The following is a 57671-nucleotide window of genomic DNA, read 5'->3' as shown; positions in this document are numbered from 1 at the left end:
ACCCCGCCACCGGCGACGCCACGAAGGTCCTGACCCTGCCCGGCGGTCAGCAGCTCGTCGGGACCTCGCGGGACCGCATGGTCCTGGCCGGAACGGCGGACGCGGGCGGCCGGGGGATGGTGCTGACCACCGTCAGCGGCTCCGGGGAGACCGCCTCCCACCCCTCGCCGATCGAGGGGGAGGTGGCGAACTCGGACATCGTCGGTGACCACCTGATCACCGTGTCCTGGGAGGGCGAGGCCGCCGTCTTCTCGCTGACCACGGGGAAGACCCTGTGGACCGCCCCGGTCGGCGTCGAGATGCCCCGCGACGAACTGCTGACGGGCATCGCGTCTCCCGCGGTGTCGGCGAAGCAGGGGGTCGTGTACTTCTTCAGCCCGGCCGGGGACCTGTCCGGCCTCGATCTGCGCAGCGGTGAGCAGGTCTGGCGCGGCCACGTCGACATCGGCGAGCCGAGGGCGGACGTCGCAGCCACACCGCAGGTCCTGCTCTACGGGAACGTGCTGGTGGCCCGGAACGGCAGCGAGATCGTCTCCCTGCTGCCGCGGACCGGCGACTGACCCAAGGCCCCGGGCCCGGGCGGACCACCTCCGCCCGGGCCCGGGGCCCCGCCGGCTACAGCCCCGCCGCGTCCCCCAGCAGCCGGGCCTTCGCCAGCAGCTTCGTGCCGTACGCGCTCCGCCCGTGCTCCGCGCGCCACAGCGCCTCCTCCGCCAGCCGCGCGACCGCCCACGCCGCCAGCCGGTCCGCGTCCTCGCCCAGCTCGCCGGCGAGGAGCCCGAGGCGGGCCGCGAGCGTGCGGCGCGGGTCCGCGGCCGCGAACGGGTCGTCGATCTGCTCCAGCAGGCGGAACGGGTCGTAGCCCGGGTCGCCGGTCATCGGCTTGGCGTCGATGGCCAGCCACGGGCGGCGGGCGGCGGCGAGGACGTTGCCGGGGTTGAAGTCGCCGTGCACGACGACGTGCCGGGCGGCGGTGGCCGGGAGCTCGCGGAGCAGCCGGGCGCCGTGCGCGACCAGCCCGGGGTCGTAGCCGGGGCGCAGCCGCGCCATCCGCTCCTCGACCTGGTCCGCCCACTCCGCGCACACGTCGGCGACCCGCTCCAGACCGCAGTCCGGCGGTACGGGGACGCTCCACAGGTCGCGCAGCACGGCGGCGCCGAGCCGCAGCCGGTGCGCGGCGCCGAGCCCGTCGGCCGCGCCCAGCTCGGTGCCCGGTTCGCAGCGCTCCAGCAGCAGCGCGTGCCGGCCGGGGTCGTGGTCGAGGACGCGCACCGCGCCGTGGCCGTCCCAGATACGCAGGCCCTCGGCCTCCCCCGCCGCCTCGCGGTGCGGCCAGGTGACCTTGCACACCGCGTGCGTGCCGTCCGGCAGCAGGGCCGGCGCCACCCAGGAGCAGCTGCCGCCCCGGTACGGCGCGCCGAAGCGCAGCGACCAGCGGGTACGGACCTTCTCCAGCAGCGCGGGCAGCTCCGCCAGCCAGGCGCGGCCGGAGGCGTGCACGCGCATCTCGGTGAGGACGGGCAGGCCGGGCGGGAAGAGGGCGGGGTCGTCGGTCACCGTCCGCACGGTACCCGCGCGGGGCCGCCCGCCGCCTCCGGTATTCGCGCGGCCCGTACGGCCCCGCCGGGCCGGATGTCACAGATCCGGGTGCTGCCCTGTCTCCAGGGGTTGTCACCACGGAAAGGAATGATCATGCGAGTCTTCGTCACCGGGGCCACCGGCGCGCTGGGCCGGCACCTGGTCCCCGGACTGATCACGTCGGGCCACGAGGTCACCGCCACCACCCGGTCGCCCGCCAAGGCCGAGCAGCTGCGCAAGGCGGGCGCGGAGCCGGTGGTGCTCGACGGGCTGGACCGCGAGGCGGTGATCGCCGCGGTGACCGCCGCGGCGCCGGACGTCGTCGTCCACCAGATGACCGCCCTGGGCGACATGGGGAGCCTCCGCAACCTCGACAAGGTGTTCGCCCCCACGAACGAGCTCCGCACCCGCGGCACCGACAACCTGCTGGACGCCGCCGAGCAGGCCGGCACCCGCCGCGTCGTCGCACAGGGCCACAACTTCATCTACGACCACTCCGGCGGCCCGCTGAAGTCCGAGGACGACACGACCGTCACCCGGTCGCCCGTCGCGTCCGCGGCGCGTACGCTGGCGGCGGTCCGGCACGTGGACGAGAACGTGCCGCGCAGGGCACCGGAGGGCGTCGTGCTGCGCTACGGCACGTTCTACGGGAAGGGCGCCTCGGACCCCATGGTCGACGCCGTGCGGAAGCGGCAGCTGCCGATGATCGGCGGCGGGGCCGGGATCTGGTCGTTCATCGAGATCGGCGACGCCGCGGCCGCGACGCTCGCGGCGGTGGAGAAGGGCGCGCCCGGCGCCTACAACGTCGTCGACGACGAGCCGGCGCCGGTCGCGGAGTGGCTGCCGTACCTCGCCGAGGTCGCGGGCGCGAAGCCGCCGATGCGCATGCCCGCCTGGCTCGGGCGGCTGCTGGCCGGCGAGTTCGTCGTGGGGCAGATGACGACGGCGCGCGGGGCCTCGAACGAGAAGGCGCGCGCCGAGCTCGGCTGGGCGCCGCGGTACGCGAGCTGGCGGGAGGGGTTCCGTGCCTGCGTCGGCTGACGGGGACGAGACGGCCGCGGCGACGGCCGGCTACCGGCCGCTGCTGTTCTCCATCGCCTACGGCATGACCGGGTCCGTGGGCGACTCCGAGGACATCGTGCAGGACGCGTTCCTCGGCCTGACCCGGGCGCTCCGGGTGGGTACGGAGATCGCCGACCCCAAGGCGTACCTGACGACGGCCGTGACCCGGCTCGGCATCAACTACCTGACGTCGGCCCGGGTACGGCGGGAGCGGTACGTGGGCGACTGGCTGCCCGAGCCGGTGGTGGTGCCGGCGGACCGGCCGGGGCCGGCCGAGTACGCCGAGCTGTCCGACTCGCTGTCGATGGCGTTCCTCGTGCTGCTGGAGTCCCTCTCGCCGGTGGAGCGGGCGGTGTTCATGCTGCGCGAGGTCTTCGGCTACGGCTATCCGGAGATCGCGAAGATCACCGGCAAGTCCGAGGTCAACTGCCGGAAGATCTTCGCCCGCGCCCGGGCCCACCTCGCCGAGGGGGGCCGGAAGGACGACGAGCCGCGGCCGCTGCGGCAGGCGGAGGGCGCGGAGCTGGCCCGCCGGTTCTTCGAGGCCGCCGCGGGCGGCGACATGGACGATCTGTTCGAGATGCTCTCGCCCGACGTCGTGCTGCACACGGACGGCGGCGGCAAGACCCAGGTGGTCGAGCACCCGCCGGCCGGGCGGGAACCCGTCCAGCGGCTCGTCGTCGGGCTGCTCCGCCGGGTCCGGAAGATCGGCGCGTCCCTCCGGCTGGCCTGGGTCAACGGCCGGCCGGGCGCGGTGATGTACGACGTGGAGGGGCGGGTGGCCAGCGTGTTCGAACTCGACGTGGCCGACGGGGTGGTGCAGTCGATCCGGGCCGTGGTCAACCCCGACAAGCTCGGCCACCTGGGGCCGGTGTCGGACATCGCGCGGCGGCCGCCGCGGGGGTGAGGACCGGACCGCGGCGGCCGGGGCGCGCGCCGTTGCGGCGGCCGCGGTTACGGCAGCGGCGCGTTCGGGCCGTCCGGGCGGGCGCGGCGGCCCTCCAGCACGGCCAGCGACAGCTCCGCCGCCCGGTCCTCCGGCAGCCGCCGGCAGCCATCCTGGGTGACGGTGAAGACGAGCGGGTAGATGCGGCGCGTGGCGTCCGGGCCGCCGGTGGCGCTGTCGTCCTCGGCGGCGTCGTAGAGCGCCTGCACGGCCATCGTCACGGCTTCCTCCTCGCCCATCCCCTCGCGGTACAGCTTCTTCAGCGCCCCGCGCGCGTACACCGACCCCGAGCCGGTGCCCGCGAAGCCCTTCTCCTCGGCGCGGCCGCCGGTGATGTCGTACGAGTAGATCCGCGCGGCCCCGCTGCGCGGGTCGTACCCGGCGAAGAGCGGCACGACGGCGAGGCCCTGCATCGCGGGGCCGAGGTTGTCGCGGATGAGGGTGCCGAGCCGGTTGGCCTTCCCCTCCAGGGACAGCGGGACGGTCTCGATCTTCTCGTAGTGCTCCAGCTCCAGGCGCAGCAGGCGGACCATCTCCTCGGCCATGCCGGTGGAGCCGGCGATGCCCACGGCGGAGAACTCGTCGGCCGCGAAGAGCTTCTCGAAGTCCCGGTGCGCGATCATGCCGTTGCCCAGGGTGACGCGGCGGTCGGCGGCGAGGAGGACGCCGTCGGCGTAGGCGGCGGCGACGATGGTGGTGCCGTGCGGGAGGTCGACGGCCGCGGCGCCGGTGTCCGGCAGCCGGCGGTGGGCGGGGAGCTGTTCGGGGGCGTACGAGGCGAGGAAGTCGGTGAACGACGACGAGCCGGGGGTGAGGAATTCGGGCGGCAGCTGCTCCACGGCGGTTCCCTTCGTCGACTCTTCGATCCGTCCGGCCGTTCGCCTGCCGGCCACGCGGCGCCCCGGCCGGGCACCCGTCCGACCCTACCCGCAGGCCCGCGGGGCCTACCCTGCCGCCGTCCCCTGCGCCCGCGGCCTGAGCTTCGTGCAGTGTTCATCTCACGTCTGCCACGCGGCCAGATCCGGCGTCCGCGGCTGCGGAACAGTCGCAGCCTGCCGCACGAACCGGGAGCACGATGAAGACTCCGCGATCCAGACCGTCCCGCCGGGCCCGGGCGGAACAGGCGCGCACGCTGGCGGAGTGCGCCCGCCTGTGCACCGGATACCTGGCCGGGCTGACGGCCGTTGAGGACTCGGCGGACCCGCCGGACTCCGGGGCCTCCGGGGGCTCGCCGGGCGCCGGGGCGCCGCCGCCCGGCGCGGGCCCGGGCCCCGCCCGTACGGCGCTGGTGGCGGCGCTCGGCGAGCTGCTCGGCACCGCCCCGCCGCCGCGCCGCGAGGCGGTGGGCACGGAGCTGTTCGACACGCTGCTGCGGGCCGGCGAGCGCGCGGTGGAGACGGGCGGCGAGCGCGAGCTGCTGCTCGCCGTGGAGCTGGCGGACACGGGGCTGGCGCTGCGCGCGGGGTCCCGCGCCGCGTGGCGGCTGCGCGCGCACGCCCTGGACGCGCTGGGGCGCGCGGCGGCGGCCACGGAGGCGTACGAACGGCAGCTGGCGCTGGGCAGCACGCACCCGGAGACGCCGGTGCTGCTGGCGGCGGCGCGCGAGAGGCGGGAGTGCCTGGCGGCGGCGGTGGAGCTGTTCCCGGCGGACACGGCGCCGGCCGCGCCGGCCGCCGACCCGGAGGCGCGGCCCACCGCCGGGCGGGAGTTCGCCGAGGCGGTCGGCGCGGAGGCGATGCCCGGTGCCGTGCGCGACGCCTTCACCGCCTACGTGGGCGAGCAGCTGAGCCGCTACGGGGCCGCCGACCCGCGGCTGCGCGAACTCGCCGCGCTGTACGGGACGTACTGCCGCGTCCTCGACCAGGGCCGCATGGCCGACCCGCTGCTCGCCGGCGCCCGGCCCGTCGGCGTCGCCGACTTCCGGGCGTACGCGGCCGGGAAGGCGGCCTGCGTCGTCGTCGGGCCGGGCCGGTTCGCGGCGGCCGGCGACTACGAACTCGTCGTCCGCTGCGACGACTTCCGCGGCGGCGAGCGCGCCGACGTGCACGCCGTCGCCGAGCTGGGCTCCGAGTCGTGGCACCGGCCCGCCGGCGTCCGGCTGGTGTTCGCCGACCCCGGCGAGACGTGGCGGGAGGCGACCCGCCGCGCGGTGCCCGGCGCGCAGGACGGGCTCGGCGACGGGTCGCTGCGCCGCCCGCTCCAGGACCCGGCGCTGCTCGGCGACGGCGGCTGGGGGCCGGAGACCAGCGCGGCGTTCACGGTGCTGCGGCTGCTGGACCACCTCGACGTCAGCCCGCGGCTCGACGTCCACGGCGCCGGCCGGCTGCGGCCGGAGGAGCGCCGCTGGATCGCGTCCCGGGCGAAGGACCGTACGAAGACGAGGACCGCCCTGCGATGACCCCTGCCACGCCCCGCTCCCCCGCCGCCGCTCCCGAAGCCCCGGCGGCCCCCGCGGCCCCCGCGGACAACGCGGACAACGCCGCCCCCGCGACCGCCGTGCCCTCGCCCCGGTCCCGCGGCGCCTCGCCCCCGGCAGCGGCACCGGCGCCGGCCGCCCCCGCCCGCCGGGCCCCCCGCGTCGCCTTCGTCTGCCGGGTCGACGGGACCGGCCCGGCCGGAGCCGCCGGACTCCCCGCCCTGCTCCGCAGCCTCGCCCTCGCCAACCCCGGCGTCTGCGAGGACTTCCTGCTGTGCCACGACGGCCTCCCGGACGACGTCCTCGCCGCCGCCCGCCGGCTCCACCCCCGGATCGTCGAGGTCCCCACCGACGACGACGGCGCCCTCCAGGACGCGTACGACGACCTCATAGAACTGCGCCCCCGCTGGCTCGCCGCCGCCGACCTCGCCGTCCTGCGCGACCCCTCCGACGAGGCCCGCGCCCGCTACGACCTGACCGACGAGAAGTTCTGGCGCGCGTACTGCGCCCTCCCCGCCCACCGCCAGCACCCCGAGCTGCTGCTGCACTACGCCCCGCCGCTCCTCCGGCTGCGCCCCACCCCCGACCTGGCCCGCCGCACCGCTCTCGCGCTGCGCGCGAACGGGGCGTACGAGGAGGCCGTCGAGGCCCTGGCCGCCGCCCGTCCGCAGGCCGACCAGCCGCGCTTCCACGACGCGATGGGCGCGGCGCTCATGGCCGTCTCCCGCTACGACGAGGCCGAGACCCACCTCCTGCTGGCCGCCGCCAGCCCCGAGCTGGCGGCGAAGGCGTTCAGCCAGCTCGCCCGGCTGGCCTGGCTGCGCGGCGACGAGCGGCGGTCGCGGGCGTACGCGCGCGAGGGCCTGGACGCCGAACCGACCAACCGCACCTGCAAGGCCCTGCTCCACGGCGGCTACGGGCTGCCGGAGTTCGCGGCGCCCACCGGCGCGGAGGCCGTCGTCTCCACCCAGTTCGCGCACGCCGCCGCGTACGCCACCGGCCAGGAGAACGCCGGCGACAAGGTGCTCCCCGAGGCCGTGCGGCTCTGCTTCGGCCCCGACGCCTCCGCACGCCGCTGGCACCCGGTCCCGGTGCACCGGCTCTTCGACGAGGAGGCGCTGGCGGAGGTCAACGCGCGCCGCGGCCTCGTCGTCGGCGGCGGCGGCCTGTTCCTGCCCGACACCTGGCCGAACGGGAACAGCGCCTGGCAGTGGAACGTCCCGGACGAGGTGCTGGCCCGTATCGAGGTGCCGCTCGCGGTCTTCGCCGTCGGCTACAACGTCTTCCCCGGCCAGACCTACCGCCGCGACCGCTTCCGGGAGAGCCTCGCGGCGCTGGTGGAGCGGTCCGCGTTCTTCGGGCTGCGCAACCGCGGCTCGGTGGCGCGGGTGCGCGAGCTGCTGCCGGAGCGGCTGCGCGACCGGGTCGCGTACCAGCCGTGCCCCACCACCCTGACCCGGCTGCTCCAGCCGGGCTGGGACGACGACGCCGTGGAGCGCACGGACACCGTGCTGGTCAACTGCGCGTACGACCGGGCGGCGATGCGCTTCGGCGACGGCTATCCGCGGTTCCTGGCCGCGATGGCGCGGGCGGTGCGGGCACTGCGCGAGCGGGCGGACGTGCGGGTGGCCGCGCACATGACGGCGGACGAGCAGTTCGCGCACGACCTGCGGCGGGAGCACGGGATCGCGCTGCCGGTGGAGGCGCTGTACGAGCGGACGAACGACGGGATACGCACCGCGTACCGCCGCGCGCGGCTGGTGATCGGGATGCGCGGGCACGCGGGCATGATCCCGTTCGGCTGCGGGACGCCGGTGCTGAGCCTGGTCTCGCACCCGAAGCTGGCGTACTTCCTGGCGGACATCGACCGCCCGGAGTGGGGCGTGCGGGTGGACGACGAGCGGCTGGCGGAGGTGCTGGCCGAGCGGGCGGGGGCGGTGCTGGACGACCACGCGGCGGCGGTGGCGGACGTGCGGGACCGGCAGCAGGTGCTGTGGAAGGTGACCCGGGACAACCTGGCGGAGCTGCGGACGGTGTTCGGGCCGGCGGGGCGGGCGGGGGACGTCCCCGGTTAGATTCCCGGGATGAGGATACGTACCGGAGGCCCCGCCGACGTCCCCGCCGTTCTCGCCCTGCTCGACGGGGCGGTGGCCTGGCTGACCGGACAGGGGCGCACCGAGCAGTGGGGCACGGAGCCGTTCTCGGCGCTGCCGGAGCGGGTGGCGCAGGTGGAGGAGTACGCCCGCGCGTTCCTGGTGCGGGTCGCGGAGACGGCGGAGGGCCGCGTGGCGGGGGTGTGCGTGCTCGCGGACCGGCCGCAGGAGTTCGTGCCGCCGGCCGGGGAGCCGGAGCTGTACGTGCGGCTGCTGGTGACGGACCGGGCGCTGCGCGGCGGCGGGGTGGGCGCCGCGCTGGTCGCGGACGCGCGGGCGGAGGCGGTGCGGCGGGGGGTGGGGCTGCTGCGGGTGGACTGCTTCGGGGGCGGGGACGGGGCGCTGGCGGCGCAGTACGAGCGGCTGGGGTTCACGCCGTGGGGAACGTTCACGGTGGTGCGGCCCGGGCGGGCGGAGTGGCCGGGGCGGGTGCTGGGGATCCGGCTGTGAGAGGCGCGTTCCACTTGCTGGTCCCGGGGCGGAACAGACATTCGGTGGCGACTTGGGAAACTTGTTCGATGCCGTGTTGAACAAGGGACCCCGGGGTCAGTACCGTCGGTGTGCGTGGATGCAAACGAGCGAATCCGGGCGAGTTTTGCCCGAGTTGAACGCAGAGCGGATCATGTTGCCAAGTACTTCTATTCGCATCTGTTTGCCCGCAATCCGGGTGTCCGCGACCTCTTCCCCGCGGACATGTCCGAGCAGCGCGACCGCCTCTTCGCCGCCCTCACCCTCGTCGTCCAGCGCCTCGACGACCCGGACCTCCCCCGCTACCTGACGACGCTGGGGCGCGACCACCGCAAGTTCGACGCCCGCCCCGAGCACTACGCGGCGGTCGGCGAAAGCCTGATCGCCGCCCTCCGCTTCGGCCTGCCGAACACCTGGGACGAGGAGACCGAGCAGGCGTGGCTCGGCGCGTACAAGATCCTGTCGGACGCGATGATCAGCGGCAGCGAGGAGGCCGACAGACAGCAGGCGCCCCGCTGGTGGGACTGCCGCGTGGTCTCCCGGCACCAGGCCGCCCCCGGCGTCACCGTGCTGACCCTCCTCCCCGACCGACCGCTGCCGTACGCCGCGGGGCAGTTCGTGAGCGTCTCGGCCCCGCAGGTGCCGCGGGTGTGGCGCCCGTACTCGATCGGCTGCGCCCCGCGCGCCGACCGCACCGTCGACCTGCACGTCAGCCGGGTCGAAGGCGGCCTGCTCAGCCCGCTGTTAGTGGAGGGGATCCGCCCGGACGACACCCTCCGGCTGGGCGCCCCGGCCGGCACCGCCGTGCTCCCGGAGCGCGCCGGGCAGCCGGTGACCTTCATCGCCGCGGGCACCGGCTGGGCCCCGGTGCGCGCCCTGCTGGAGGACATGGTCCGGCGCTGGAAGCCGACGACGGCCCGGCTGTTCCTGGTGGCCCGCAGCACCGCCCACCTCTACGACCCGGAGGCCGTCGAGGCGCTGCGGAAGCACCACCCGTGGGTGGACGTCACGGTGGTCACGCCGGAGCGCGGCGAGCGCCAGGGCGCGACGGCGCGGCGCCTGGAGGCGGCGCTGGCGACGTGCACGGACTGGGCGAGGCACCGGGTGTACCTGTCGGGCCCGGCGCACTTCATCACCGATCTGCGGGAGGTGCTGCGGCGGTACGGAACGCCGCCGGAGCAGATCGCGTACGACCACGTGCCCGCGCCGGAGCGGCAGGGGCGGGAGCCGGGGCACTCGTCGTGGTTCCTGCAACCGTCGCAGCCGCAATGGATCAACCCGGCCAACCGCTGAGGCCGGCCCGAAGGGTAGGCACACGCCGGGGGCACATGCCCGTTCGCCACTGCCAATCGTCGGGCCGAGGGGCACGCGGCCGCCGCGCCCCCGGGCGCGCGGGCACCCCGGCGCCACCCGAACGGGCCGCCCCGGGTGTCCGCGCCCCCCGGCCCCGCCGAGGATGACCCCACCGGGAACTTCTCCACGGGAGGCACCAGTGACGGGCAGCGACGGCGACGGCGAGGACGACAGCGCCACGGGCGACGAGGTCTACCAGCCCTACGCCTCCGGCCCGCCCGACGACGGACCCCAGGACGACGAGGGACTGCTGCCGCCCGAGGACACCCTCGACGGCACCGTCGACCCCCTCGACGAGGGCTACTCCCCGCCCGAGAGGCCCCGCGGCGTCGACCGCACCGGCGTCACCGCCGCGGAGCAGCGCCGCGGCGAGTCCCTGGACGAGCGCCTCGCCGAGGAGATCCCCGACCCGCCCGTGCTCGCCGACGGCGACGGCCTCGGCGACACCACCGACACCGACGGCGAGCTGATCGACGGCGAGGTCGGCGACCGCCGCGCCGGCCGCCTCGTCGCCCCGGACGAGGGCGCGCACGAGGACGGCGAGAAGGACCTGGTCGCCTCGGACGCGGGCGTCAACGGCGCCGCGGCCTCGGCGGAGGAGGCGGCGGTCCACATCGTCGACGAGGACGAAGTCCCCTGAGACAGAGCCCCCTGACGCGGCGCCGCGCGCCCCGGCCTCACTCCGGGTGCGCCACCACCACCTCCACGCCGTCCGCCTGCAACGCGTCCAGGTCCGCCGGCGGAATCCCGGAGTCCACGATCACCAGGTCGAACGCCGTCACCGGCGCCAGCTGATACAGCCCCCGGCGCCGGAACTTCGTGTGGTCGACCAGCAGGATCTTCCGCGCGCACGCCTCCATCAGCGCCCGCTTGACCGTCACCGTCTCCTGGGACTGGTGGTAGCAGTGCCCCCGGGTGATCGCCGTCGTGGAGGCGAAGAGGGTGTCGGCGTACAGGCTCGTGACCGCGTCGACCGTGCGCAGGCCGAGGTAGGCGTCGTACGCGGGGTAGTACGTGCCCCCCAGCGAGATCAGCTCGATCCCCGGGCTGCCGGCGAGCACCTGGGTCACCGGGACGAAGTTCGTGATGACCGTCAGCGGCGCCCGCTGGGCGAGCAGGCGGGTCAGCGCCAGGGCCGTCGTGCTGTCGTCGACGATGACCGACTGACCGGACTTCACCAGCGGCAGCGCCGCCCGCGCCAGGGCGTTCTTCTCGGCGGACATCGCCTGGGTGCGGTGGCGTACGTCGCCGTGGAACGCGGTCGAGGGCTGGGCGGTGGCGCCGCCGCGGACCTTGCGGAGCCAGCCTCTGCTCTGCAGGTGGTCGAGGTCCCGGCGGATGGTCATGGGGGTCACGCCGAGCTCGTCGGCCAACTGCTCGATGCGGACGAAGCCTTCGTCCACGACGCGGCCTTTGATGCGGTCCCGACGCTCCCGCGGCTTTCGTCCGCTCATGTCGGCCGGCCGCCGGGGCTCCGCCACCTCCGCGGCCTCGCCGGCTCCCGCCTCCGCGGCTTCCGCCGTCTCTGCCCCCATGAAAAATCTCCTGTTCTCTTTCTGTGAAGTGAACATTACTGCAACCGGACGCTCCGCACCGCTCACGGCCGGGCGCGAAACCAACTCCAACGCCGCTGCCTGCGCTGCCCTGGCCCACCACCCCGGCACCTCTCGCGTCGATGTTAGCCAACCCCGTTCGAGCGAACACTCCAAGGGGGGTGCCGACGCCCCTGATTGTTCACTTTCTGAGGCCCGTTGACATGAATGAAACATCCGAGTTTCGTGTGGGTCGCCTTCCCTGCGCCCACGAGCAAGGACGACACGAGCAAGGAGTGGAACATGAGACGACTGGCCAGTTTTGCTCTCGCCGGCATCCTCGCGACCGGCGCACTGACGGCCTGCGCCGAGGAGCCCGGCGGCTCGGGCGACGGCGGCGAGGGCGGCGGCACCGGGGCCGGCAAGGTCGCGTTCCTGATGCCCGACCTGGCCTCCACGCGCTACGAGCAGTACGACGCCCCGCTGTTCAAGAAGCGGATGGCCGAGCTGTGCGAGGAGTGCAAGGTCATCTACCAGAACGCCGACAGCGACGCCGCGCTCCAGCAGCAGCAGGCCAACTCCGCCATGGCGCAGGGCGCCAAGGTGATCGTGCTGGACCCGGTGGACTCCGAGTCGGCGGCGACCATCGTGCAGACCGCGCAGTCCCAGGGCGTCAAGGTGATCGCGTACGACCGGCCGATCCCCACGAAACCCGCCGACTTCTACGTCTCGTTCGACAACGAGGCGATCGGCGAGTCCATCGGCCAGTCGCTCGTCGACCACCTCGACAAGGAGTCCGCCGAGGGCGGCATCCTCCAGGTCAACGGCTCGCCGACGGACGCCGCCGCCGGGCTGATCAAGAAGGGCATCCACAACGCCGTCGACGACAGCGGCTACGAGCTCCTCGCCGAGTACGACACCCCCGACTGGTCGCCGGAGAAGGCGCAGCAGTGGGTGAGCGGCCAGATCGCGCAGTACTCCGACCGCATCGCCGGCGTGGTCGCCGCCAACGACGGCACCGGCGGCGGCTCGATCGCCGCGTTCAAGGCCGCCGAGGCCGACGTCCCGCCGGTCACCGGCAACGACGCCGAGCTTGCGGCCGTTCAGCGGATCATCGCGGGCGACCAGTTCAACACCATCTCCAAGCCGATCGCCACCGTGGCGGAGGCCGCCGCGGAGGTCACGTACGACCTGATGCAGGGCGAGAAGCCGAAGGCCGACACCCGGCTCTTCGACACGCCGTCGCAGCTCTTCCAGCCGACCGTCGTGACGCAGGAGAACCTCAAGGAAGTCATCTTCGGACCCGAAGGGGTGCTGAAGGTCGAGGACGTCTGCACCAAGACCTACGCCGCCGACTGCAAGAAGCTCGGCATCGGCTGACCGGCACGGCCCGCCGACCACCCCCAGCCCGGCGAAACGAAAGGACAACGGGTCACGATGACAGCCCCCGCGGCACCCGCCGCCCCAGCCGCCCCCACCGTGCTGTCCCTGCGCGGCGTCAGCAAGCAGTTCGGCGCCGTCGCCGCGCTCTCCGGCATCGACCTCGATGTGGCCGCCGGCGAGGTGGTGGCCGTGGTCGGGGACAACGGCGCCGGGAAGTCCACGCTGGTGAAGATCCTGTCCGGCGTGTACACCCCCGACGCGGGGGCCATCTCCTTCCACGGCCGCGAGGTCTCGCTCGGCTCCCCGGCCGACGCGCAGGCCATCGGCATCGCCACCGTCTTCCAGGACCTGGCGCTCTGCGAGAACCTCGACGTCAAGGCGAACCTCTTCCTCGGCCAGGAGCTGCGCCCCTGGATGCTGGACGACGTCGCCATGGAGACCCGCTCCTGGGAGCTGCTGCGGGAGCTGTCGGCCCGTATCCCCACCCTCGACGTGCCGGTGGCCGCGCTCTCCGGCGGCCAGCGGCAGACGGTGGCGATCACCCGGGCGCTGCTCGGCAAGCCCGAGGTGATCCTCCTCGACGAGCCGACCGCCGCGCTCGGCGTGGCGCAGACGGCCGAGGTGCTGAACCTCATCGAGCGGCTGAAGGGCAACGGCCTCGGCGTCGTCATGATCAGCCACAACATGGACGACGTGCGCGCCGTCGCCGACCGGGTGGCGGTGCTCCGCCTCGGCCGCAACAACGGCGTGTTCGACGCCCGCAACGTCACCTCGGAACAGGTCGTCGCCGCGATCACCGGCGCGGTGGACAACGTGGTCGCCCAGCGCGCGGCCCGCAGGGCGTCCGCGGCCGCGCGGACCGGCACAGCCCCGCGGACCGGCACCGCCCCGCGGAAGGAAAAGGAACTGCCGTGACATCCCTCGACACTCCGCTGGGCAAGGGCGCCGACCTCCAGGACGAGCGGCTGGTGACGCCCCGGGGCATCGGCGACAGCCTGCGCGCCGCCGCGCGCCGCACCCGCGACGGCGACCTGGGCATGCTGCCCGTCGTCGCCGGCATCGTGGTCATCTGGACGATCTTCCAGTCCCTGAACCAGACGTTCCTGTCCAGCACCAACCTGGTGAACCTGGCCTTCGAGATGGTGCCGCTCGGCGTCATCGCGCTGGGCGTCGTCTGCGTGCTGCTGGTCGGCCAGATCGACCTGTCGGTCGGCTCGGTCAGCGGCGTCTCGGCCGCGGCCACCGCCGTCGTCATGGTCAAGCACGAGCAGCCGATGGCGCTGGCCATCGCCGTCGCCATCGGCGGCGGCTGCGCGATCGGCTGGCTCTACGGCCAGGTGCTGAACCGCTTCGGCGTGCCGAGCTTCGTCGTCACCCTCGGCGGGCTGCTCGCGTTCCTGGGCACCCAGCTGTGGCTGCTGCGCGACCAGAACGCCATCAACCTCCCCTACGACTCGCCGCTGGTGAAGTTCGCCCAGGTGTGGTTCGTCCCCGAGGTCCTCGCCTACGTCTTCGCGGTCGCGGCGGCCGGCGGCTTCCTCGCCGTGGGCTGGGTACGGGCCCGCAGCCGGCGCCGCGCCGGGCTGTCGTCGGCGTCGATGCAGTGGCTCGGGTTGCAGGCCGGGCTGCTGGCCGCGGCGCTGCTGTTCACGGTCTACTACCTGAACCGCACCCGCGGCGTCCCCTGGATGTTCATGCTCTTCGTCAGCCTGGTGCTGATGGTGCACTACGTCCTCAACAAGACGAAGTTCGGCCGCTCGCTGTACGCGGTGGGCGGCAACGCCGAAGCCGCCCGCCGGGCCGGCCTCAACGTCCGCGCCGTCTACACCTCCGCGTTCGTCATGTGCTCCGCGCTGGCCGCGACCGGCGGCGTGCTGGCCGCGGCCCGGCTGGCGGCGGCGAACCAGTCCACCGGCACCGCGGACGTCAACCTCAACGCCATCGCCGCCGCCGTCATCGGCGGCACCAGCCTCTTCGGCGGGCGCGGCACGGCGTTCGCCGCGCTGCTGGGCGTGCTGGTCATCCAGTCGATCTCCAGCGGTCTGACGCTGCTCAACCTCGACTCCTCGTACCGCTTCATCATCACGGGCCTGGTGCTGCTCGTCGCCGTGGCCCTGGACTCCGCGGCCCGCCGGTCGCGCCAGGCACACGGAAGGGGCTGAGGAGACATGGCGGCTGGAGACACGCGAGCCGAGGGCATGACCGCGATCGCGATCGACGCCGGCACCACCGTCGTCAAGGCCGTCGGCTACGGCCCGGACGGCGCGGAGCTGACGGTAGCCCGGCGCCCGACCCGGGTGACGCGGCCCCGGCCGGGCTGGGCCGAGCAGGACATGACCGCCGTGTGGGAGGCGGTGGCCTCGGCCGTACGCGAGGTGGCCGCGGCGCTGCCCGCGCCGCCGGGGTTCGTCGCGGTGACCGGGCAGGGCGACGGCGCCTGGCTGATCGACGGCCAGGGGCGGCCCACCGGGCCCGCGGTGCTGTGGAACGACGGCCGCGCCGCCGGCATCGTCGACGGCTGGGAGCGGGACGGGACGGTGGCCGAGGCGTTCGGCATCTGCGGCTCGCGGCTGTCCACGGGCATGCCGAACGCCGTGCTGGCGTGGCTGCGCGCGCACGACCCGGACCGTATCGCCCGCTCCCGGCACCTGCTGACCTGCGGCGGCTGGCTGTTCCACCAGCTCACCGGAGAGCCCGCGGTGGACGAGTCGGAGGCCGCGGCGCCGTTCCTGGACATCGCCCGGCGCACCTGGTCGGACCAGCTGTTCGAGCTGTACGGGGTGGAGTGGGCCCGCGACCTGCTGCCGGAGCTGCGCGACGACGACCACCGCGTCGCCGCCCTCGCCCCCGCCGCCGTCGCGGGGACCGGGCTGCCGCCCGGCGTCCCCGTGGTGCTGGCGCCGTACGACATCTGCGCCACCGCGATCGGCTCCGGCGCGGTCAGCGCGGGCCGCGCGTGCACCATCCTCGGCACCACGCTCTCCACCGAGATCGTCACGGACACCGCCGCCACCGGCTCGCCGGACCGGGCCGGGGCCGAACCCGTGGGCATCACCGTCCCGCTCGGCGTCCCCGGCCACTACCTGCGCGCCTTCCCCACCATGAGCGGCGGCGACATGCTCGACTGGGGCGCGCGGCTGCTCGGGCTGTCCTCGGCCGCCGAGCTGATGGAGCTGGCCGAGCGCGGCGCCGGGGACACCGCGGGGGTGCGCTTCCTGCCGTACCTCTCCCCCGCCGGCGAGCGCGCCCCGTTCTTCGACCCGGCCGCGCGCGGCTCGCTGACCGGCCTTTCGCTGGACAGCAGCCGGGAGGACGTGGCCCGCGCGGTGGTGGAGGGGGTCACCCTGGCCATCCGCGACTGCCTCGCCGCCGCCCCCGCCGTGCCCGGCCTGCTGACGCTCAGCGGCGGCGGCACCCGCAGCCCGTTCTGGATGCGGCTGATCGCCGACGTCACCGGCGTACCGGTGGCGATCCCGGCCGACGCCGAGATCGGCGCCCGCGGCGCGTGGCTGACCGGCGCGGTCGCCACCGGCCGGGAGCCGGACTTCCCGGCCGCGGCGGCCCGGCAGGTGCGGATCGCCGCGTCGTACGAACCGGACCCCGCCCGCGCCGCGGACGGCCGCTTCGCCGAGTTCCTGCGGCTGCGGGAGCTGCACCGGCCGGTGTGGGCGCTGGGCCGGGAGCGCACCTCCGGCGGAACCGGGGCCGGCGCATGACCGACCCGGCCCCGGACGCCTGGCTCGGCGTCGACCTGGGCACCCAGGGCGTCCGCGCGGTGGCCGCCGACTCCGCCGGGCGGCTGCTCGGCACGGGGACGGCCCCGCTCACCAGCGACCGGCGCGGCGAGCGCCACGAGCAGGACCCGGACGAGTGGTGGCGCGCGGTCTGCGCCGCCGTCGGCCGGGCCCGCGCCGCGGGCGCGGACCCGCGGCGGATCCGGGCCGTCGCCGTCGACGCCACCTCCGGCACCGTGACCCTGACCGACCGGCGCGGGCGCCCCGTCACCCCCGCGCTCATGTACGACGACGGGCGGGCCGCCGCCGAGGCCGAGCAGGTCAACGAGGCCGGCGAGGCGCAGTGGACCCGGGCCGGCTACCGGCGGATGCAGCGCTCCTGGGGGCTGCCCAAGCTCCGCTGGCTGCTCGGCCGGCACCCGCGGGCCGCCGCGGACGGCTGGCGGCTGGCGCACCAGAGCGACGTGGTCAACCGCCGGCTCGTCGGCCACGACGTCCCCGCGGACACCAGCAACGCGCTCAAGACCGGCGCCGACGCGGCGACCGCGACCTGGCCGCAGGAGGTCTTCGCGGCCCTCGGAATCCCCGCCTCCGTACTGCCGGAGCTGGTGCCGCCCGGCACCGTGCTCGGGCGGGTGTCGGCCGCCGCGGCCGCGGAGACGGGCCTGCTGACCGGCACCGCCGTCGTCGCCGGGATGACCGACGGCTGCGCCGCCCAGCTGGGCTCCGGCGCCACCTCGGTGGGCAGCTGGAACTCCGTCATGGGCACCACGCTGGTGCTCAAGGGCGTCACCGCCGAACTGGTCCGCGACCCGGCGGGCGTCATGTACGCGCACCGGTCGCCCGCAGGCACCTGGCTGCCCGGCGGCGCGTCCAGCGTGGGGGCCGGGCTGGTGGCGCGGGAGTTCGCCGCCGCCGACCTGGACCGGCTGACGGCCCGGGCGGCGGCGCTGCTGCCGACCGGGCTGCTGCGGTATCCGCTGGTCTCGCCCGGGGAGCGGTTTCCGTTCGTGGCCCCGGACGCGACCGCGTTCCGCAGCCGCGCGGCGGCGGACGACGCCGAGGACTTCGCGGCGCTGCTCCAGGGGGCCGCGTACGTGGAACGGCTCTGCTTCGACTACGCCGACCTGCTCGGCGCCCCCGCCACCGGGGCCGTCGTCCTCACCGGCGGCGCGACCCGCAACCCGGTGTGGACCCGGCTCCGCGCCGACGTCCTGCGCCGCCCCGTGACGCTGCCGCGGCACGCGCAGCCGGCGCTCGGCATGGCCGTGCTGGCCGCCGCCGCCCTCGACCGGAGCGGCGCCGCCGGCGCCCTGGACCGCACCGCCGCGGCGATGGTCCGGGCCGACCGCACCGTCGAACCCCGCGACACGTACCGATCCGCCCACGACGAGGGCTATATCCGGCTCGTCGACCTGCTGGCCCGGCGCGGCTGGCTGCCCGAGGTCGTCGCGGCCCACGCACGAGAGAGGACCGCGTCTTGAGCCTCAACGTCATCTTCGTCCGGCACGGGGAGACCCTCTGGCACGGCGAGAACCGCTACGCCGGCGCCACCGACATCGACCTCACCGACCACGGCCGCGCGCAGGCCGCCGCCCTCGCCGACTGGGCCGAGCGGGCGCGGCTGAGCGCGGTGTGGTCCTCCCCGATGCTCCGCTGCCGGCAGACGGCGGCCGGCAGCGCGGCCCGGGCCGGGCTGCCGCTGCGCTTCGACGAGCGGCTGCGCGAGCTGGACTTCGGCGTCGCCGAGGGGCTGACCCGCGCCGAGATGCGCGAGCGCATGCCGGACGCGGTGGCGTCCTTCGAGAGCGACCCGGTGGCCCACCACTTCCCCGGCGGGGAGGACCCGGCCGCGGTCGCCGAGCGCTACGCCGCCTTCCTCACCGACCTGCGCACCGGCCGCGGCGCCGGTGCGGAGGGCGACGGCCCGCCGCCCGACGGCCGGATACTCGTCGTCGCCCACTCGACCGCCATCCGGCTCACCCTCTGCCGGCTTTTCGGGCTGCCGCTGCGCGACTACCGCCGCGTCTTCCCGCACCTGGCCAACTGCGCCCTGAACGAGCTGGTCGTCCGCGACGGCACCCCCTCCCTGCTGACGCTGAACCGTTCCGTGACCCCCGGAGACCCCGCGTGACCGCCATCCTCGCCGCCGGCGACCACTTCGTCCGCAACGACCTGCTCCTCGACCGCCTCCGCCCGCTCGCGCCCGGCGCCGCGTTCCGCGAGCTGACGCTGCCGTGGCCGGTCGAGCCGTTCGGCCCGGTGGCCGAGGTCCGCGAGGCGTCGGGGACGGAGGACGAGCTGATCGAGGCCCTCGACGGCGTCGAGGTCTGCGTCACGCAGATGGCGCCGCTGACCGAGCGGATCCTGGCCGCGAGCCCCGCCCTCAGGCTGTTCTGCGTCAGCCGCGGCGGCCCCGTCAACGCCAACCTGGACGCCGCCACCCGGCACGGCGTCGCCGTGACGTACGCCCCCGGCCGCAACGCCACCGCCACCGCCGAGCACACCGTGGCCCTGATGCTGGCCGCCGCCCGCCGGGTCCCCGCCGTCCACGCGGACCTGGCCGCCGGCACCTGGCGCGGCGACTACTACCGCTACGAGAGCGTCGGCCCGGAGCTGGCGGGCAGCACCGTCGGCATCGTCGGCTACGGCGCCATCGGCTCCCGGGTGGCCCGTATCGTCCGCGGCTTCGGCGCCCGCGTGCTCGTCGCCGACCCCTTCGCGGACGCGGCGGCCGTCGCGCCGGACGAACTGGTCGGTCTCGACGAGCTGATGAACCGTTCCGCCTTCGTCACGGTGCACGCCCGCGCCGCTCCCGAAACCGAGGGGCTCGTCTCCCGCGAGCTGATCGGCCTCATGCCCGCCGGCGGCGTCCTCGTCAACTGCGCCCGCGGCTCCCTCGTCGACTACGACGCGGTCTGCGACGCGCTCGACGACGGCCGGCTCTTCGGCGCCGCGTTCGACGTGTTCCCCGCCGAACCGCTGCCCGCCGACTCGCGGCTGCCCCGTACCCCGGGCGTCGTGATGACCCCCCACCTGGCCGGCGCCAGCCGGCAGACCGCCCACAACGCGGCCGACATGGTGGCCGCCGAGGTCGGCCGCCACCTGGCCGGCCGCCCCCTGATCCACTGCGCGAATCCGGAAGCACGTCAGAGATGAACCCGTGGAAAGGAACACCATGCGCGGCAAGCACCGTACGGCCAGAGCGGCCGTCGTCGCCGGCATAACCGTCCCCGCCCTCCTGCTCACCGCCGCCCCGGCGGCCTTCGCGGCCGCGGACGCCCCCGCCGCGGGCGCGTCCGCCGCCCGCGCGTCCGCCGCCAAGCCCGTCCCGCCCGGGCTGCCCACCCACATCGAGGGCGGGGCGTGGCCGACGAGCCACGTCCAGGGCGTGACCGTCGACACCGAACGCGGCTACGTCTACTGGTCCTTCACGCAGATGCTCGTCAAGACCGACCTCGACGGCAACGTGATCGGCACCGTCGAGGGCCTCACCGGCCACCTCGGCGACATCGACCTCAACGACCGCGACGGCCGGGTCTACGGCTCCCTGGAGTACAAGGCCGAAGAGGCGTTCTACATCGCGGTCTTCGACGTCGACGAGATCGACCGGGTCGGCATGAACGCCGAGACCGACGGCGTGATGACCGCCGTCCACCTCGACGAGGTCGTCGAGGACTTCACCGCCGACATGAACGGCGACGGCGTCTTCGACGGCGACACCGCCGACACCCCCGACCACCGCTACGGGTGCAGCGGCATCGACGGCGTCTCCTTCGGCCCGGAGTTCGGCAAGCGCGGCGGGCGGCAGAAGCTCATGGTCGCGTACGGCGTGTACTCGAACACCGGGCGCGCGGACAACGACCACCAGGTGATCCTGGAGTACGACGTGCGCAAGTGGCACCGCTACGAGCGCCCGCTGTCGCAGGCCGACCCGCACCGCAGCGGCCCGGAGCACGTCGGCGGCAAGTTCTTCGCGTACACCGGCAACACCACCTACGGCGTGCAGAACCTCCAGTACGACCCGTACACCCGCAACTGGGTCATGGCGGTCTACAAGGGCAAGAAGGAGGGCTTCCCGAACTACTCGTTCTTCACCGTCGACGGCTCCGAGAAGCCGGTGCGCGGCGAGATCAGGGGCCAGGCGAAGCCGGAGAAGGGCGAGCTGCTGACGCTGCGCGACGCGGGCCTGAACGACCCCGCGACGGGCGTGCGCGGCTGGGAGTTCCACGGCAACTACGGCTTCGACGCGCTGGGCGACGGCCGCTACTACGTCGCCGAGGGCCGGGCCGTGGACGACGACGGGGTGAGGAAGCAGGAGGGCGAGGCGTACCTCTGGCGCTGGACGGGCGAGACCCCGGCCCCGTTCGAGCGCGTCGAGGACTGAGCAGCCGCCCGCGGACGCACACGCGCCTCCCGGGCCCGCACACATCGGGGGCGGGCCCGGGAGGCTCGCGGTCGCTCCGCCCGGCCGGCGCCGGCCGGGCGGAGCCGCTACGGGAGTTCCCGGACGGCGACGGCGTCGTAGACGATCCAGGAGCCGGCCGCGGTGGTGAGGGTGACGTTGTTGCGGCCGGTGCGCAGCCGGCCGGCGGGGAGGGTGACGTCGAGCGTGGCGGGGCGGATGGCCCCGTCGTCTCCGTCGCCCCAGTGGTAGCCCTGGCCGCCGCCCCGGGGGAGGGCGAGGGCGGTGTCCGGCCCGTCGTTGAGCGAGACCCGCATGGTCGGCGGGGCGGTCTCGTGGGTGTCGACGAGCCAGGCGGTGAGGGCCAGGTCGGTGGCGGGCGGCCGGTCGAGGTCGAACCGGAGCGTGAAGGTGTGCGGCCTGGCGCCGGCCCAGCCGTCGCTGGGGCCGGGGTGGATGTAGCTCCACCCGGTAGCGGGGTCGCCGTCGCCGACGGTGAAGTCGACGTCGTCGGGGAAGGCCGTGGGGTAGTCGGCGTAGCCGGCGGGCGCCAGCGCGAACTCGCCCGTGGCCAGGTCCGCGCTGCCGAGCAGGGCCACCTTCCGGCTCACGGTCGCGGTCACGTCGTGGCTGGAGCCGCCCTCCTCCCACCGCGCGGTGAGCGTCAGGGACCGCTCGCCGGAGATGTCCGCGGGCGGGGTGACGCGGAACAGGGCCGTGCCCGTGCCGCCGGCGGGCACGTCGAGCGACCGGGCCGCGGGCTCGGCGGTCCAGCCCTCCGGCGTTGTCAGGCCCACCTCGACGGCGTGGTCCCGGTCGACGTCGTTGCTGTTCACCTGCACCCGGACGGTCGCGGGGGTGCCCTGTAGCAGGATCAGCCGGTCCGGGACGGCCTCGACGGACAGCACAGGCGCGACGTGGACGTAGACGACGGCGTCCGGCAGCTCGGTGCCGTCGGCCGCGTGCCCGGTGAGCACGACGCGGTGGAGTCCGGCGGGGGTGCCGTCGGCGACGCGCAGCGCGAGGTCCTGCCGGGCGGTGCCGCCGGCGGGTGCGGTGAGGCGGCCGCGGGCGGGCTCGACCTCGATGCCGGCGGGGGTACTGGCGCGCCAGGCGGCGCGGACGGGCCGGCCGGTGAGGTTCTGCGCGGCGAGGGTGACGGTGCCGGTCTCTCCGGAGTCGACGCGTACGGTGTCACGCGTGGCGTGGAGCACGGCGGGCGCCTCCGGCGACCTCGACGGCGGCAGCTCGGCGACCCCCCAGTCCTTGTTGGGTTCCGGGCCCATCCACAGCTCCAGCGTGCCGCCGGCCGCGAGCCGGTCGTGGGGGAACCAGGCGTTGTCCTGCGGCCGCCCGTCGAGGGTCGCGCGCTGGATGTACATGTGTGCGGCGGAGTTGTCGTGGGTCACGATCCGGAACCGGCGGCCGGAGCAGTAGTCCGGATGCAGCCGGATGGTGACCGCGTCGAACACCGGTGAGGTGATGTCGTAGACCGGGCGGGGCAGGCTCGCCCCCGTCACCTCGAACAGCCCCATCGCCATCAGGGCGCTCATCGACCCCATCTGGCCCTGGTCCTCGTCGAAGTGGCCGTAGCCGTCGGTGGTCGAGGTCGAGCCGTAGGTCTTCTCCTTCACCTGCCGCACCCAGTACTGGGTCAGCCACGGATGTCCCACGTAGTTGAAGAGGTGCGCCACCTGGAGCCCGGGCTGGTTGCCGTAGCTGACGTAGCCCTGGCCGTACTCGGCGATGAAGTTCGAGTCCACGGACTGCTCGAAGGCGTGGTTGAGCTTGTCGGCGTAGGCTTTCCGGCCGCCCAGCCGGTTGGCCAGGGCGAGGACGTCGTGCGAGGTGAACCAGGTGGCCTGCCACGCGTTCGCCTCGACGAAGTCGTCGTGCGACAGCGGGTCGAAGGGCTTCTTCCAGTGGCCGTTCATGCCGCGGGGCCGGATGAACCCGGTGGAGCGGTCGAAGAGGTTGCGCCAGTTGCCCGACCTTTCGATCAGGTACGCGGCCGCGTCGGTGTCGTCCCACACCTCGATCTCGTCCAGCCCCACGTTCTCGCCGGTGCCGCCGGTCGCCTCGAACCTCACCCAGCTCACCCGCCGGGGCCGGAAGGCCACCACCTTCCTCCGGCCGTCGGCCGGCACGCCGTTCACGTCGACGGACGACCCGTCGCTGAACCGCAGCACGCCCGAGTTCACCTGCGACCCGCCGCGGGCCAGGTCGCTCAGGACCACCTTGCGGACCCGCCTCTCCGCCGGCCAGCTCAGCTTTATCCACGGCTTCCGCTCCCCCGACTCCCAGCGCACGTTCACCGGCTCGGTGACGCTGGAACGGGCCGGCCGGCCGTCCACCGCCCGCACCCCCGCCAGGTTCGCGTCGTTCAGCTGCGCGGACACCGACACCTCGGCGAACTGCGCGACGTTGAGGCCGGACTTCCCCAGCCGCCGCGCCAGCTGCCCCAGCGTCCAGTCCTGGAACGCGTACTCCAGCGTCTGGCCCGCGCCGCCCTCCAGCGGCCCGCCGCACACCTCGTCCGGTACGTATCCGAGGTCGAGGTAGTGCCGGGCCCCGCCGCAGCTGCCCCAGCGCCCGTACTCGAACGAGCCGGCCTCGAACAGGCCGCCGATCGAGTGGGCGTCGAGCATGGCCTCGTACGCGAGGTCGATGTCGAAGTCCCGGATGCCCTTGTTCCAGGCGCCGCTGATGAACGACGTGACCGGCGATCCGGTCATCACCCAGGAGTAGTCGCCGGCGACCGGGCCCCGCGGCAGCAGCCCGCCGTCCTCGTACATCCGCAGCTGCGATCGGACGATGCTGGAGTAGATCTCCGGATAGGCCAGCCCCAGGACGGTGTTGAGGTTCCACTGCGTCAGCCACAGCGCGTCGTAGTTGTACATCGCGAACCGCGGCACACCGCGGCCGTCCGTGGGGATCTTCTTGACCTTGCCGTGCTGCCAGGTGTGGTCGAGGTACGTGCCGTCGGCGTCGCTGATCACGCTGCGGCCGCACAGCACGTGGAACATGTCGGTGTAGAACTTCACCTGCTGGCGCTCGGTGCCTCCCTCGACGTCGATCCGGCCCAGCAACCGGTTCCAGTGCCGCTGCGAGGCCGTCCTCACCTCGTCGAAGTCCCATCCGGGCAGCTCGGCCCCGAGGTTCTTCCGGGCCCCGGCCGCGCCGGTGAAGGACAGCGCGACCTTCACCTGGACGACGTCGCCGGCGTCGAGGCGGTCGTAGCGTACGTAGAAGCCCGCGTTGTCGCCGTCGACCTCGTCGACCGCGGCGCCGCCGGCCGCCAGGGCGCCGTCCGCCCACCCGTGCATCGAGTCGAAGGCCCTGTCGAACCGGATGCAGAAGAACAGCCGGTTGTGGTGCGCGGGGTACGAGCTGCCGCGCTGGAAGACGTAGCCCTCCACCTGGCGGCTGCTCCGCCTGGTGATCCGCGCGTTCTTCATGACGGCCTCGCCCAGCGTTCCGCCGAGGTTGACGATGATCTCGCTCCGGCCGGCCGCGTCGTACGTGTAGCGGTGCAGGCCGACCCGGTCGGTGCAGGTCAGCTCGGCGGTGATGCCGTACCGGTCCAGATGCAGCCGGTGGTAGCCGGGTTCCGCCACCTCGCCGGCGCCGTGGTCCACGTGCGACTCCCAGCCGGTGTCGCCCTCCAGCTTCGGCACGTCCTCGCCCGACGTGGGCATCATCTGGACACCGGCGATCTGCCAGCAGTGCAGATGGCTGAAGCCCTTGACCTGGTTCTCCTTGTGCAGGTAGCCCGTCCCCCAGGCCGCGTGGGTGCTGGTGTCGGGGCGCAGCTTCACCAGGCCGAACGGGTTGCTCGCCGACTGGAAGAAGAAGAACCGTCCCCGGTCGGCCTCCACCCAGGGGTTCACGAGCTTCACGTAGTCCCGGCCGCCCTGCCCCGGGGCGCCCTCGCCCGGCGCCGCCGCCCAGGCGCCGCCAGCCCCGTAGGCGCCCGTCACGCCGGCGCCCAGCATGCCGCCGGTGGACTGGAGGAGACGGCGCCGGGACATTCCACCGGCGGATTTCCTTGCGGGCATGAGCAATCCCCTGTCGGTCGTTCGATCACGGTTGACGAACTGAACGCGCGCTCTTGCGAGGAGGGCCGCGGCACGGCGTGGATGCGGGTGAGTTATCGTTACCATTCGACGGTGCGGTGGGAACGTAAGTCCGCCGCCCGCCCGCGTCAAGGGGGTGCGTCGGCTCCGATCCGGTGGCACGCTCCTGAACTGGGGCGAAGGAAATCCGGTGCGCCGCGGCGGTGCCCGGCCTTTCCGCCGGGCGGGAATCACCCAGCGCGAGGCGGCACCCTTCGGGGTGATATCGGTATCATGACGGCGGGGGCCCGCGGTGGGTGCCGGTCCGGCGCCGTCCGCCCGCCATCGCGACGGACGCAGTACCATCGGCGCGGGTCTCGACGGGACGCAGCGGGGAGAAAACGGTGGCCGAGGAACATCCTTCCCGTCGCCCTCCGACGATGCGGGACGTCGCCGAACGGGCGTCGGTCAGCCCCATGACGGTGTCCCGCGTGCTGCACGACGACCCCGGGGTGAGCAAGGCGACCCGCGAGCGGGTGCTCGCCGCGGTCGGCTCTCTCGGCTACCGGCGCAACGAGGTCGCCCGCAACCTGCGGCTGGGGCGGACCAGCGGACTCGTCGGGCTGGTCGTCACCAACCTCGCGAACCCCTTCTACTCCCAGTTCGCCCTCGGCGTGGAGTCGGGCGTCAGCCCGCACGGCCTGAAGGTCGTCCTGACGAACACCGGCGAGGACGTCGAACGCGAGCGCCGGCTCGTCGAGGAGCTCACCGCCCGCCGGGTCGACGGCATGATCGTCGTGCCGGCCGGCAACGACCACGCGCACCTCGCGCCGCAGCGGGGTTCGGTGCCCGTCGTCCTCGGCGCCCGCCCCCCGTCCGGCGTGCCCCTGGACTGCGTGCTGGTCGACGACTTCGGCGGCGCCCGGGAGGCGACGGCCGACCTCCTGGCGGCCGGACACACCCGGATCGGGTTCCTCGGCCTGCCGCCCTCCGTCTGGACCAGCGCCGAGCGCTTCCGCGGCTTCTGCGTCGCGCTGGAGGAGGCGGGGGTCGCGGTGGACGAACGCTACGTGCGGCTGCGGCAGCGCACCATCCCGGCCGCCGAGGAGGCCGCCCGGGACCTCTTCGGACTCCCCCGCCCGCCGACGGCGCTGTTCTGCGCCAACAGCCGCAACACCCTCGGCGCCTTCCGCGCCGTGAGCCGGCTCGGCCGCGCCGTCAGCCTGGCGGGTTTCGACGACTTCGAACTCGCCGACGTACTCGGGGTGCCGCTGATCGTCGCCTACGACCCCCGGGAACTCGGCCGCCGGGCCGCCGAGTTGCTGCTGCGGCGCCTCAACGAACCGGACGCCGGCCCGGACACCGGCCCCGACGACGCAGCGCCGCTGCGCGTCGTGATACCCACGGAGGTCGTCCGCTACGGCGACCCCGGCGCCGGGCACGGCTGACCGCCGCCGCGCGCCGCGCCCCGGCGGCGGTCACCGGCGGCGCCGCTCACTCGCCGGGCAGCAGCCGCAACGAGACCGAGTTGATGCAGTAGCGCTCGTCGGTCGGGGTCGGGTAGCCCTCGCCGCGGAAGACGTGGCCCAGGTGGGAGCCGCAGCGCGAGCAGCGCACCTCGGTGCGGACCATGCCCAGCGAGCGGTCCTCGATCAGCTCGACGGCCTCGCTCCGCGCGGGGTCGTAGAAGCTCGGCCAGCCGCAGTGGCTCTCGAACTTCTCCGTGGAGCGGAACAGCTCCGCGCCGCAGGCGCGGCACTCGTAGACGCCCTCGGTCTTCGTGTCGGTGTACTCGCCGGTGAAGGCGGGCTCGGTGCCCGCCTGCCGCAGCACGCGGTACTCCTCGGGCGACAGCTCGGCGCGCCACTGCTCGTCCGGCTTGTCGACGTCGTACGTCATCTCATCCCTCCAGTCGGGACAGGATCTCCGGCCCCAGCTCGGTGACGTCCCCCGCCCCCATGGTGAGAACGAGATCGCCGGGCTTCGCCATTCCGGCGACGAGCCCGGCGACGGCGCCCGGGTCCGGGGCCGCGGTGACGTCGGCGCCCCGGGCGCGCGCCGCGTCGATGATGAGGTCGCTGGTCACGCCGGGGAGGGGGTCCTCGCGGGCGGGGTAGATGCCGAGGACGACGGAGGCGTCGGCGAGCGCGAGGGCGTGGCCCATCTCGGCGCCCAGCTCGCGGGTGCGCGAGTACAGGTGGGGCTGGAAGACGACGAGGATGCGGCCGGCGCCGCCGTCCGGCCCGTCGTCGGCGGCGTCCCGGACGGCCTGGAGGTCGGCGGTCATCTCGGTGGGGTGGTGCGCGTAGGTGTCCACGACCCGTACGCCCGCGGCCGTGCCCCTGGTCTGGAGCCGCCGGCCGACGCCGGTGAACGACGCCAGCGCCGGCGCCAGCCCCGCGGCGGGCACGCCGGCCGCAGCGCCGGCGGCGAGGGCGGCGACGGCGTTGTGCGCGTAGTGGCGGCCGGGGACGGAAACGCCGAAGGTGAGCTGCGCGCCGTCGAGGCGGACGGTGACCTCGCTGGTCAGGCCGCGGGGGGTGACGGCGAGCACACGCGCGTCCGCGTCGGGCGACTCGCCGTACGTGACCGTGCGCACGCCGCCGCCCAGCCGCCGGGTCAGCTCGCGGGCGCCGGGGTGGTCCGCGGAGACGACGAGGGTGCCGCCGGGGACGATGCGGGCGGCGAAGGTCTCGAAGGAGGCGTAGACCTCCTCCAGCGAGGCGTAGTTGGCGTGGTGGTCCAGCTCGACGTTGAGGACGATGGCGACCTCGGGCGCGTACGTGTGGAAGCTGCGGTCGCTCTCGTCCGCCTCGGCGACGAAGAGGTCGCCGGCGCCGTGGTGCGCGTTGGAGCCGGGGGCGTCGATGTCGCCGCCGATGGCGTACGACGGGTCGCGGCCGAGGGTGCGCAGGGCGACGGCGAGCATGGAGGTGGTCGTCGTCTTGCCGTGGGTGCCGGCCACGGCGACGGGGCGGAGCCCGTCCATGACGGCGGCGAGCGCGTCGGAGCGGTGGACGACGGGCAGGCCGCGCGCGCGGGCGGCGGCCAGCTCGGGGTTGTCCTCGCGGATGGCGGAGGAGACGACCACGGCGCTCGCGGCCGGGTCGAGGTGCCCGGCGGCGTGGCCGAGGTGCACGACGGCGCCCAGCTCGCGGAGCGCGGCGACGGCGCCGGACTCGCGGGCGTCGCTGCCGGCGACGGCGGCGCCGCGCTGGGCGAGGATCTTCGCGATGCCCGACATGCCGGCGCCGCCGATGCCGACGAAGTGCGGACTCTCCAGCGTGGGCGGGATCCCCGGGGTCATGTGGTGCGCTCCTTGGGCTCGGTCGGGACGCCACGATTCTCGCACCCCGCGCCGACAGTCCGGGCCGGGACACCGCGGCGCCCGGCCCGGGGGGCGTCAGCCGTCGTGGGCGAAGAGCTTCAGCACCGGCACGCCGACCTTGTGGCGGGCCCGGGAGGCCCAGTCGCGGTGGAAGAACTCCTCCACCAGGTGCGGCGCGGTGAGCACGATCACCTCGTCGGCCCGGGTCTGCTCCACGACGGACTTCAGCAGGTCCAGCGGGTGCCGGTCGACGATCTCCCCGACCGCCTGGGCGCCCTTCTCGCGCAGCGCCTTCAGGGAGTGCTCCAGCGCCATCCTGGCGGTGGGCAGCGCCTCGTGCCCCTCCGGCTCGTCCGACTCGCGGACCGCGTCCTCCAGCTCCCCGAGCGCGACGTCGTCGAGGGCCCGCAGCAGCACCCCCTGGTCGCCGCGGGGTTGCAGGAGCACGACGAAGCTGACGGGCTCCTGGCCGTGGAGCGTGGTGACCATCTCCACATCCACGGGTGCGAGCGGCTTCTCGATCATCAGGACGGTGGTGAACACGATGGACGCCCTTCTTCCGCACAGGCACAAAGACCACGTCAGAAACGATCCTGCCGCCTTAGTCTGCCCCAGCACGGCTAAGCGGAACGTGATATTCCGCAGATTGTCAGAACCGACGGTAACGCGTGAACAGAAAGCCGGCCTCCTCCAGGACCGACTCCAGGCTGAGGCCGAGCGGCTCCGCCGGCGGGGCGGCGCCGTGCATGATCCGTGGCGCGTCGCCCAGCGCCACCCGGGGTGCCAGGGTCAGGCACAGCTCGTCGAGCACCCCCGCCCGGGCGAAGGCCCCCAGCACCTCGGGGCCGCCCTCCGTGAGCAGCCGCCGGTGGCCGCGCTCCGCGAGCGCGGCGAGGACCGCCGCCGGGTCGGCGTCCCGGCCCGCGCCCGCGACCACGACCTCCACCCCCGCCGCCCGCGCGGCGGCCAGCCGCTCCGCGGGCGCCCCGGCGCCCGTCAGCAGCAGCGTGGGCACGGCCGGCGCGGCGAACAGCGGGAGCGAGAAGTCCAGGTCGAGGGAGGCGGAGAGCACCGCGACGGGCGGCGCGGGGGGCTGGCCCGCCGCGGCCCGGCGGGCGGCGAAGGCGGCCCGGGCGCGGGCCGGCCGGTACCCCTCCAGGCGTACCGTTTCTGCACCCACGACCACCACGTCCGCCAGCCCGCGCAGCACGCCGAAGACGCGCATGTCCGCGTCGGACGACAGCGGGTGGGAGCGGCCGTGGAACGCTCCGGCGCCGTCGGCGGAGCTGACCATGTTGGCCCGTAGCCACACGCCGTCCCGCGCGGGGTAGGCGTAGGCGTCCGCCAGCTCGTCCAGGGACCACTCGCGGTCGGCGAGCGCGGACGGGTCGGCGGGCACGGGGAGCAGGCGACGCATACGCCGCAGTGTGGCATGGCGCACTGGTGTGCGGCTCGGCGAGGCGGCGACCGTACAGTGAGGGACGTGCCCCCTTCCGCCTCCCCCACCGCCGACACGCCCGGCCCCGGCATACCCCCCGGCCCGTCCTCCGGCGGATCCCCGGACGCCTCCCCCGGCGCGCTCACCGGCCGCGAGCCGCACGTCCCCGCCGAGCGGCTGGTCGCCGAGCTGGTGCCGCCGCCGCGCTTCGACGCGGTGCGCTTCTCGACGTACGTCCCGGACCCGGCCCGCCCGAGCCAGGCCGAGGCCGTGGAGGCGCTCGCCGCCTTCGCCGCCGGGCTGGGCGGCGGCCCCACCCGCCGAGGTGGGGGTCCCCCCGCCAGTGAGGGCGTAGCCGGTGGGGGAGGCCGGCGGCGCTGGTGGCGGCGGGCGCCGAAGGAGCCGGCCGGGCCGCGCGGGGTGTATCTGGACGGCGGCTTCGGCGTCGGCAAGACCCATCTGCTGGCCTCGCTCTGGCACGCCACCGAGGCCGCCGGGGAGCGCAAGGGCTTCTGCACCTTCGTCGAGCTGACGCACCTGGTGGGGGCGCTGGGCTTCCAGCAGACGGTACGCACCCTCGGCGGGCACCGGCTGCTGTGCATCGACGAGTTCGAGCTGGACGACCCCGGCGACACCGTGCTGGTCTCCAGCCTCCTCGGCAGGCTGGTGGACTCCGGCGTCGCGCTGGCCGCCACCTCCAACACCCTGCCCGGCAAGCTGGGCGAGGGCCGGTTCGCCGCGGCCGACTTCCTGCGCGAGATACAGGGCCTGGCCGCCCGCTTCCGCCCGCTGCGCATCGACGGCGACGACTACCGCCACCGCGGCCTGCCCGCCGCCCCCGCCCCGCTGGCCGACGCGGCCGTCGCCCGCGCCGCCCGCGCCGTCCCCGGCGCCACGCTCGACGCCTTCCCCGACCTCCTCGGCCACCTCGCGCGCGTGCACCCCAGCCGCTACGGCGCGCTGACGGACGGCGTCCGGACCGTCTGCCTGACCGGCGTGCGGCCGGTGGCCGACGAGGCGACCGCGCTGCGGCTGGTGGTGCTCGCGGACCGGCTGTACGACCGGGAGATACCCGTGCTCGCCTCCGGCGTGCCGTTCGACCGGCTCTTCAGTACGGAGATGCTCGCCGGCGGCTACCGCAAGAAGTACTACCGCGCGATATCCCGGCTCACCGCCCTGGCCCGCGACGCGCACGCCGCCACCGGCGGCGCGCCGCCGCCGGTGGACTAGACCCTCCACACACCCCGCCACCTGGTTCACTTTCGGTTCACCGGGTGGTACACACGGTCGGGTCACCGTTTTCCTGTCCGCCAGCAGGGAGTTGGTCTTTCCGCATGTCTGCCACACGACGTCAGGTCCTCGCCCGCACCGGTGCCCTCGGCGCCGGCATCGCCTTCACCGGCACCGTCTCCGAGCTGTACGCCGGCACCGCCGCCGCGCACGCCCCGCGCGACGCCGGCTACGGCCCGCTGGTCCCCGACCCCGACGGCCTCCTGGACCTCCCCGAGGGCTTCCGCTACCGCGTGCTCTCCCGCGAGGGCGACCAGCTGCTCTCCGGCGAGGGCGCCGTACCCAGCAACCACGACGGCATGGCCGCCTTCCGCGCCCGCGGCCGCGATTCCGGCGTGCGGCTCGTCCGCAACCACGAGAACCGCCCCAACGCCACCCACCGCGTCCCCGCCGTCGACGGGCTGACGTACGACCCCATGGGCATGGGCGGCTGCACCGTGCTGGAGACCGGCAGGGACGGCGAGCCGAAGACCGAGCGCGTCGGCATCGCCGGCACCGCGGTCAACTGCGCCGGCGGCCCGAGCCTCTGGGACACCTGGCTGACCTGCGAGGAGACCGAGGACAAGGCCGGCACCAACGGGTACACCAAGGACCACGGCTTCATCTTCGAGGTCGACCCCGCCGACCCGCACGCCAGCGGCGCCGTCCCGCTCACCGCGATGGGCCGCTTCCAGCACGAGGCCGTCGCCTTCGACCCGTCCAACGGCGTCGTGTACGAGACCGAGGACGCCTTCCAGCACCCGTTCGGGCTCTTCTACCGCTTCCTGCCGGAGAGGCCCAAGCGCGGCCTCGGCTCCCTGCGGGCGGGCGGCGAGCTGCAGGCCATGCGGGTGCCGGACGTGCCCGACCTGTCGGTGGTCGAGGAGATCGGCACCACGTTCGACGACATCGAGTGGATCGAGGTGCCCGACCCGCTGGCGGCCGAAACCCCGATCCGGCACCAGGACTTCGGGCGCGCGATGACGCACGCGCAGAAGCTGGAGGGCTGCTACTGGGGCGGGAAGTCGGTGTACTTCGTCTCCAGCTTCGCCAAGACCGACGAGGGCTCCGGCGGCGACCACTACGGCCAGGTGTGGCGCTACACCCCGAGGACGAACGAGCTGAAGCTCGTCGTCCGCTTCGGCCCGGACCACGGCGTCGACACCCCCGGCGAGTCCCCGGACAACATCGCGCTGTCGCCCTCCGGAGGCCTGTTCGTCTGCGAGGACGGCGGCGGCGAGCAGCACGTCTACGGCGTCTCGCGGCGCGGCGAGGTCTTCGCGGTGGCGCGCAACCGGCAGAACACGGGCAGCGCGGAGGAGCCGTCCTACGGCGAGTTCGCGGGCGTCACGTTCTCGCCGAGCGGCCGGACGATGTACCTGAACTGCTACGCGCCCGGCACCACGTTCGCCATCACCGGCCCCTGGCGGTAGCGCCCGGCCCGCACGGCGGGCGGACGGCGCCGCCCGGTGGCGGGCCGGACCCGGTCCGGTCCGCCGCCCGGGGCGGCGCCGCGGCATGCCGGGGCCCGTTCACCCGGGCGCCCGCCCCGGCGCGCGCGCCTCCCGGAGCGCTCTTACGCTCCCACCATGATCGACTTCCGGCGCCCGCTCCGTGCCCGCGCGGCCCTCGTCGCGCTGCTCGCCCTCGTCCTCCCGGCGTGCGCCGAGTCGCCCGGCGCCGCCCCGCCGGCCGGTCCGCCCGCCGCGCGGGAGCACGGCGACCGCCCGGCGGCGTACGGGAAAGCGGGCGGCGAGGCGCGCGGGGAGGCGAAGGCGCCGCGGCCGGCCCGGGTCCGCGCCGGGCGCGCGCCGGTGTGGCGGCACGGCGCCCGCGGGGCCGCGGGCGGCAAGCGTGTGGCGCTCACCTTCGACGCCGACATGATGGCCGGCCAGCACGACCGGGCCGACGCCGGCGAGCGCTTCGACAACCCCGGGCTCATCGCCGCGCTCCGGGAGCTGAAGGTGCCCGCCACCGTCTTCATGACCGGCACCTGGGCCGCCCGCTACCCCGGCCAGGCCCGCGCCATCGGCCGCGACCCGCTGTTCGAGGTGGCCAACCACTCCTACAGCCACCACGCCTTCGCCACCCCCTGCTACGGGCTGCCCGAGGTCGCCCCCGGAACCATGCGCGCCGAGGTCGAGCGCACCTTCGCCGAGCTGCGCCGCGCGGGCGTGCCCGAGCCCGTCCCGTACTTCCGCTTCCCCGGCGGCTGTTACGACGACGCGGCGCTGCGCGCTCTCGCCCCGACCGGGGTGACCGCCGTGCAGTGGGACGTCTCCAGCGGTGACGCCTTCGCCACCGACCCGGGCGCGGTGGCTGCGGAGGTGCTGACGCGGGTGCGGCCCGGGTCGGTGGTCGTGCTGCACGTGACCCGCAGCGCGGCGCCGGTCACGGAGGAGGCGGTGCGCCGGATCGTGCCGGAGCTGCGCCGCCGCGGCTACGGCTTCGCCCGGGTCTCGGAGCTGATGGCGACGGGCTGAGGCGCGGGCCGCGGCCGCGGCCCCACCGGCCACCGCCCCACCGGCCGCCCTCCCGCCGGCCGCGCCCGGCCCGGGTCACCCGGCGGGCGCCCCCGCGCCCGTCTCGCTCGGCCGCACCACGACGAACCCCTCGCCGTCCAGCCGCAGCTGCATCACCTCGCCGGAGCCGCCGCGGATCATGGACCCGAAGCTCTGCGAGCGGTGCAGCCCCGTCTGGAGCTGCGTGCTCCAGCCGACGACGGCGTCGGTGTCGACGAAGACCGGGTAGCCCGGGGAGACGGGGATGACGATCGGGGTGCCGTCGCAGACCACGCCCAGCCGGCCCTGGCCGGTGAACACGCTGTTGAACAGCCCGCCGCCCGCCATGCCGGCGCCCTTGACCACCTTGATGTCGTAGGAGAGCGTCGAGTCGAAGCACAGCACGTTGCGCCCGTTGATGGTGAGGGTGTCGCTCGGCTGGTCGAAGTCGAGGATGAAGCAGTTGGCCGCGCTGAGCGCGAACCAGCACTCGCCCTGGCCCTTCACCGACATCAGGGCCAGCCCCTCGCCGGTGACGGCGCGCTTGAGGAACTGCCCGGCGCCCTGGCCCTTCTTCTCGAACTCCAGGTTGCCCCGGTAGGCGACCATCGCGCCCTGGCGGGCCAGGCACTCCCCGTTGACGGCGTACTTGATCGACTTGCTGTTCTGCAGAGTCATGCCGGCCTGTGTCGCGGGCTCGGCCATGTTTTCCTTGGCGAACAAATCACTGCGCATACCGCATGATCTGCCGGAATCCCTCCCTCCGCCAAGCAGGCGGCGCCCCTGGCACACTTGATCGCGTGACCAGCGCAGAAACGAGCCCCTTCCGGCACGAGGCGGTGAGCCGCGACGCGCTGCCGCAGTTCGTCCTCCCCCTCGTCGTACGCGTCGAACGCGGCAGCCCGCCCACCCGCACCGACGCCCTCCGGACGGCGGCGCGCGCGGTGCTGATCCTGCTGGCGGACGAGCGCGCCACGGGCGAGGGCCCGTGGGCCCGGGCCGTACGGGACTGGCAGGACGCCCGGATCCGCAAGGTGGTGCGGCGGGCGCGGGGTGCGGAGTGGCGCCGGGCGGAGGCGCTGCCGGGGATCACGGTGACGTCGGCGGAGCGCCCCGCGGCGGGCGGCGCGGCTGCGCCGGCCGGGGGCGCGGGCCCCACCGAGGTGCGGGTCTTCCCGCCCGTACCGCTCGACGGCTGGCCCCGCGACCTCGCCCGGCTACAGGTCTCCGGCACCGACCTCGACGACCCCGCCCCGCCGCCCCCGGCCCCGCCGGAGGTCCCGGTGCTGTGGCTGGCGCCGGACCTCGGCATGACCGCGGGCAAGGCGATGGCCCAGGCGGGCCACGGCGCCCAGCTCGCCTGGTGGGAGCTGTCCGCCGCGGACCGCGCGGCCTGGCGCGCCGCCGGCTTCCCCCTCGCCGTGCGCACGCCGGGGCCGGAGCGCTGGGCGGAGCTGACCGCGAGCGGGCTGCCGGTGGTCAGGGACGCGGGGTACACCGAGATCGCCGCGGGCTCGTGCACGGTCGTCGCCGACCACCCGGCGCTGCGCCGCGGCTGAGCGGCGCCGGGGGCGTCACCGGCACGCGCGCGTGAGGCGCACGCCGTACGACACGCGCGCGTACGGGCGCGTGCGTGCCCTCCCGTCCGGGCGCCCGCCGGTCAGCCGCCGTCGCTCTCCCGCGCGTCCTCCGCGACCGCTGCCGCCGCCTTGCGCGCCGCGACCAGCACCGGGTCCCACACCGGCGAGAACGGCGGCGCGTACCCCAGGTCCAGGGCCGTCATCTGCTCCACCGTCAGGCCCGCCGTCAGCGCCACCGCCGCGACGTCCACGCGCTTGCCCGCGCCCTCGCGGCCGACGATCTGCACGCCGAGCAGCCGGCCCGTGCGGCGCTCCGCGAGCATCTTCACGTGCATCGGCGCGGCGTGCGGGTAGTAGCCCGCGCGGCTGGTCGACCGGATGGTCACCGCCACGTACTGCAACCCCACCTCGCGCGCCTGCGCCTCCAGCAGACCCGTACGGGCGATCTCCAGGTCGCACACCTTGCTGACGGCCGTGCCCACCACGCCGGGGAAGGTGGCGAAGCCGCCGCCGACGTTGCGGCCGATGACCTGCCCGTGCTTGTTGGCGTGCGTGCCCAGCGGGATGTACCGCTCGCGGCCCGACACCAGGTCGAGCACCTCGACGCAGTCGCCGCCGGCCCACACGTTCTCCTGCCCCCGCACCCGCATCGCCAGGTCGGTCAGCAGCCCGCCGGACTCGCCCAGCGGCAGCCCGGCGTCCCGCGCGAGCCCGGTCTCGGGGCGGACGCCGAGGCCCAGCACGACGACGTCCGCCGGGTACTCCCCCTTCGCCGTCGCCACGCCGCGCACCGCGCCGTCCGAGCCGGTGAGGATCTCGGTGACCTCGGCGCCGGTGACGGTCTCGATGCCGTTGCCGTTCATCGCCTCGTGCACCAGCGCGCCCATGTCCGGGTCGAGGGTGCTCATGGGCTGCTCGGCGCGCTCCAGCACGGTGATGTGGATGCCGCGGTGGCAGAACGCCTCCGCCATCTCCGCCCCGATGTACCCGGCGCCGACCACGACCGCGTGCCGCACCTCCTCCTTCGCCAGCCGGTCCAGCAGCTCCTGGCCGTCGTCGAGGCTCTGCACGCCGTGCACGCCGGGGGCGCCGATCCCGGGCAGCGGCGGGCGCAGCGGGCGGGCGCCGGTGGCGATCACCAGGTGGTCGAAGCCGTGCCAGCGCTCCTGCGCGCCGTCCTCGTCGTCGAGGCCCCGGGTGCGTACGCACTGCCGGTCGAGGTCGATCTCGGTGACCTCGGTGCGCATCCGCAGGTCGATGCCGCGCCGCCGGTGCTCCTCCGGGGTACGGGCGATGAGCTGGTCGCGCTCGGCGACCTCGCCGCCGACCCAGTAGGGGATGCCGCAGGCGGAGTACGACGTGAACCGGCCGCGCTCGAACGCGGTGATCTCCAGCTCGTCCGGCGCCCGCATCCGGCGCGCCTGCGACGCGGCGGACATCCCCGCCGCGTCGCCGCCGATGACCACCATCCGCTGCTTGGCCCCCATGACGCTCCCTTTCGTCGCCGTGAGGGACACGCTACGTCTGGTTACTCCGGTTCGCTTCCCTGGGGTGCCGGGTGTCCGGCCGGGTGCCCCGCCGGCTGTTCCGCCGGCCGGCCGGGGAACGGGCTGGGCGGCGGAATCACGTGCCGCCGCGGCAGCCGGGGGCGCAGCCACCGCCAGGCCAGGACGAGCAGGGCAAGGAGCGCGGCGAAGGGCAGCGACGCGGAGACGCCGATCAGCACCCCGCGGAGCCCCGAGACGAACGCGTCCCAGCCGCCGGCGAGCGCGTCCACGACGCCGGTGCCGTCGTCCTCGTCGTCCTTCGGTCCCGCGGCGGGCCGGCGCAGGTCCAGGGTGATCGTGCCGAGCGAGGTGCGCTCCTTGAGCGAGGCCCGCTGGGCGAGGAGGGCCTCCAGGTCCGCCTGGCGGCTGCTGAGTTCGCCCTCCAGGGTGACGACGTCGCCGAGCTTCGTGGCGTCGTCCATCAGCGCCCGGACGCGGCCGACGCTCGCGCGCTGGGAACGTATCCGGCTGTCGACGTCCACGACCTGCTCGGTGACGTCCTTCACCCGTACCTCGCGGTCCACGACCCGGCCCAGCTCGGCGAGGTCGCCGAGGACGGCGTCGTACTCCTCGGCGGGCACCCGCAGGGTGAGCCGGGCGCGCGCGGGGGCGCCGGGCTCGCGGCTGGTGGTCTCGTCGCCGACGTACCCGCCGGCGCCCTCGGCCAGCGAGCGGGCGGAGCCGGCGGCGGCGTCGAGGTCCCTGGTGCGCAGGGTGATCTCGGCGGTGCGGACGAGCGCCTGCGGGGCGAGGCTGACGCCGTCGGCCGCGGTGGTGCCGCCGCCGGGCGCGTCGCCGGCGTCGGCGCCGTCGCGCGGTGCCTCCTCCCGCTGGCCCGCCTTCCCCCTCGCGTCGGCCTGCGCCTGGATGCCGCCGCCCTCGTCGGAGTCGCCGCCGCCGGAGCAGCCGCCGACGGCGAGGGCGGCGGCCAGCAGCGCCGCGGCGAGCGCGGGCCTGGTCGTACTGCGTGCATGCATCGTCGAAACCCCCCGGGGTGTCGGTTGTACCGCTTCGACGGAACGGCGGGGGCGGGGGTTTCCGGCGGCCGGTTCCGGAAGGGTCACGATCGGGGTACGCGACGGCCGCGCGGCGCCCGAGCGGGTCCGCGGGGCGGTGGGGGGGTTGTCCACAGGCTCGTACGGGCTTGTCGCCGGCGTCTGAGACAGTGGCTCCATGAGCAGCGCACAGCCCGCGGCACCCTCCGGATCCGCCCCCCGCGTCGTCGTCATCGGCGGCGGCATCGCCGGACTCGCCGCCGCGCACCGGCTGCTGGCCGGCGGCGCCCGGGTCACGCTGCTGGAGGCCGGCACCCGGCTCGGCGGCAAGCTGCACGCGGGCGAGCTGGCCGGTCTGCCGGCCGACCTCGGCGCGGAGGCGCTGCTCGCCCGCCGCCCCGAGGCGGTGGCGCTGGCGCGCGCGGTGGGCCTCGGCGAGGCGCTGCGACCGGCGGCGGCCGGGGGCGCGGCGGTGTGGACCCGCGGGCGGCTGCGCCCGCTGCCGGGCGGTCAGGTGATGGGCGTGCCCGGCGATCTGGAGCGGCTGGCGGCGGCGGAGGTGCTGTCGCCGGAGGGGCTGGCGCGGGTGGGCCGCGAGGCGGAGCTGCCTCCGGCGGAGCCCGGGGAGGACGTGGCGATGGGCGCGTTCGTCGCCGAGCGGCTGGGCGCGGAGGTCACGGACCGGCTGGTGGAGCCGCTGCTGGGCGGGGTGTACGCGGGGGATGCGTACCGGCTGTCGATGCGCGCCGCGGTGCCGGCGCTGTTCGCGGCGCTGCGCGCGGAGGGGACGCTGCTGGGCGCGGCGCGGGCGGTGCAGGCGCCGGCCGCGGGCGCGGCGGGCGGACCGGTGTTCATGGGCATCGAGGGGGGTGTGGGGCGGCTGCCGGCGGCGGTGGCCGACGCGGTGCGGGCGGCGGGCGGCGAGATCGTGCTCGGCGCGGAAGTCGCGTCGCTGGAGCCCGCGGAGGACGTCCCCGGCCCCGCCGCCGCCCGCTGGCGCGTCGTCGCCGGGGGGCGGGCCCGCCTCGCCGACGCCGTGGTGCTCGCCGTGCCCGCGCCCGCCGCCGCACGCCTGCTGCGGGGGCTCGCCCCGCGCGCCGCCGCCGAGTTCGACGCCGTGCGGTACGCGTCCATGGCGCTGGTCACCCTCGCCCTCCCCCGCCGGGAGGCGGAGGCGCAGCTGCCCGCGGGCACCGGCTTCCTGGTGCCGCCCGTCGACGGCCGCACCATCAAGGCGTCGACGTTCTCCTCCGCCAAGTGGCGCTGGGCAGGCGACGACGACCTCTTCCTGCTGCGCACCTCCGTCGGCCGCGTCGACGACGACAAGACCCTCGAACGCGACGACGCCGACCTCGTCGCCGCCTCCCTCGACGACCTGCGCGCCGCCACCGGACTCGCCGCCCGCCCCGTCGCGAGCCGCGTCAGCCGGTGGCCGGGCGCCCTCCCGCAGTACGAGGTCGGGCACGACGCCCGCGTCGCGCGCATCCGCGGCACGCTGCCCGCCGGGCTCGCGGTCTGCGGCGCGCTGTACGAGGGCGTGGGCGTCCCCGCCTGCATCGCCGGCGCGCACCGGGCCGCCGACGCGCTGCTGGAGCGCCCTGGGACAATGACCGCATGAGTGACGCAACCCCTCCGGCGGCCTCCCCGGCGGCGCCGTCCCGCTCGGCGAACGCGGGCAAGAAGGCCAGGGATCTCAACGAGGTCATCCGCTACACCCTCTGGTCGGTGTTCCGGCTCCGCGACTCCCTCCCCGAGGACCGCGCCGGGTACGCGGACGAGGTGACCGGGCTGTTCGAGCAGCTCGCCGCGAAGGACGTCGTCGTGCGCGGCACGTACGACGTGTCGGGCCTGCGCGCCGACGCCGACGTCATGATCTGGTGGCACGCGGAGACATCGGACGCGTTGCAGGAGGCGTACAACCTCTTCCGCCGCACCCGCCTCGGCCGCGCCCTCGCGCCGGTCTGGTCGAACATGGCGCTGCACCGCCCCGCCGAGTTCAACAAGTCGCACGTCCCGGCGTTCCTCGCGGACGAGGCCCCCCGCGCGTACGTCTCCGTGTACCCGTTCGTCCGCTCCTACGACTGGTATCTGCTGCCCGACGAGGACCGCCGCCGCATGCTCGCCGACCACGGCAAGATGGCCCGCGGCTTCCCCGACGTGCGCGCGAACACGGTGCCCGCGTTCTCCCTCGGCGACTACGAGTGGATCCTCGCCTTCGAGGCCGACGAGCTGCACCGCATCGTGGACCTGATGCGGCACCTGCGCGGCTCCGAGGCGCGGCTGCACGTCCGCGAGGAGGTGCCGTTCTACACCGGCCGCCGCAAGCCCGTCGCGGAGCTGGTGGCCTCGCTGCCCTGAGGTTCCGGCGCCGCGGACCGGCCCGCGGACCGCTCCGCCTCCGGCTCCGGGTGCGGCGCGCAGTGCACGTCGCCGGGTGTCCGGCCGGTGAGCAGGTACGTCTCGACGTGCTGGGTGACGCAGCCGTTCGGGCCGCCGGCGAGCCCGTGCGAGCCGGCGTCCTTCTCCGTCACCAGGCTCGCCGAGCCGCCCAGCCGGCGCGCGAGCTCCCGCGCGCCCCGGTACGGCGTGGCCGCGTCGCGCTCGGCGGCGAGGAGGAGGACCGGCGGCAGCTCGCCGGGGGCGGTGCGCACGTCGAGGGGCCGCTGCCGCGGCGCGGACCAGAACGCGCACGGCAGGTTCATCCAGGCGTTCTCCCACGTCTCGAACGGCGCGACGCGGGCGAGCCGGCTGTTGTCGCGGTCCCAGGTCTCCCAGTCGGTCGGCCAGGGCGCGTCGTTGCACTCGACGGCGGTGTAGACGGCGTTGCCGTTCTCCTCCGCGGCGTCGTCCGCCGGGTCGTCGGCGGCGAACTCCACCAGCGCCTTGGGCCGTCCCGCCAGGTAGTCGGCGAGCGCGGTGGCCGCCGGCGCCCAGTAGTCGTCGGCGTACGCCGCCCGCAGGAACGCCGCCTGGAGCTGGGCGGTGCCGACCCGGCCGCCGGCCGGGTCCTTCTCGATCATCCGGCGGGCGCGCTGGTACGCGGCCGCCACCTCCCACCGGCTGCCGCCGAGGCGGTAGACGTCGTCGTGCCGGGCGACCCACCGCTGCCAGTCGGTCCAGCGCTCCTCGAAGGCGGCGGACTGGCGCAGGTTGTTGCCGTACCAGATCTGCCGGGGGTCGGGGTCGACCGGGCTGTCGAAGACCATGCGGCGCACGTGGCCGGGGAAGAGCGCGGCGTACAGGCTGCCGAAGTAGGTGCCGTAGGAGGCGCCGAGGTAGGTGAGCCTGCGCTCGCCGAGCGCGGCGCGCAGCACGTCGAGGTCGCGGGCGTTGTTCAGGGAGGTGTAGTGCCGCAGCCCGGCGTTGCCGGCGCAGCCGTCGGCGTAGGCGCGCGCCCGGGCGATACGGGCCCGCTTCTCCCGCCCCGAGGGGTGCTCCGCGGTGTGCGACGGCGCCTGGGTGAACTCGCCGGGGGCCTGGCAGGACAGCGCGCCGGAGCGGTCGACGCCGCGCGGGGCGTAGCCGACGAAGTCGTACGTCTCGGCCAGCCGCCGCCACTCCGGGGACCGGCTCAGCAGCGGGAAGTACATGCCGGAGGCGCCGGGGCCGCCGGGGTTGAAGACGAGCCTGCCCTGCCGCCCGGCGCGCGGGCCGGTGGCGCCGACGTGGCTGACGGTGAGCTTGAGCTGCCGCCCGTGCGGGCGGGCGTAGTCCAGCGGCACGGCGACGGTGCCGCACTCGACGGGGGCGGGCAGCCCCTCCGCCGCCGGGCACGCGCCGAAGTCGACGCCGGCCTCGGCGGCGCGGGCGGCGGCGACGGCGACGCCGCGGGCCTCCGGGCCGTCGGCCGCCCGGGACACGGGGAGGCCGACGGGGGTCCCCGTCCGCGCGGCGTCGGCGGCGGGGGCCGCGGCGAGGCCGGTGAGAGCGAGCGAACCGAGGATTCCGTACAGCACTGCTGCTCTCACGAAGGACCCTTCTGCCACGGCGCGAGGGAGGGGAAAGAACAGGGGTAAAAGTGATAATTCTTGGCTTAGTTGCCGATGTAAAGGAACCCGCCCGGGGTGTCGCGGCGCAGGGGCGCCGGCGGCTACCGCGCGAGCGCGGCGCGCATCTCCGGGTCGGGCAGCGCGTCGGGGCCGCGCACGGCGAGCCCGGTCAGCAGCGAGTCCGCGGCGTCGACGGTGGCCAGCAGCGCGCGGCCGTCCGGCGTGGCCCAGCGGGTGTACTCGCCGATCTCCACCCGCGCTATCGCCAGGCAGCCGCAGACCAGGATCAGCGGGAGCACGAACCAGCCCGCGATCGGCTCCTGCTCCGGCGGCCGCAGTGCCAGCGCGGCGGCGCCCGAGCCGAGCACGACCAGCCCCGCGACCCGGACCTGCCGCACCGCGGCGCGCACGGCGGACCGGATCGGCGCGGGCACCGCGAGCCCGGCCGCGGCGAGGCCGTCGTCCAGGTCGCGCAGCGCGTCGGCGGAGCGGGCGGCGGCCCGGATGGCCGGAATCGTGCGCTGGCCGCCGTCCCCGGCGGCGGCGATCACGGCGCGCTCGACGGGGTCGCGCCCCCCGGGGTCGACGACGGTGGCCCAGCCGGTGTGCGCGAGGAGCAGCCGCCGCTCCCGCGCCAGCGCCACCAGGGCGACGTCGACGACCCGCCGCGGACCGCCGGCGAGGAAGGCGGCCTCGTACAGGGCCGGCTCACGCGCCCCGCGGACCTGCGCGGGCGCGGGCGCGGGCTGTGCCGCGGCGACGGAACCGACGAGGACCAGGCGCCCGCACGTCAGCAGCGCGGCCGCCCAGGCGACGAGCGCGAAGCACACCCACATGGCGGTGTTCTACGCGATCGGGGCACAGGGCGCCAGACCTATCTTTCGGAACGCGGCCGTGATAGCGGGGTGTTGTGCTCGCGGCACCCCGGGGCGCGGCCGCGCCGGCGTCAGCGGGCCGAGGACTCGTGTACGTACTCCACGAGCCGGGTCAGCGCGTCCGGGTCGGTCGTGGGGAGCACCCCGTGGCCGAGGTTGAACACGTGCCCCGGCAGCCCGGCGGCCGCCGCCAGCACCTCGGCGGCCTTCGCCTCCATCGCCGGGCGCGGCGCGAACAGCGCCGCCGGGTCGAGGTTGCCCTGGAGCGCCCGGCCCGGGCCGACGCGGCGCGCCGCCTCGTCCAGCGGCACCCGCCAGTCGACGCCGACGACGTCGGCGCCCGCCTCGCCCATCGCGGTCAGCAGCTCGCCGGTGCCGACGCCGAAGTGGATGCGCGGCACGCCGTACTCCGCGACCGCGGCGAAGACCTCCGCCGAGGCGGGCAGGACCGCGCGCCGGTAGTCGGCGGGCGCCAGCGCGCCCGCCCAGGAGTCGAAGAGCTGCACGGCGGCGGCGCCGGCCTCGATCTGCACCCGCAGGAACGCCGCCGTGATGCCGGCGAGCCGGCCGACCAGCTCGGCCCACAGGCCGGGGTCGCCGTACATCATCGCTTTGGTGTGCTCGTGGTTGCGCGACGGGCCGCCCTCGACCAGGTAGCTGGCGAGCGTGAACGGCGCCCCGGCGAAGCCGATCAGCGGCGTCGCGCCCAGCTCGGCCGTGAGCGCGCGCACGGCCTCGGCCACGTACGGCACGTCGTCGGGCTCCAGCGGGCGCAGCCGCGCGAGGTCCGCGCGGCTGCGGACCGGCTGGGCGACGACGGGGCCGACGCCCGGCTTGATGTCGAGGTCGACGCCGATGGCCTTGAGGGGGACGACGATGTCGCTGAAGAGGATGGCGGCGTCCACCCCGTGCCGGCGTACGGGCTGGAGCGTGATCTCGGTGACGAGGTCCGGCCGCCGGCACGCCTCCAGCATGCCGGTGCCCTCGCGCAGCCGCCGGTACTCGGGCAGCGAGCGGCCCGCCTGGCGCATGAACCACACGGGGGTGTGCGGCACGGGCTCGCGCCGGCAGGCGCGCAGGAACGCGGAGCCGGCCGCCGGTCCCGCGGCGGCAGCGGCGCCGGCGGGCGGTGCGGGGGAGGTTGCGGGAGGGCGCGGGGCGCTGTCGGCACTCACCCCTGCATCTTCGCACGCGCGGGGGAGTCGAGATCCGGCCACCCGGGTGTCCCGCGACGCTTCCGCACGCCGCGCCCCCTAGTCTTCCGGGCATGGTTGCGGCTCCTGGACACCTCGTCGACGAACCCGATGGACGCCCGGACGGCCAGGAGGGCGGAGCCCTCCCGCCCCCGTTCCGGAGGGCCGTCGAGGCGCTCAGGTCGGCCGCGGTCCGCCCCGAGGCGGCGCTGGCGGCGACGCGCGCGCCGCGGGGCATCGCCCCGTTCGCGTACGCGCTGGAGGCGGAGGTCGAGGAGGGAGCCACGGCGGACGTCGAGCCCGCCGACGGCCGGCTGGTGCTGCTGCACGACCCGGACGGGCAGGACGCCTGGCGCGGTACGTTCCGCTTCGTCACCCTGCTGCGCGCGGAGCTGGAGCCGGAGATGGCCGCGGACCCGCTGCTGCCGGAGGTGTGCTGGTCCTGGCTGACCGGCGCGCTGGACACCCGCGGCCTCGGCTACGGCGAGCCCGGCGGCACCGTCACGCGCGCCTCCTCGCACCACTTCGGCGGGCTCGCGGAGCGCGGCACGACGACGAAGGTGGAGATCCGGGCGTCCTGGACGCCGCTGCCCGCGCGCGGGGGCGACCGGGACGGCGCCGCGCCGGACGCGGCCGGGCACCTCGCGGCGTGGGTGGAGATGCTGTGCCAGTGCGCCGGCCTGCCGCCGTCGGCCGCGCCCGCGGCGGCCCCGGAGCCGGACAGCGCGCCGATCGTACCGCTGCCGCAGCGCCGCGACCGGCACCGGCGCTGAGGGCACTCGATCGCCCATCCGAATTGTCCGTTTTTTTCCTCCCTCGTTCGTGATCATTGCCTAAAGCCTCTCCGGGCTCCTGCCGAAGACGTGAGTGACCTTCCGTACCCCACACGGAGCGTCCCGGCTCTCTTCGGGGCCGGCCCCGTCCCCGTACCACCGTCTGGAGGGACCTGGTGTCTGTTCTCCTGGAGCAACCCACAAGCCTGGTCGCCTACCGCCCCAACAAGCCGACGGCCATGGTCGTCGTGGCCGACCCCCGCGTACGCTCGACCGTCACCCGCCACCTGTGGGCGCTGGGCGTGCGCGACGTGATCGAGGCGTCGTCCATCGCGGAGGCCCGTCCCCGGATCGCCAACCCCCGCGACATCTGCGTCGCCGACGTCCACCTGCCCGACGGCTCCGGCCTCACGCTGCTGACCGAGGCGCGCTCCGCGGGCTGGCCGAACGGCCTCGCGCTCTCCGCCGCCGACGACATCGGCGCCGTACGCAACGCCCTCGCGGGCGGCATCCGCGGCTACGTCGTCACCGGAACCCGCACCAGCATGGGCCTGCCGACCCGCCCGAACGCCGCCCACATCGGCGCCGCCGCCGGCCGGCTGCACCACCACCACCGCCGCCCGCCGGGCGCCCCCGGCGCCGGCGGCAACTCCGGCCCGCCCGGACACCCCGGCGGCTACCGCGAGCTGTCCGGCCGCGAGGTCGAGGTGCTGCGGCTGGTGGCGGAGGGCCAGTCGAACAAGGCCATCGGCGTCTCGATGGGGCTGTCCGCGCTGACCGTCAAGAGCCACCTGGCCCGCATCGCGCGCAAGCTCGGCACGGGCGACCGCGCCGGAATGGTGGCGGTGGCGCTGCGCACCGGCATCATCCACTGACCCGGGCCGGCCGGGGCCCGCTCCCGGCGGCCGCGCGGCGCCCGTCGACGTCACGTTCGGTCGACGGGCGCTGTCGTGCACGACTCACGGATACCCTTGACACGTGACCGACGCCCAAGAGACCGCAGCAGAGGACAGAGTCCCCGCCCCCGGAGCACCTACTTCCGGATCGGCGCCGGTCCCCCTTCTCGATCCCCGCGAGGGCATTCCGCCCGTCACGGCGGACGCCGGGGCGCTCGACGCGGTCGTCCGCGCCTTCGCCGCGGGCAGCGGCCCGGTCGCCATCGACGCGGAGCGCGCCAGCGGGTACCGCTACGGGCAGCGGGCGTACCTCGTGCAGCTGCGCCGCCAGGGCGCGGGCACCGCGCTCGTCGACCCGGTGGCCTGCCCGGACCTCTCCGGTCTCGCGGCGGCGATCGGCGATGCCGAATGGGTTCTGCACGCCGCCACCCAGGACCTGCCGTGCCTCGGCGAGATAGGCATGCGCCCCGGCGCGCTGTTCGACACGGAGCTGGCCGGCCGGCTCGCCGGCTTCCCCCGGGTCGGACTCGGCGCGATGGTCGAGAACGTCCTCGGGTACGCGCTGGAGAAGGGCCACTCCGCCGTCGACTGGTCGACCCGGCCGCTGCCCGAGCCGTGGCTGCGCTACGCCGCGCTCGACGTCGAGCTGCTGGTGGACCTGCGGGACGCGCTCGCCGAGGAGCTGACCGCGCAGGGGAAGCTGCGCTGGGCCGAGGAGGAGTTCGCGGCGATCGCCACGGCGCCGGCGCCTCCGCCGCGCCGCGACCCCTGGCGGCGCACGTCGGGCATGCACAAGGTACGGCGCCGGCGCCAGCTCGGCACCGTACGGGAGCTGTGGACGGCCCGGGACCGCATCGCGCAGCGGCGCGACATCTCGCCGGGCAAGGTCCTCGCGGACAGCGCCATCGTGGAGGCGGCGCTGGCGATGCCGACGTCCACGCGGGCGCTGGCCGCGCTGCCCGGCTTCGGGCACCGCATGGGCCGGCGGCAGCTGGAGCAGTGGCTCGCCGCGGTGGAGCGCGCCCGCGCGCTGCCGGAGTCCGAGCTGCCGCAGCCGGGGCTGCCGCTGAACGGCCCGCCGCCGCCGCGCGCGTGGGCGGACAAGGACCCGGCCGCGGCGGCGCGGCTGTCGGCGGCGCGGGCGGCGGTGACGGCGCGCGCGGAGGAGCTGGGCCTGCCGCAGGAGAACCTGATCGCGCCGGACACGGTGCGCCGGATCTGCTGGGAGCCGCCGAAGGAGGCGACGGCCGAGGCGGTGGCGGCGGCCCTGCTCCGCCTGGGCGCCCGCCCCTGGCAGATCGAGCAGGTCACCCCGCTCCTGACGGCGGCGGTCCAGGACTGAGCGCCCGCGCCGGCGCGGGTGACCCGGGGCCGGGCCACGCCCCCGGCACCCGGCGCGGCCCGCCCGGCGCGGGGGCCGTCCCGCCCGGCGGGGGACTGTGACGTACGCCTTCGGGCGGGCCCCTGGGCACCTTCTGTTACCGGCGAGTAGCATGGCCCCCAGCCGTCCCGCCCCGCCGGGGCCGGCACCACGAGAACCCGCACCCCCTCCGGAGGAGAGCCCGTGCCTCGTACCGCAAGGGACGTCGTCTTCGTCGACGGCGTCCGGACCCCGTTCGGCAAAGCGGGCCCCAAGGGCATCTACCACGAGACCCGCGCCGACGACCTCGTCGTCAAGTGCATCCGCGAGCTGCTGCGCCGCAACCCCGCCCTCGACCCGGCCGCCGTCGACGACGTCGCCGTCGCCGCCACCACCCAGATCGGCGACCAGGGCCTGACCATCGGCCGCACCGCCGGCATCCTCGCCGGCCTGCCCGCCACCGTGCCCGGGTACTCCATCGACCGGATGTGCGCCGGGGCCATGACCGCCGTCACCACGACCGCCGCCTCCACCGCCTTCGGCGCGTACGACATCGCCGTCGCCGGCGGCGTCGAGCACATGGGCCGGCACCCGATGGGCGAGGCCGTGGACCCCAACCCGCGGTTCGTCTCGGAGAAGCTCGTCGACGAGTCCGCCCTGTTCATGGGCATGACCGCGGAGAACCTCCACGACCGCTTCCCCCATCTGACGAAGGCCCGCGCCGACGAGTACGCGGTGCGCTCGCAGGAGAAGGCCGCCAAGGCGTACGCGGACGGGCACATCCAGGCCGACCTGGTGCCCGTCTCCGTCCGCCGCACCACTGCATCTGACAGCGGCTCCGCCGCGGGGTCAGCCGGCGAGACCGGCTGGGGCCTCGCCACCCGGGACGAGCCGATGCGCCCCGGCACCACGCTGGCGAACCTGGCGACGCTGAAGACCCCCTTCCGCGCCCACGGCCGGGTCACCGCCGGCAACGCCGCCGGGCTCAACGACGGCGCCACCGCCTCCCTCATCGCCGCCGAGGACGTCGCGCGCGCGGCCGGGCTGCCGGTGAAGATGCGGCTCGTGTCCTTCGCCTTCGCCGGCGTCGAGCCCGAGGTCATGGGCGTCGGGCCGCTCCCCTCCACCGAGAAGGCGCTGGCCAAGGCGGGCCTGGGCATCTCCGACATCGGCCTGTTCGAGATCAACGAGGCGTTCGCCGTGCAGGTGCTCGCCTTCCTCGACCACTTCGGCATCGCCGACGACGACCCCCGCGTCAACCGGTACGGCGGCGCCATCGCCTTCGGGCACCCGCTCGCCTCCTCCGGCGTACGGCTGATGACGCAGCTGGCGCGGCAGTTCGAGGAGCAGCCGCAGGTGCGGTACGGCATCACCACCATGTGCGTCGGCTTCGGCATGGGCGGCACGGTCATCTGGGAGAACCCGCACTTCGAGGGGGCAGGCAAGTGAGCAGCAGCACCGCGGAACTTCTCAGGGGCGCCGCCGAGGTCTTCCCCGACGAGGTCGTCACGCAGGCGCACGTGCGCCACCTCGACCTGCCCGGCGGCGCCGGCCGGTTCGCCCTGATCACCCTCGACAACGGCTTCGACCACACCAAGCCGACCACCTTCGGCCCGCAGTCCCTCGCGCGCCTCGACACCGCGCTCGACCAGGTCGAGAAGGAGGCCGCGGACGGCGAGATCGTCGGCGTCGGCCTCACCGGCAAGCCGTTCATCTTCGCCGTCGGCGCCGACCTGAAGGGCGTCGAGGTGCTCAAGCGGCGCGACGAGGCGCTGGCCGTGGGCCGCGGCGGGCACGAGGTGTTCAAGCGGCTGGCGGGGCTGGCCGTGCCCACGTTCGCGTACTACAACGGGGCCGCGATGGGCGGCGGCGTCGAGGCCGGCCTGCACTGCACGTACCGGACGGTCTCCCGGGCCGTGCCGGCGTTCTCGCTGCCGGAGGTCTTCCTCGGGCTGGTGCCCGGCTGGGGCGGCTGCACCCTGCTGCCGAACCTGATCGGCGCGGACCGCGCGGTCACCGTCGTGATCGAGAACAGCCTCAACCAGAACCGGCAGCTCAAGGGCAAGCAGGTCTACGACCTCGGCATCGCCGACGCGCTCTTCGAGGGCGCCGACTTCCTGGAGCAGTCCCTCGCCTGGACCGCCGCCGTGCTGACCGGCGGGCTGGAGGTCGTACGTCCCGACATCGACCGCGGCGAGGCGTGGGACGCGGCGATCGAGCGCGGCCGCGCCGCCGCCGACGACAAGGTGCACGGCGCGGCCCCCGCCGCGTACCGCGCGCTGGACATCATGGCCGCGGCCAGGAACGGCGACCTGCGGCAGGGCTTCGCGGCCGAGGACGAGGCGCTGGCCGACCTGATCATGGGCGGCGAGCTGCGGGCCGGCGTCTACGCCTTCAACCTCGTCCAGCGGCGCGCCAAGCGGCCCGCCGGGGCGCCGGACAAGGGCCTCGCCCGGCCGGTCACGAAGGTCGGCGTCGTCGGCGCCGGGCTGATGGCCTCGCAGCTGGCGCTGCTCTTCGCCCGCCGCCTCGAAGTGCCGGTCGTGCTCACGGACATCGACCAGGAGCGCGTCGACAAGGGCGTGGCGTGGGTCCACGAGCAGGTCGACCTGCTGCTGCTGAAGGGCCGGGTGAACCAGGACGCGGCCAACCGGCTCAAGGGCCTGGTCACCGGCTCGCTGGACAAGGCCGCGGCGTTCGCCGACGCCGACTTCGTCATCGAGGCGGTCTTCGAGGAACTCTCCCTCAAGCAGCGGATCTTCGCCGAGCTGGAGGAGGTCGTCCCGGCGGAGGCGATCCTCGCGACGAACACCTCGTCCCTGTCGGTGACCGAGATGGCCGCCGGGCTCCGGCACCCCGAGCGGGTCGTCGGCTTCCACTTCTTCAACCCGGTGGCGGTCCTGCCGCTGCTGGAGATCGTCCGGGCCGAGCGCACCGACGACGCCTCGCTGGCCACGGCCTTCGCCGTCGCCAAGAAGCTGAAGAAGTCGGCCGTGCTGGTCAAGGACGCCCCGGCGTTCGTCGTCAACCGCATCCTGACCCGCTTCATGGGCGAGGTGCTGGGCGCCGTGGACGAGGGCACGCCGGTGGAGGTCGCGGACCGGGCGCTGGCCCCGCTGGGGCTGCCGATGTCGCCGATCGTGCTGCTGGACCTGGTCGGCCCCGCGGTCGCCCACCACGTGGCCGGCACCCTCGCGGCGGCGTTCCCGGACCGCTTCGCGCAGTCGCCGAACCTGGGCCGGGTCGTCGAGGCGGGCAAGCGGACGCTGTACGTCCACGACTCCGGCAAGCCGGAGCTGGACCCGGAGGTGGCGGCGCTGTTCCAGGTCGGCGGCACGGTGCTGACGGAGGAGCAGGTACGCGACCGGGCGCTGGACGCCATCGCGCAGGAGATCCGGCTGATGCTGGACGAGGGCGTCGTGGCCGAGGCGCAGGACGTCGACCTGTGCCTGATCACCGGCGCCGGCTGGCCGTTCCACCTGGGCGGCATCACGCCGTATCTGGACCGGGCGGGCGTGAGCGAGCGCGTGACGGGCCGGACGTTCCTGGCGCCGGGCGTGGCGAGCATCCCGGAGTAGCCGACCCCGGTACGTGCCCCGTGCCCCGTGTCCCGTGCCCCGGCCGCCGGTCCGGTGATCCGGCGGCCGGGGGCACGGGTGTGCCGTACGGCCGTGGGAGGCTGTGCGGCATGACCGAACCCCTCCCCCTGCTCGTCGTGGACGCCGCCAACGTCGTCGGCTCGGTGCCGGACGGCTGGTGGCGCGACCGGCGCGGGGCGGCGGAGCGGCTGCGCGACGGGCTCGTGCCGTACGCCGCAACGGGCGTGGCGGGGCTGCCGGGGCCGGTGGAGGTGGTGCTGGTCGTGGAGGGCGCGGCGCGCGGCGTGCCGGAGGTGCCGGGGGTGGGCGTCGTCGCGGCGGACGGCAGCGGGGACGACCGGATCGTGGCGGTCGTCGCGGACGCGGTGGCGCGGGACCCGGCGCGCCGGGTGCTGGTGATCACCGCCGACCGCGCCCTGCGCGAGCGCGTCCAGCGCCACGGTGCGGCCACGGCGGGCCCGCGGACGGTACGCCCCTAGCCGCGGCGGCCCGGCAGCGGCGCCGCGCACGGGTGCGCGGGCCGCGTGCGCCCGCGCGTCAGTCCCGGGCGATCTCCACCGCCTCCGCGGCCTCCTCCGCGCGCCGGTCGAGCCTGGCGACCAGGCCGGTGACCTGGCGGGCGATGTCCGGCGCCGTCAGGCCGATGTCCGCCAGCACCTCCTTGCGGGAGGCGTGGTCGAGGAACCGCTCCGGGATGCCGAAGTCGCGCAGCGGGATGTCGACGCCCGCGTCGCGCAGCGCCTGCGCGACGGCGGAGCCGACGCCGCCGGTGCGGACGTTGTCCTCGACGGTGACGACCACCCGGTGCCGCCCGGCGAGCACCGGCAGCTGCTCGTCGACCGGCTTGACCCAGCGCGGGTCGACGACCGTCGTCGTGATGCCCTGCTTGTCGAGCAGCGCGGCGACCTCCAGGCACATCGGCGCCAGCGCGCCGACGGAGACCAGGAGCACGTCGGGGCGCTCCGCGCCCTCGGCGCCCCCGGCGGGCTCGCGGAGCACGTCCATGCCGCCGACCCGGCCGACCGCCGGGACCGCGGGGCCGACGGCGCCCTTGGAGTAGCGCACGACGGTCGGCGCGTCGTCGACGGCGACGGCCTCGCGCAGCTGGGCGCGTACCTGGTCGGCGTCGCGCGGGGCGGCGATCCTCAGGCCCGGGACGACCTGGAGGATCGACATGTCCCACATGCCGTTGTGGGACGGGCCGTCGCTGCCGGTGACGCCGGCCCGGTCCAGGACGAACGTGACGCCACAGCGGTGCAGCGCGACGTCCATCAGCACCTGGTCGAAGGCGCGGTTGAGGAAGGTGGCGTACACGGCGAAGACCGGGTGCAGCCCGCCGGTGGCCAGGCCGGCGGCGGAGACCGCGGCGTGCTGCTCGGCGATGCCCACGTCGTACACCCGGTCGGGGAAGGCGTCGGCGAACTTCTGCAGGCCCACGGGGCGCATCATCGCCGCGGTGATCCCGACGACGTCGTCCCGCTCGCGGCCGATCCGCACCATCTCGTCGGCGAAGACGGAGGTCCAGTCGGCGCCGCCGGCGGCGACGGGCAGCCCCGTGTCCGGGTGGATGACGCCGACCTGGTGGAACTGGTCGGCCTCGTCCTGGCGGGCGGGCAGGTAGCCGCGGCCCTTCTCGGTCAGGCAGTGCACGATGACGGGGCCGTTGAAGCGGCGGGCGCGCTGGAGCGCGGACTCGACGGCGGCGAGGTCGTGGCCGTCGATGGGGCCGACGTACTTCAGCCCGAGGTCCTCGAACATGCCCTGCGGCGCGATGAAGTCCTTCAGCCCTTTCTTGGCGCCGTGCAGGGTCTCGTACAGCGGCTTGCCCACCACGGGCGTACGGTCCAGCAGCTCCTTGCCGCGGGCGAGGAAGCGCTCGTAGCCGTCGGTGGTGCGCAGGGTGGCGAGATGGTCGGCGAGGCCGCCGATGGTGGGGGCGTACGAGCGTTCGTTGTCGTTGACGACGATGACCAGCGGGCGGTCCTGGGCGGCGGCGATGTTGTTCAGCGCCTCCCAGGCCATGCCGCCGGTCAGCGCCCCGTCGCCGATGACGGCGACGACGGCGTCGTCCCTGCCCCGCACCTCGTTGGCCTTGGCCAGGCCGTCCGCCCAGCCCAGCACGGTGGAGGCGTGGCTGTTCTCGATCACGTCGTGCTCGGACTCGGCCCGCGAGGGGTAGCCGGACAGGCCGCCCTTCTTCTTGAGCCTGTCGAAGTCCTGGCGGCCGGTGAGCAGCTTGTGCACGTAGCTCTGGTGCCCGGTGTCCCACAGCACCCGGTCGCGGGGGGAGTCGAAGACCCGGTGCAGGGCGATGCTCAGCTCCACCACGCCGAGGTTGGGGCCGAGGTGGCCGCCGGTGCGGGCGACGGACTCGACGAGGAAGGTGCGGATCTCCGCGGCCAGCCGCTCCAGCTGCTCGGGACCGAGCCGGTCCAGATCGCGCGGTCCGTTGATACGGGTCAGCAGTGCCACCCGTGCCTCCTTGCTGTCGCAGCCTGCCTTCCGGCCGTACGGCGCCGGACCCGGCGGTCACGCGGACGTACCCGGCCCGAGGCGTCCGGTCGAGTCTAATATTCCCGATGTCCGGCCGCTGGTCCGACAGTGCGATGTATGCCACAGGTCCGCAACAGCTGCGCCCCCGTACCGGGGTCGGCACGGGGGCGCGGCGGGTGACGGGCGGGGCGTCGGTCAGCCGCGTCCGGCCGTCCTTCGGGTACGGCGGGAGAGGGAGTCGATGACGACCGCGGCCAGCAGCACCGAGCCGGTGATCATGTACTGCACCGGCGCGCCGATGCCCTGGATCGCCAGGCCCGACTGGATGGAGATGATGACCAGCACGCCGAGCAGCGCGGACCAGCTGCTGCCGCGGCCGCCGTAGAGGCTGGTGCCGCCGATGACGGCCGCCGCGATGGCGTTCATCAGCAGGGTGCCGTCGGCGCCCGCGCCCTGGTTGGCCGCGGCGATGGAGGAGGCCATGAACAGGCCGCCGACCGCCGCGAGCGTCCCGGAGACGGCGAAGACCGCGATCCGCATCAGCTCCACGTTGATGCCCGCCCGGCGGCTGGCCTCGACGCTGCCGCCGAGGGCGAAGACCCGACGGCCGAAGCCGGTACGGCGCAGCGTGAAGTCCGCGCCGACGACCACGGCGAGGAAGATCAGCAGCGCCAGCGGCAGGCCCTTGTACTGGTTCAGCACGTAGGCCGGGACGAACGCGAGCACGGCCAGGACGGCCGTACGCATGATGATCTCGCTCATCGGCCGCGACGGCACGCCGACCGCCTCGCGCCGCTTCGCCCCGATCCACGCGGCGGCGAAGTAGCCGCCGACGGAGATCGCCGCGAGCCCGTAGGCGGCGGCGACGTCGGTGAAGTAGTAGGTGGTGAGCTTGGCGACCAGGCCCTCGGAGTCGAGGTTGATGGTGCCGGTGCTGCCCAGGATGTAGAGCATCAGGCCCTTCCAGCCCAGCAGGCCGGCGAGGGTCACGACGAGCGGCGGGACGCCGATCCGGGCGAAGAAGAAGCCGTGGAAGGCGCCGGCCCCGGTGCCGACCAGGATGGCGAGGATGATCGCCGGTATCGCCGGCATGCCCTCCTGGACGGCCAGCACGGCGAACACCGCGCCCGCGAGACCGCTGACCGAGCCGATCGACAGGTCGATCTCGCCGAGCAGCAGCACGAAGATGATGCCGACCGCCAGCAGCCCGGGCCCGGCGATGTCGATGGAGATGTTGGACAGGTTCTGCGCGGACAGGAAGGCGTCGTCCAGGCTCTGGAAGATCGCCATGATGATGATCAGGCCCGCGATGACCGGGACGGAGCCCAGCTCGCCGCCGCGCATACGGCGCTTGAACTCGGTCAGGTAGCCGGCGAAGCCCTGCTCGCGCACGAGCAGCCGGGGGTCGACGGTGGTGGCGGCGCCCTCCGCGGACCCCGGCGCGGCGTCGGCGGGGGCGGTGGACTTCGCGAGGTCGGGCCCCGCGGAGCCGGACTTCTCGATCCGCTCGGTACTCACTTCTCTGCCTCCGCACCCGTGCGCGCCGAACGGCGCGTCACGGCGTTGTCCGCGGCGCCCGTGATGGCGGCGACGATCTCTTCCTGCGTCGTGCTCGCGACGTCGAAGACGCCGTTGTTGCGGCCGAGGCGCAGCACGGCGACCCGGTCGGCGACGGCCCGGACGTCCTCCATGTTGTGGCTGATCAGCAGCACGGCGTGATCGCGCTCGCGCAGCCGCTCGACGAGGTCGAGCACCTGGGCGGTCTGCTCGACGCCGAGGGCGGCCGTGGGCTCGTCGAGGATGACGAGCCGGGGGTCGCCCAGCAGCGAGCGGGCGATGGCCACGGTCTGCCGCTGGCCGCCGGAGAGGGAGACGGTCGGGATGCGGACGCTGGGGATGCGGATGGACAGGGTGGTGAGGAGCTCGCGGGAGCGGCGCTCCATCTCGACCTCGTCGAGGACGCCGGCCCGGCGTATCTCACGGCCGAGGAAGAGGTTGCCGACGACGTCCAGGTTGTCGCAGAGCGACAGGTCCTGGTAGACGGTCGCGATGCCCAGGTCCTGGGCGTCGTGCGGCCGGTGGATGCGAACGGGGCGGCCGCCCCACTCGATGGTGCCGTCGTCGATGGCGTGGACGCCGGCGACGGTTTTGACGAGGGTGGACTTTCCGGCGCCGTTGTCGCCGACGAGGGCGACCACTTCACCGGCGCGGACCTCGAGATCGACGTCGGTGAGTGCCTGGACGGCACCGAACCGCTTCGAGATCCCGCGCAACGCCAGCACGGGCGTAGCGGACACGTGAACCATCTCCTACAGAGGGATTGGCGTGGGCAGATCAGGGCCCGGGTGCCCGGGCCCCCGCCGGCAGCGGGAGTTGAGGTGGCGGGGGACCCGGGCACGCGGGTGGCTTGTCGCCGCTCAGCGGCTCACTGCAGGCCGATGTCCTTGCAGGCGGAGGCGAACTTGCCGGAGCAGATCTGCTCCAGCTTCCACAGGCCGTCCTTGACGACCGTCTCCTTGATGTTGTCCTGGGTCAGCGCGATCGGGTCGATGAGCACGGCGGGCACGCCCTGCTCGGTCTCGCTGTCCACGGTGCTGGTCGCGATCGAGTCGATCTTCTCGCCGCGGGCCAGCTTGACCGCCATCTCGGCGGCGGCGTCGGCCTCCGGCTTGTACGGCTTGTACACGCTCATGTACTGCTCGCCGGTGACGATGCGCTGCACGCCCGCCAGCTCCGCGTCCTGGCCGGTGACCGGCGGCAGCGGGTCGAAGTCGGCGGCCTTCAGGGCGGTGATGGCACCGCCGGCCATGCCGTCGTTGGCCGCGTAGACACCGATGATCTTGTCACTGCCGAGCGCGGCGATGGCGCCCTCCATGTCGGAGTTGGCGTTCTCCGCCTTCCACTCCTTGACGTCGTACTCCTTGCCGACGTTGACCTTGCCGTCGAGGACGGAGTGCGCGCCCTCCTTGAACATCGCGGCGTTCGGGTCGGTGACGGAGCCGTTGAGCATGACGATCTGGCCGTCCTTGGCCTTGCCGCCGAGCGCCTCCAGCAGGGACTCGGCCTGGACCTGGCCGACCTTGTTGTTGTCGAAGGACGTGTACCCGCTGATCGGGCCCTCGGCGAGGCGGTCGTACGCGACGACGGGGATACCGGCGTCGTCCGCCAGCTTCACGGCCGAGGCGATCGACTTGTAGTCGACGGCGTCCAGGATCAGCGCGTCGACATCCTTCGTGATCATGGTGTCGACCTGCTGCTGCTGCGTGTTCGCGTTCTGCTTGGCGTTGTTGTAGAGGACCTCGGTGCCCGGAGCCAGCTCCTCGATCTTCTTCTCGATCAGCGGCCGGTCGAAGTCCTCGTAGCGCGCGGTCTGGTCCTCCGGCAGGAGGAGACCTATCGTCAGCGGCCCGTCGTTCTTCTTCTTGTCCCCGCTGTCGGAGTCGTTGTCGGCCTCATCGGCGCTGCCACAGGCCGCGATGCCGACGGTCATGGTTACGGCGGCCAGTGCGACTGCCGCACGGCGCAGATTGGTGTGCACGGTCGAACCTCCCTGACGTGGCCGCGCCGTCGCGGCCGAGGTGTCAGGTAGTCAACTCGCCCGTAACCATGTCGTCAAGAAGTAAATGCTTAACGAGAAGGAAACGATCCTCTGGTTTCTCTACGTGAACTCAGCCCTCCATGAGAACGGGGGACGGAGCCGACGCGGCGCCGTCAAGGATCGAACGGTCCCCCATCTCACTGAGCACCAGCGCCAGCGCCCCGAGCACCTCCGCCCGGCTGCCGAGCGCCCCGGAGGCCAGGTCCAGCTGGCGGGCGGCGCTCGGTATCGCGTAGCGCGCGACAGACTCCCCTATGGGCTGGAGGATCAGCTCCCCCGCCTCGGCGAGGTCGCCGCCGAGCACCACCCGGCTGGGGTTGAGCAGGTTGCACAGGCTCGCCACGCCGCTGCCGATGTGCCGGCCGACGTCGGCGATCACCCGCCGGCAGCCCGGGTCGCCGTCGCGGGCGAGCTGCACCATGCGCTCCACGGTCAGGCCGGGGCCGTGGCTGGCCTCCAGCAGGCCGAGGACGTAGCGGCCGGCGGTGAAGGTCTCCAGGCAGCCGCGGTTGCCGCAGCGGCAGACGGGGCCGGCCTCGTCCAGCGTGATGTGCCCTATCTCGCCGGCGGTCCCGCCGGGGCCGCGGTAGAGCTGCCCGTTGATCACCAGGCCGGCGCCGACGCCGCTGGCGACCTTGATGTACGCCACGTCCTTGGCGCCCCGGCCGCTGCCCCAGACCAGCTCGCCGAGCGCGCCGAGATTGGCGTCGTTGTCGACGTACACCGGGACGCCGAGGCGGGACTGGAGGTCGTCGCGCGGGTTGGTGCCGGTCCAGCCCGGCAGGATGGCGGTGGAGCCCAGCACGCCGGTCTCGGTGTCTATCGGCCCGGGCACCCCGAGCCCGACCCCGACGACCTTGTCCGCGGGCACGTCCGTGGCCGTCACGAGCCGGTTCACCAGCGCCTGGGCGCGGTCCAGGCCCTGCGTGGCGGAGGCGTCCACGTCGATCGGCTCGGACTCCTCGGCGAGCACCTGGTGCGCCAGGTTCCCCACGGCCACGCGCAGGTGCGTGTGGCCGAAGTCCACGCCGACGACGATCCCGGCGTCCCCGCTCAGCGACACGGCCCGGGCCCGGCGCCCGCCGGCGGAGGTCGGCGTGACGCTGACCGTGCCGCTCTCCTGCAGCTCCCGTACGATATTGGAGACCGTGG

The 57671-nt window shown here is 74.8% G+C and carries 48 protein-coding genes (2 of these 48 running past the window's edge); 29 read left to right on the top strand and 19 right to left on the bottom strand.

What is annotated here, in order from left to right:
- On the top strand, positions 1–560 hold the 3' end of the coding sequence (locus ACHZ99_RS15420; RefSeq protein WP_420305134.1) for a PQQ-binding-like beta-propeller repeat protein. 790 nt of this gene lie to the left of the window's left edge; 560 of the gene's 1350 nt are visible here — the last part of the coding sequence; the start codon falls outside the window, past its left edge; it ends in the stop codon at positions 558–560.
- A 55-nt stretch (positions 561–615) separates the two neighbouring features.
- Here the strand turns inward: ACHZ99_RS15420 and ACHZ99_RS15415 are convergent, their stop codons facing one another.
- A complete protein-coding gene (locus tag ACHZ99_RS15415) occupies positions 616–1506 on the bottom strand; it encodes an aminoglycoside phosphotransferase family protein (RefSeq protein ID WP_420305221.1) in 891 nt (296 codons plus the stop codon).
- 186 nt (positions 1507–1692) lie between these two features.
- On the opposite strand from ACHZ99_RS15415, the gene ACHZ99_RS15410 reads away from it, so the two are divergent.
- Together ACHZ99_RS15410 and sigJ are read left to right on the top strand one after the other, a co-directional pair.
- Complete coding sequence (locus tag ACHZ99_RS15410) at positions 1693–2619, top strand: NAD-dependent epimerase/dehydratase family protein (RefSeq protein ID WP_420305132.1); 927 nt, start codon at positions 1693–1695, stop codon at positions 2617–2619.
- Positions 2603–3547, top strand: coding sequence for an RNA polymerase sigma factor SigJ (sigJ, locus tag ACHZ99_RS15405; protein ID WP_420305131.1), 945 nt, complete (start codon positions 2603–2605; stop codon positions 3545–3547). The genes ACHZ99_RS15410 and sigJ overlap by 17 nt, the downstream gene beginning before the upstream one ends.
- A 47-nt stretch (positions 3548–3594) precedes the next feature.
- Here sigJ and prcB read toward each other — a convergent pair whose 3' ends face one another.
- Entirely contained in the window at positions 3595–4452 is an 858-nt protein-coding gene (prcB, locus tag ACHZ99_RS15400) for a proteasome subunit beta (RefSeq protein WP_420305220.1), read from the bottom strand.
- Positions 4453–4661: 209 nt separating this feature from the next.
- Between prcB and ACHZ99_RS15395 the strand changes: the two genes are divergently transcribed.
- From ACHZ99_RS15395 to ACHZ99_RS15375, 5 genes are all read left to right on the top strand, one after another.
- Positions 4662–5984 carry a hypothetical protein gene (locus ACHZ99_RS15395; RefSeq protein ID WP_420305130.1) on the top strand — a complete coding sequence of 441 codons (1323 nt, stop codon included), beginning with the start codon at positions 4662–4664 and terminating at the stop codon, positions 5982–5984.
- Positions 5981–8077: a polysaccharide pyruvyl transferase family protein gene (locus ACHZ99_RS15390; protein ID WP_420305129.1), complete on the top strand. Its 2097-nt coding sequence runs from the start codon at positions 5981–5983 to the stop codon at positions 8075–8077. The genes ACHZ99_RS15395 and ACHZ99_RS15390 overlap by 4 nt, the downstream gene beginning before the upstream one ends.
- 72 nt (positions 8078–8149) lie before the next feature.
- On the top strand, positions 8150–8605 hold the full coding sequence (locus tag ACHZ99_RS15385) for a GNAT family N-acetyltransferase (protein WP_420305219.1): 456 nt from the start codon (positions 8150–8152) through the stop codon (positions 8603–8605).
- A 108-nt stretch (positions 8606–8713) separates the two neighbouring features.
- The gene (locus ACHZ99_RS15380) at positions 8714–9916 is read left to right on the top strand and encodes a globin domain-containing protein (RefSeq protein ID WP_420305128.1); all 1203 of its coding nucleotides are present in this window, start codon (positions 8714–8716) and stop codon (positions 9914–9916) included.
- A gap of 163 nt (positions 9917–10079) precedes the next feature.
- Positions 10080–10616 (top strand): DUF5709 domain-containing protein, encoded by a 537-nt coding sequence (locus ACHZ99_RS15375; protein ID WP_420305127.1) that lies wholly within the window; start codon positions 10080–10082, stop codon positions 10614–10616.
- 37 nt (positions 10617–10653) lie between these two features.
- On the opposite strand, the gene ACHZ99_RS15370 is transcribed toward ACHZ99_RS15375, so the two are convergent.
- Positions 10654–11430, bottom strand: coding sequence for a DeoR/GlpR family DNA-binding transcription regulator (locus tag ACHZ99_RS15370; RefSeq protein WP_420305218.1), 777 nt, complete (start codon positions 11428–11430; stop codon positions 10654–10656).
- A gap of 381 nt (positions 11431–11811) precedes the next feature.
- Here ACHZ99_RS15370 and ACHZ99_RS15365 point away from each other — a divergent pair, with 381 nt between their 5' ends.
- The 8 genes from ACHZ99_RS15365 to ACHZ99_RS15330 are packed head-to-tail and all read left to right on the top strand — an operon-like array spanning position 11812 to position 21012.
- On the top strand, positions 11812–12888 hold the full coding sequence (locus ACHZ99_RS15365; RefSeq protein ID WP_420305126.1) for a sugar ABC transporter substrate-binding protein: 1077 nt from the start codon (positions 11812–11814) through the stop codon (positions 12886–12888).
- A 57-nt stretch (positions 12889–12945) separates the two neighbouring features.
- The gene (locus tag ACHZ99_RS15360) at positions 12946–13806 is read left to right on the top strand and encodes an ATP-binding cassette domain-containing protein (RefSeq protein WP_420305125.1); all 861 of its coding nucleotides are present in this window, start codon (positions 12946–12948) and stop codon (positions 13804–13806) included.
- Positions 13803–15053, top strand: coding sequence for a sugar ABC transporter permease (locus ACHZ99_RS15355; protein ID WP_420305124.1), 1251 nt, complete (start codon positions 13803–13805; stop codon positions 15051–15053). The genes ACHZ99_RS15360 and ACHZ99_RS15355 overlap by 4 nt, the downstream gene beginning before the upstream one ends.
- 6 nt (positions 15054–15059) lie before the next feature.
- A complete protein-coding gene (locus ACHZ99_RS15350; RefSeq protein WP_420305123.1) occupies positions 15060–16607 on the top strand; it encodes an FGGY family carbohydrate kinase in 1548 nt (515 codons plus the stop codon).
- Positions 16604–18109: an FGGY-family carbohydrate kinase gene (locus tag ACHZ99_RS15345; protein WP_420305122.1), complete on the top strand. Its 1506-nt coding sequence runs from the start codon at positions 16604–16606 to the stop codon at positions 18107–18109. Before ACHZ99_RS15350 ends, ACHZ99_RS15345 begins: the two co-directional genes overlap by 4 nt.
- Positions 18106–18759, top strand: coding sequence for a histidine phosphatase family protein (locus ACHZ99_RS15340; RefSeq protein ID WP_420305121.1), 654 nt, complete (start codon positions 18106–18108; stop codon positions 18757–18759). The genes ACHZ99_RS15345 and ACHZ99_RS15340 overlap by 4 nt, the downstream gene beginning before the upstream one ends.
- A complete protein-coding gene (locus tag ACHZ99_RS15335; protein ID WP_420305120.1) occupies positions 18756–19784 on the top strand; it encodes a 2-hydroxyacid dehydrogenase in 1029 nt (342 codons plus the stop codon). The genes ACHZ99_RS15340 and ACHZ99_RS15335 overlap by 4 nt, the downstream gene beginning before the upstream one ends.
- A 19-nt stretch (positions 19785–19803) precedes the next feature.
- A complete protein-coding gene (locus ACHZ99_RS15330; protein WP_420305119.1) occupies positions 19804–21012 on the top strand; it encodes a hypothetical protein in 1209 nt (402 codons plus the stop codon).
- Positions 21013–21119: 107 nt separating this feature from the next.
- Here the strand turns inward: ACHZ99_RS15330 and ACHZ99_RS15325 are convergent, their stop codons facing one another.
- A complete protein-coding gene (locus ACHZ99_RS15325) occupies positions 21120–25061 on the bottom strand; it encodes a glycoside hydrolase domain-containing protein (RefSeq protein WP_420305118.1) in 3942 nt (1313 codons plus the stop codon).
- A gap of 464 nt (positions 25062–25525) precedes the next feature.
- On the opposite strand from ACHZ99_RS15325, the gene ACHZ99_RS15320 reads away from it, so the two are divergent.
- A complete protein-coding gene (locus tag ACHZ99_RS15320) occupies positions 25526–26533 on the top strand; it encodes a LacI family DNA-binding transcriptional regulator (RefSeq protein WP_420305117.1) in 1008 nt (335 codons plus the stop codon).
- A gap of 46 nt (positions 26534–26579) precedes the next feature.
- Here the strand turns inward: ACHZ99_RS15320 and msrB are convergent, their stop codons facing one another.
- The 4 genes from msrB to ACHZ99_RS15300 form a co-directional block, all read right to left on the bottom strand.
- Entirely contained in the window at positions 26580–26984 is a 405-nt protein-coding gene (msrB, locus tag ACHZ99_RS15315) for a peptide-methionine (R)-S-oxide reductase MsrB (RefSeq protein ID WP_420305116.1), read from the bottom strand.
- A 1-nt stretch (position 26985) separates the two neighbouring features.
- Positions 26986–28392 carry a UDP-N-acetylmuramate--L-alanine ligase gene (gene murC / locus ACHZ99_RS15310; protein WP_420305115.1) on the bottom strand — a complete coding sequence of 469 codons (1407 nt, stop codon included), beginning with the start codon at positions 28390–28392 and terminating at the stop codon, positions 26986–26988.
- A 96-nt stretch (positions 28393–28488) separates the two neighbouring features.
- On the bottom strand, positions 28489–28956 hold the full coding sequence (locus ACHZ99_RS15305; RefSeq protein WP_420305114.1) for an indole-3-glycerol phosphate synthase: 468 nt from the start codon (positions 28954–28956) through the stop codon (positions 28489–28491).
- A gap of 106 nt (positions 28957–29062) precedes the next feature.
- Positions 29063–29830 (bottom strand): dihydrofolate reductase family protein, encoded by a 768-nt coding sequence (locus ACHZ99_RS15300; RefSeq protein ID WP_420305113.1) that lies wholly within the window; start codon positions 29828–29830, stop codon positions 29063–29065.
- 111 nt (positions 29831–29941) lie between these two features.
- Between ACHZ99_RS15300 and zapE the strand changes: the two genes are divergently transcribed.
- The 3 genes from zapE to ACHZ99_RS15285 all read left to right on the top strand — a co-directional run bounded on the left by zapE (position 29942) and on the right by ACHZ99_RS15285 (position 33603).
- Positions 29942–31081: a cell division protein ZapE gene (zapE, locus tag ACHZ99_RS15295; protein WP_420305217.1), complete on the top strand. Its 1140-nt coding sequence runs from the start codon at positions 29942–29944 to the stop codon at positions 31079–31081.
- A 104-nt stretch (positions 31082–31185) separates the two neighbouring features.
- On the top strand, positions 31186–32553 hold the full coding sequence (locus ACHZ99_RS15290) for an alkaline phosphatase PhoX (protein WP_420305112.1): 1368 nt from the start codon (positions 31186–31188) through the stop codon (positions 32551–32553).
- 156 nt (positions 32554–32709) lie between these two features.
- Positions 32710–33603 (top strand): polysaccharide deacetylase family protein, encoded by an 894-nt coding sequence (locus ACHZ99_RS15285; protein ID WP_420305111.1) that lies wholly within the window; start codon positions 32710–32712, stop codon positions 33601–33603.
- A 75-nt stretch (positions 33604–33678) separates the two neighbouring features.
- Here ACHZ99_RS15285 and ACHZ99_RS15280 read toward each other — a convergent pair whose 3' ends face one another.
- Positions 33679–34356, bottom strand: a complete 678-nt coding sequence (locus tag ACHZ99_RS15280) for an AIM24 family protein (protein ID WP_420305110.1) — start codon at positions 34354–34356, stop codon at positions 33679–33681.
- 5 nt (positions 34357–34361) lie between these two features.
- Here ACHZ99_RS15280 and ACHZ99_RS15275 point away from each other — a divergent pair, with 5 nt between their 5' ends.
- A complete protein-coding gene (locus tag ACHZ99_RS15275) occupies positions 34362–35180 on the top strand; it encodes a peptidyl-tRNA hydrolase (RefSeq protein ID WP_420305109.1) in 819 nt (272 codons plus the stop codon).
- A 101-nt stretch (positions 35181–35281) separates the two neighbouring features.
- Here ACHZ99_RS15275 and ACHZ99_RS15270 read toward each other — a convergent pair whose 3' ends face one another.
- Positions 35282–36688: an FAD-dependent oxidoreductase gene (locus ACHZ99_RS15270; protein ID WP_420305108.1), complete on the bottom strand. Its 1407-nt coding sequence runs from the start codon at positions 36686–36688 to the stop codon at positions 35282–35284.
- A gap of 41 nt (positions 36689–36729) precedes the next feature.
- Positions 36730–37725 carry a DUF4349 domain-containing protein gene (locus ACHZ99_RS15265; RefSeq protein WP_420305107.1) on the bottom strand — a complete coding sequence of 332 codons (996 nt, stop codon included), beginning with the start codon at positions 37723–37725 and terminating at the stop codon, positions 36730–36732.
- A gap of 196 nt (positions 37726–37921) precedes the next feature.
- On the opposite strand from ACHZ99_RS15265, the gene hemG reads away from it, so the two are divergent.
- Positions 37922–39361: a protoporphyrinogen oxidase gene (gene hemG, locus ACHZ99_RS15260; RefSeq protein ID WP_420305106.1), complete on the top strand. Its 1440-nt coding sequence runs from the start codon at positions 37922–37924 to the stop codon at positions 39359–39361.
- Entirely contained in the window at positions 39358–40101 is a 744-nt protein-coding gene (gene hemQ, locus ACHZ99_RS15255; protein ID WP_420305105.1) for a hydrogen peroxide-dependent heme synthase, read from the top strand. The genes hemG and hemQ overlap by 4 nt, the downstream gene beginning before the upstream one ends.
- On the opposite strand, the gene ACHZ99_RS15250 is transcribed toward hemQ, so the two are convergent.
- The 3 genes from ACHZ99_RS15250 to hemE all read right to left on the bottom strand — a co-directional run bounded on the left by ACHZ99_RS15250 (position 40050) and on the right by hemE (position 43686).
- Complete coding sequence (locus ACHZ99_RS15250; protein ID WP_420305104.1) at positions 40050–41711, bottom strand: alpha/beta hydrolase; 1662 nt, start codon at positions 41709–41711, stop codon at positions 40050–40052. The genes hemQ and ACHZ99_RS15250 overlap by 52 nt on opposite strands.
- Before the next feature lie 122 nt (positions 41712–41833).
- A complete protein-coding gene (locus ACHZ99_RS15245; protein ID WP_420305103.1) occupies positions 41834–42568 on the bottom strand; it encodes a TIGR04222 domain-containing membrane protein in 735 nt (244 codons plus the stop codon).
- A gap of 110 nt (positions 42569–42678) precedes the next feature.
- Positions 42679–43686, bottom strand: coding sequence for a uroporphyrinogen decarboxylase (hemE, locus tag ACHZ99_RS15240; RefSeq protein WP_420305216.1), 1008 nt, complete (start codon positions 43684–43686; stop codon positions 42679–42681).
- A gap of 188 nt (positions 43687–43874) precedes the next feature.
- On the opposite strand from hemE, the gene ACHZ99_RS15235 reads away from it, so the two are divergent.
- From ACHZ99_RS15235 to ACHZ99_RS15210, 6 genes are all read left to right on the top strand, one after another.
- Entirely contained in the window at positions 43875–44573 is a 699-nt protein-coding gene (locus ACHZ99_RS15235; protein WP_420305102.1) for a DUF3000 domain-containing protein, read from the top strand.
- 176 nt (positions 44574–44749) lie between these two features.
- Positions 44750–45448 carry a LuxR C-terminal-related transcriptional regulator gene (locus ACHZ99_RS15230; protein ID WP_420305101.1) on the top strand — a complete coding sequence of 233 codons (699 nt, stop codon included), beginning with the start codon at positions 44750–44752 and terminating at the stop codon, positions 45446–45448.
- Positions 45449–45551: 103 nt separating this feature from the next.
- Entirely contained in the window at positions 45552–46811 is a 1260-nt protein-coding gene (locus tag ACHZ99_RS15225; protein ID WP_420305100.1) for an HRDC domain-containing protein, read from the top strand.
- A 222-nt stretch (positions 46812–47033) separates the two neighbouring features.
- On the top strand, positions 47034–48278 hold the full coding sequence (locus ACHZ99_RS15220) for a thiolase family protein (RefSeq protein WP_420305099.1): 1245 nt from the start codon (positions 47034–47036) through the stop codon (positions 48276–48278).
- Positions 48275–50407 (top strand): 3-hydroxyacyl-CoA dehydrogenase NAD-binding domain-containing protein, encoded by a 2133-nt coding sequence (locus ACHZ99_RS15215; RefSeq protein ID WP_420305098.1) that lies wholly within the window; start codon positions 48275–48277, stop codon positions 50405–50407. The genes ACHZ99_RS15220 and ACHZ99_RS15215 overlap by 4 nt, the downstream gene beginning before the upstream one ends.
- Before the next feature lie 110 nt (positions 50408–50517).
- Complete coding sequence (locus ACHZ99_RS15210; RefSeq protein WP_420305096.1) at positions 50518–50907, top strand: NTP pyrophosphohydrolase; 390 nt, start codon at positions 50518–50520, stop codon at positions 50905–50907.
- A 58-nt stretch (positions 50908–50965) separates the two neighbouring features.
- Here the strand turns inward: ACHZ99_RS15210 and dxs are convergent, their stop codons facing one another.
- The 5 genes from dxs to ACHZ99_RS15185 form a co-directional block, all read right to left on the bottom strand.
- Entirely contained in the window at positions 50966–52900 is a 1935-nt protein-coding gene (gene dxs, locus ACHZ99_RS15205; protein WP_420305095.1) for a 1-deoxy-D-xylulose-5-phosphate synthase, read from the bottom strand.
- Positions 52901–53116: 216 nt separating this feature from the next.
- Positions 53117–54439 (bottom strand): sugar ABC transporter permease, encoded by a 1323-nt coding sequence (locus ACHZ99_RS15200; RefSeq protein WP_420305094.1) that lies wholly within the window; start codon positions 54437–54439, stop codon positions 53117–53119.
- Positions 54436–55227, bottom strand: a complete 792-nt coding sequence (locus tag ACHZ99_RS15195; protein WP_420305092.1) for an ATP-binding cassette domain-containing protein — start codon at positions 55225–55227, stop codon at positions 54436–54438. Before ACHZ99_RS15195 ends, ACHZ99_RS15200 begins: the two co-directional genes overlap by 4 nt.
- Before the next feature lie 119 nt (positions 55228–55346).
- The gene (locus tag ACHZ99_RS15190) at positions 55347–56459 is read right to left on the bottom strand and encodes a sugar ABC transporter substrate-binding protein (protein WP_420305091.1); all 1113 of its coding nucleotides are present in this window, start codon (positions 56457–56459) and stop codon (positions 55347–55349) included.
- 130 nt (positions 56460–56589) lie between these two features.
- Positions 56590–57671: the 3' portion of an ROK family transcriptional regulator gene (locus ACHZ99_RS15185; RefSeq protein WP_420305214.1), read on the bottom strand. 124 nt of this gene lie beyond the right edge of the window; 1082 of the gene's 1206 nt are visible here — the last part of the coding sequence; its start codon lies off the right edge, out of view; its stop codon occupies positions 56590–56592.

The organism is Streptomyces sp. MAR4 CNX-425 (genome assembly GCF_048656465.1).
In the GTDB taxonomy this organism is placed as follows: Bacteria; Actinomycetota; Actinomycetes; order Streptomycetales; family Streptomycetaceae; genus Streptomyces.
This window is presented reverse-complemented; position numbering and strand designations above follow the sequence as displayed.

What these genes read in the sequence shown, in the direction of transcription:
- ACHZ99_RS15415 (WP_420305221.1), bottom strand. Translation starts at nt 1,506, where the DNA reads ATGCGCGTGCACGCCTCCGGCCGCGCCTGGCTGGCGGAGCTGCCCGCG.
- ACHZ99_RS15410 (WP_420305132.1), top strand. Translation starts at nt 1,693, where the DNA reads ATGCGAGTCTTCGTCACCGGGGCCACCGGCGCGCTGGGCCGGCACCTG.
- ACHZ99_RS15395 (WP_420305130.1), top strand. Translation starts at nt 4,662, where the DNA reads ATGAAGACTCCGCGATCCAGACCGTCCCGCCGGGCCCGGGCGGAACAG.
- ACHZ99_RS15390 (WP_420305129.1), top strand. Translation starts at nt 5,981, where the DNA reads ATGACCCCTGCCACGCCCCGCTCCCCCGCCGCCGCTCCCGAAGCCCCG.
- ACHZ99_RS15375 (WP_420305127.1), top strand. Translation starts at nt 10,080, where the DNA reads ATGACCCCACCGGGAACTTCTCCACGGGAGGCACCAGTGACGGGCAGC.
- ACHZ99_RS15370 (WP_420305218.1), bottom strand. Translation starts at nt 11,430, where the DNA reads ATGAGCGGACGAAAGCCGCGGGAGCGTCGGGACCGCATCAAAGGCCGC.
- ACHZ99_RS15365 (WP_420305126.1), top strand. Translation starts at nt 11,812, where the DNA reads ATGAGACGACTGGCCAGTTTTGCTCTCGCCGGCATCCTCGCGACCGGC.
- ACHZ99_RS15360 (WP_420305125.1), top strand. Translation starts at nt 12,946, where the DNA reads ATGACAGCCCCCGCGGCACCCGCCGCCCCAGCCGCCCCCACCGTGCTG.
- ACHZ99_RS15350 (WP_420305123.1), top strand. Translation starts at nt 15,060, where the DNA reads ATGGCGGCTGGAGACACGCGAGCCGAGGGCATGACCGCGATCGCGATC.
- ACHZ99_RS15345 (WP_420305122.1), top strand. Translation starts at nt 16,604, where the DNA reads ATGACCGACCCGGCCCCGGACGCCTGGCTCGGCGTCGACCTGGGCACC.
- ACHZ99_RS15330 (WP_420305119.1), top strand. Translation starts at nt 19,804, where the DNA reads ATGCGCGGCAAGCACCGTACGGCCAGAGCGGCCGTCGTCGCCGGCATA.
- ACHZ99_RS15325 (WP_420305118.1), bottom strand. Translation starts at nt 25,061, where the DNA reads ATGTCCCGGCGCCGTCTCCTCCAGTCCACCGGCGGCATGCTGGGCGCC.
- ACHZ99_RS15320 (WP_420305117.1), top strand. Translation starts at nt 25,526, where the DNA reads ATGCGGGACGTCGCCGAACGGGCGTCGGTCAGCCCCATGACGGTGTCC.
- msrB (WP_420305116.1), bottom strand. Translation starts at nt 26,984, where the DNA reads ATGACGTACGACGTCGACAAGCCGGACGAGCAGTGGCGCGCCGAGCTG.
- murC (WP_420305115.1), bottom strand. Translation starts at nt 28,392, where the DNA reads ATGACCCCGGGGATCCCGCCCACGCTGGAGAGTCCGCACTTCGTCGGC.
- ACHZ99_RS15300 (WP_420305113.1), bottom strand. Translation starts at nt 29,830, where the DNA reads ATGCGTCGCCTGCTCCCCGTGCCCGCCGACCCGTCCGCGCTCGCCGAC.
- ACHZ99_RS15290 (WP_420305112.1), top strand. Translation starts at nt 31,186, where the DNA reads ATGTCTGCCACACGACGTCAGGTCCTCGCCCGCACCGGTGCCCTCGGC.
- ACHZ99_RS15285 (WP_420305111.1), top strand. Translation starts at nt 32,710, where the DNA reads ATGATCGACTTCCGGCGCCCGCTCCGTGCCCGCGCGGCCCTCGTCGCG.
- ACHZ99_RS15280 (WP_420305110.1), bottom strand. Translation starts at nt 34,356, where the DNA reads ATGCGCAGTGATTTGTTCGCCAAGGAAAACATGGCCGAGCCCGCGACA.
- ACHZ99_RS15275 (WP_420305109.1), top strand. Translation starts at nt 34,362, where the DNA reads ATGATCTGCCGGAATCCCTCCCTCCGCCAAGCAGGCGGCGCCCCTGGC.
- ACHZ99_RS15270 (WP_420305108.1), bottom strand. Translation starts at nt 36,688, where the DNA reads ATGGGGGCCAAGCAGCGGATGGTGGTCATCGGCGGCGACGCGGCGGGG.
- ACHZ99_RS15265 (WP_420305107.1), bottom strand. Translation starts at nt 37,725, where the DNA reads ATGCATGCACGCAGTACGACCAGGCCCGCGCTCGCCGCGGCGCTGCTG.
- hemG (WP_420305106.1), top strand. Translation starts at nt 37,922, where the DNA reads ATGAGCAGCGCACAGCCCGCGGCACCCTCCGGATCCGCCCCCCGCGTC.
- hemQ (WP_420305105.1), top strand. Translation starts at nt 39,358, where the DNA reads ATGAGTGACGCAACCCCTCCGGCGGCCTCCCCGGCGGCGCCGTCCCGC.
- ACHZ99_RS15245 (WP_420305103.1), bottom strand. Translation starts at nt 42,568, where the DNA reads ATGTGGGTGTGCTTCGCGCTCGTCGCCTGGGCGGCCGCGCTGCTGACG.
- ACHZ99_RS15235 (WP_420305102.1), top strand. Translation starts at nt 43,875, where the DNA reads ATGGTTGCGGCTCCTGGACACCTCGTCGACGAACCCGATGGACGCCCG.
- ACHZ99_RS15210 (WP_420305096.1), top strand. Translation starts at nt 50,518, where the DNA reads ATGACCGAACCCCTCCCCCTGCTCGTCGTGGACGCCGCCAACGTCGTC.
- ACHZ99_RS15195 (WP_420305092.1), bottom strand. Translation starts at nt 55,227, where the DNA reads ATGGTTCACGTGTCCGCTACGCCCGTGCTGGCGTTGCGCGGGATCTCG.